Origin of the sequence: Streptomyces sp. NPDC053542 (genome assembly GCF_044544685.1) — a bacterium.
Taxonomy (GTDB): domain Bacteria; phylum Actinomycetota; class Actinomycetes; order Streptomycetales; family Streptomycetaceae; genus Streptomyces.
Map to the genome: position 1 here is coordinate 488,693 of NZ_JBITXL010000004.1, position 55,368 is coordinate 544,060.

At 71.2% G+C, this 55,368-nt stretch carries 42 protein-coding genes and 2 tRNA genes (1 of these 44 running past the window's edge); 14 read left to right on the forward strand and 30 right to left on the reverse strand.

Annotation, left to right across the window (positions count from 1 at the left end; genetic code table 11):
* Positions 1-375, forward strand: partial view of an ATP-binding protein gene (locus ACIGXO_RS13890; RefSeq protein WP_399785038.1) — the 3' portion only. It extends 63 nt beyond the left edge of the window; the window shows 375 of its 438 coding nt (coding positions 64-438); the start codon falls outside the window, past its left edge; the stop codon is at positions 373-375.
* Between the two features lie 25 nt (positions 376-400).
* On the opposite strand, the gene obgE is transcribed toward ACIGXO_RS13890, so the two are convergent.
* The 18 genes from obgE to ACIGXO_RS13980 form a co-directional block, all read right to left on the reverse strand.
* The gene (gene obgE / locus ACIGXO_RS13895) at positions 401-1,840 is read right to left on the reverse strand and encodes a GTPase ObgE (RefSeq protein ID WP_399785041.1); all 1,440 of its coding nucleotides are present in this window, start codon (positions 1,838-1,840) and stop codon (positions 401-403) included.
* Between the two features lie 168 nt (positions 1,841-2,008).
* Positions 2,009-2,263 (reverse strand): 50S ribosomal protein L27, encoded by a 255-nt coding sequence (gene rpmA, locus ACIGXO_RS13900; protein WP_030249625.1) that lies wholly within the window; start codon positions 2,261-2,263, stop codon positions 2,009-2,011.
* 14 nt (positions 2,264-2,277) lie between these two features.
* On the reverse strand, positions 2,278-2,598 hold the full coding sequence (gene rplU / locus ACIGXO_RS13905; RefSeq protein ID WP_031062249.1) for a 50S ribosomal protein L21: 321 nt from the start codon (positions 2,596-2,598) through the stop codon (positions 2,278-2,280).
* A 250-nt stretch (positions 2,599-2,848) separates the two neighbouring features.
* The gene (locus ACIGXO_RS13910) at positions 2,849-7,276 is read right to left on the reverse strand and encodes an Rne/Rng family ribonuclease (protein ID WP_399785046.1); all 4,428 of its coding nucleotides are present in this window, start codon (positions 7,274-7,276) and stop codon (positions 2,849-2,851) included.
* Positions 7,277-7,491: 215 nt separating this feature from the next.
* On the reverse strand, positions 7,492-8,295 hold the full coding sequence (locus ACIGXO_RS13915; protein ID WP_399785049.1) for a TIGR03936 family radical SAM-associated protein: 804 nt from the start codon (positions 8,293-8,295) through the stop codon (positions 7,492-7,494).
* A gap of 128 nt (positions 8,296-8,423) precedes the next feature.
* The gene (locus ACIGXO_RS13920) at positions 8,424-9,077 is read right to left on the reverse strand and encodes a hypothetical protein (protein WP_399785052.1); all 654 of its coding nucleotides are present in this window, start codon (positions 9,075-9,077) and stop codon (positions 8,424-8,426) included.
* 96 nt (positions 9,078-9,173) lie between these two features.
* A complete protein-coding gene (locus ACIGXO_RS13925) occupies positions 9,174-9,737 on the reverse strand; it encodes a GNAT family N-acetyltransferase (RefSeq protein WP_399785054.1) in 564 nt (187 codons plus the stop codon).
* Between the two features lie 82 nt (positions 9,738-9,819).
* Positions 9,820-11,745: a TIGR03960 family B12-binding radical SAM protein gene (locus ACIGXO_RS13930; protein WP_399785057.1), complete on the reverse strand. Its 1,926-nt coding sequence runs from the start codon at positions 11,743-11,745 to the stop codon at positions 9,820-9,822.
* 61 nt (positions 11,746-11,806) lie between these two features.
* A complete protein-coding gene (locus ACIGXO_RS13935; RefSeq protein ID WP_399785059.1) occupies positions 11,807-13,438 on the reverse strand; it encodes a CHAD domain-containing protein in 1,632 nt (543 codons plus the stop codon).
* A gap of 150 nt (positions 13,439-13,588) precedes the next feature.
* Positions 13,589-16,972 (reverse strand): pyruvate carboxylase, encoded by a 3,384-nt coding sequence (locus ACIGXO_RS13940; RefSeq protein ID WP_399785062.1) that lies wholly within the window; start codon positions 16,970-16,972, stop codon positions 13,589-13,591.
* A gap of 223 nt (positions 16,973-17,195) precedes the next feature.
* Positions 17,196-18,392, reverse strand: coding sequence for a rod shape-determining protein RodA (rodA, locus tag ACIGXO_RS13945; protein ID WP_399785065.1), 1,197 nt, complete (start codon positions 18,390-18,392; stop codon positions 17,196-17,198).
* Positions 18,389-20,527 carry a penicillin-binding protein 2 gene (mrdA, locus tag ACIGXO_RS13950; protein ID WP_399785069.1) on the reverse strand — a complete coding sequence of 713 codons (2,139 nt, stop codon included), beginning with the start codon at positions 20,525-20,527 and terminating at the stop codon, positions 18,389-18,391. Before mrdA ends, rodA begins: the two co-directional genes overlap by 4 nt.
* A 37-nt stretch (positions 20,528-20,564) precedes the next feature.
* On the reverse strand, positions 20,565-21,278 hold the full coding sequence (mreD, locus tag ACIGXO_RS13955) for a rod shape-determining protein MreD (protein ID WP_399785071.1): 714 nt from the start codon (positions 21,276-21,278) through the stop codon (positions 20,565-20,567).
* Between the two features lie 5 nt (positions 21,279-21,283).
* Entirely contained in the window at positions 21,284-22,219 is a 936-nt protein-coding gene (mreC, locus tag ACIGXO_RS13960; RefSeq protein ID WP_399785074.1) for a rod shape-determining protein MreC, read from the reverse strand.
* Between the two features lie 230 nt (positions 22,220-22,449).
* Complete coding sequence (locus tag ACIGXO_RS13965; RefSeq protein WP_030249658.1) at positions 22,450-23,469, reverse strand: rod shape-determining protein; 1,020 nt, start codon at positions 23,467-23,469, stop codon at positions 22,450-22,452.
* Positions 23,470-23,771: 302 nt separating this feature from the next.
* Positions 23,772-24,185: a nucleoside-diphosphate kinase gene (gene ndk, locus ACIGXO_RS13970; RefSeq protein WP_399785077.1), complete on the reverse strand. Its 414-nt coding sequence runs from the start codon at positions 24,183-24,185 to the stop codon at positions 23,772-23,774.
* Between the two features lie 180 nt (positions 24,186-24,365).
* A complete protein-coding gene (locus ACIGXO_RS13975; protein WP_399785080.1) occupies positions 24,366-24,731 on the reverse strand; it encodes a DUF4233 domain-containing protein in 366 nt (121 codons plus the stop codon).
* A gap of 1 nt (position 24,732) precedes the next feature.
* Entirely contained in the window at positions 24,733-26,274 is a 1,542-nt protein-coding gene (locus ACIGXO_RS13980) for a bifunctional folylpolyglutamate synthase/dihydrofolate synthase (protein WP_399785083.1), read from the reverse strand.
* A 223-nt stretch (positions 26,275-26,497) separates the two neighbouring features.
* Here ACIGXO_RS13980 and ACIGXO_RS13985 point away from each other — a divergent pair, with 223 nt between their 5' ends.
* The 4 genes from ACIGXO_RS13985 (at position 26,498) to ACIGXO_RS14000 (ending at position 31,048) form a co-directional block, all read left to right on the forward strand.
* Positions 26,498-27,490 (forward strand): Lrp/AsnC family transcriptional regulator, encoded by a 993-nt coding sequence (locus ACIGXO_RS13985; protein ID WP_399785086.1) that lies wholly within the window; start codon positions 26,498-26,500, stop codon positions 27,488-27,490.
* A 251-nt stretch (positions 27,491-27,741) separates the two neighbouring features.
* Entirely contained in the window at positions 27,742-29,163 is a 1,422-nt protein-coding gene (locus ACIGXO_RS13990; protein ID WP_399785089.1) for an amidase, read from the forward strand.
* 143 nt (positions 29,164-29,306) lie between these two features.
* Positions 29,307-29,531, forward strand: coding sequence for a hypothetical protein (locus ACIGXO_RS13995; RefSeq protein WP_399785091.1), 225 nt, complete (start codon positions 29,307-29,309; stop codon positions 29,529-29,531).
* Positions 29,528-31,048: a sodium:solute symporter family protein gene (locus ACIGXO_RS14000; RefSeq protein ID WP_399785094.1), complete on the forward strand. Its 1,521-nt coding sequence runs from the start codon at positions 29,528-29,530 to the stop codon at positions 31,046-31,048. Before ACIGXO_RS13995 ends, ACIGXO_RS14000 begins: the two co-directional genes overlap by 4 nt.
* Positions 31,049-31,051: 3 nt before the next feature.
* Here the strand turns inward: ACIGXO_RS14000 and ACIGXO_RS14005 are convergent, their stop codons facing one another.
* Together ACIGXO_RS14005 and ACIGXO_RS14010 are read right to left on the reverse strand one after the other, a co-directional pair.
* Positions 31,052-32,500 (reverse strand): peptidoglycan D,D-transpeptidase FtsI family protein, encoded by a 1,449-nt coding sequence (locus tag ACIGXO_RS14005; RefSeq protein ID WP_399785097.1) that lies wholly within the window; start codon positions 32,498-32,500, stop codon positions 31,052-31,054.
* 130 nt (positions 32,501-32,630) lie between these two features.
* Positions 32,631-35,267, reverse strand: coding sequence for a valine--tRNA ligase (locus ACIGXO_RS14010; RefSeq protein ID WP_399785101.1), 2,637 nt, complete (start codon positions 35,265-35,267; stop codon positions 32,631-32,633).
* Positions 35,268-35,407: 140 nt separating this feature from the next.
* Here ACIGXO_RS14010 and ACIGXO_RS14015 point away from each other — a divergent pair, with 140 nt between their 5' ends.
* Positions 35,408-36,394: a hypothetical protein gene (locus ACIGXO_RS14015; RefSeq protein ID WP_399785103.1), complete on the forward strand. Its 987-nt coding sequence runs from the start codon at positions 35,408-35,410 to the stop codon at positions 36,392-36,394.
* An 87-nt stretch (positions 36,395-36,481) separates the two neighbouring features.
* Here ACIGXO_RS14015 and clpX read toward each other — a convergent pair whose 3' ends face one another.
* The 5 genes from clpX to ACIGXO_RS14040 form a co-directional block, all read right to left on the reverse strand.
* Positions 36,482-37,771 carry an ATP-dependent Clp protease ATP-binding subunit ClpX gene (gene clpX / locus ACIGXO_RS14020; protein ID WP_030249684.1) on the reverse strand — a complete coding sequence of 430 codons (1,290 nt, stop codon included), beginning with the start codon at positions 37,769-37,771 and terminating at the stop codon, positions 36,482-36,484.
* 174 nt (positions 37,772-37,945) lie between these two features.
* A complete protein-coding gene (locus ACIGXO_RS14025; RefSeq protein ID WP_037800896.1) occupies positions 37,946-38,611 on the reverse strand; it encodes an ATP-dependent Clp protease proteolytic subunit in 666 nt (221 codons plus the stop codon).
* A 57-nt stretch (positions 38,612-38,668) separates the two neighbouring features.
* On the reverse strand, positions 38,669-39,271 hold the full coding sequence (locus ACIGXO_RS14030; protein ID WP_399785667.1) for an ATP-dependent Clp protease proteolytic subunit: 603 nt from the start codon (positions 39,269-39,271) through the stop codon (positions 38,669-38,671).
* 346 nt (positions 39,272-39,617) lie between these two features.
* Entirely contained in the window at positions 39,618-41,021 is a 1,404-nt protein-coding gene (gene tig, locus ACIGXO_RS14035; protein WP_399785108.1) for a trigger factor, read from the reverse strand.
* 248 nt (positions 41,022-41,269) lie between these two features.
* Positions 41,270-41,346, reverse strand: a tRNA-Pro gene (locus ACIGXO_RS14040).
* A gap of 139 nt (positions 41,347-41,485) precedes the next feature.
* Here ACIGXO_RS14040 and ACIGXO_RS14045 point away from each other — a divergent pair.
* Positions 41,486-41,559, forward strand: a tRNA-Gly gene (locus ACIGXO_RS14045).
* A gap of 120 nt (positions 41,560-41,679) precedes the next feature.
* On the forward strand, positions 41,680-42,048 hold the full coding sequence (locus ACIGXO_RS14050) for an arsenate reductase family protein (protein WP_399785111.1): 369 nt from the start codon (positions 41,680-41,682) through the stop codon (positions 42,046-42,048).
* Between the two features lie 83 nt (positions 42,049-42,131).
* Here ACIGXO_RS14050 and ACIGXO_RS14055 read toward each other — a convergent pair whose 3' ends face one another.
* Complete coding sequence (locus ACIGXO_RS14055) at positions 42,132-42,326, reverse strand: hypothetical protein (RefSeq protein ID WP_031062209.1); 195 nt, start codon at positions 42,324-42,326, stop codon at positions 42,132-42,134.
* A gap of 560 nt (positions 42,327-42,886) precedes the next feature.
* Here ACIGXO_RS14055 and ACIGXO_RS14060 point away from each other — a divergent pair.
* Positions 42,887-44,065 carry an acyltransferase family protein gene (locus ACIGXO_RS14060; protein ID WP_399785114.1) on the forward strand — a complete coding sequence of 393 codons (1,179 nt, stop codon included), beginning with the start codon at positions 42,887-42,889 and terminating at the stop codon, positions 44,063-44,065.
* Positions 44,066-44,273: 208 nt separating this feature from the next.
* Positions 44,274-45,476, forward strand: coding sequence for a cation:proton antiporter (locus ACIGXO_RS14065; RefSeq protein WP_399785117.1), 1,203 nt, complete (start codon positions 44,274-44,276; stop codon positions 45,474-45,476).
* A 9-nt stretch (positions 45,477-45,485) separates the two neighbouring features.
* Here the strand turns inward: ACIGXO_RS14065 and ACIGXO_RS14070 are convergent, their stop codons facing one another.
* Positions 45,486-46,628, reverse strand: coding sequence for a PP2C family protein-serine/threonine phosphatase (locus ACIGXO_RS14070; protein ID WP_399785120.1), 1,143 nt, complete (start codon positions 46,626-46,628; stop codon positions 45,486-45,488).
* 127 nt (positions 46,629-46,755) lie between these two features.
* On the opposite strand from ACIGXO_RS14070, the gene ACIGXO_RS14075 reads away from it, so the two are divergent.
* Positions 46,756-47,985, forward strand: coding sequence for a GNAT family N-acetyltransferase (locus tag ACIGXO_RS14075; protein WP_399785122.1), 1,230 nt, complete (start codon positions 46,756-46,758; stop codon positions 47,983-47,985).
* 142 nt (positions 47,986-48,127) lie between these two features.
* On the opposite strand, the gene ACIGXO_RS14080 is transcribed toward ACIGXO_RS14075, so the two are convergent.
* Both ACIGXO_RS14080 and ACIGXO_RS14085 read right to left on the reverse strand, forming a co-directional pair.
* Positions 48,128-48,937 (reverse strand): Fpg/Nei family DNA glycosylase, encoded by an 810-nt coding sequence (locus tag ACIGXO_RS14080; protein WP_399785125.1) that lies wholly within the window; start codon positions 48,935-48,937, stop codon positions 48,128-48,130.
* A gap of 25 nt (positions 48,938-48,962) precedes the next feature.
* Complete coding sequence (locus ACIGXO_RS14085) at positions 48,963-49,451, reverse strand: ribose-5-phosphate isomerase (RefSeq protein ID WP_399785128.1); 489 nt, start codon at positions 49,449-49,451, stop codon at positions 48,963-48,965.
* A gap of 215 nt (positions 49,452-49,666) precedes the next feature.
* Between ACIGXO_RS14085 and ACIGXO_RS14090 the strand changes: the two genes are divergently transcribed.
* Entirely contained in the window at positions 49,667-51,082 is a 1,416-nt protein-coding gene (locus tag ACIGXO_RS14090; RefSeq protein WP_399785131.1) for an amino acid permease, read from the forward strand.
* A 198-nt stretch (positions 51,083-51,280) separates the two neighbouring features.
* On the opposite strand, the gene ACIGXO_RS14095 is transcribed toward ACIGXO_RS14090, so the two are convergent.
* The gene (locus tag ACIGXO_RS14095) at positions 51,281-51,880 is read right to left on the reverse strand and encodes a biotin transporter BioY (RefSeq protein ID WP_399785133.1); all 600 of its coding nucleotides are present in this window, start codon (positions 51,878-51,880) and stop codon (positions 51,281-51,283) included.
* A gap of 317 nt (positions 51,881-52,197) precedes the next feature.
* Between ACIGXO_RS14095 and ACIGXO_RS14100 the strand changes: the two genes are divergently transcribed.
* Complete coding sequence (locus ACIGXO_RS14100; protein ID WP_399785136.1) at positions 52,198-53,610, forward strand: amino acid permease; 1,413 nt, start codon at positions 52,198-52,200, stop codon at positions 53,608-53,610.
* A gap of 195 nt (positions 53,611-53,805) precedes the next feature.
* A complete protein-coding gene (locus ACIGXO_RS14105) occupies positions 53,806-55,230 on the forward strand; it encodes an amino acid permease (protein WP_399785139.1) in 1,425 nt (474 codons plus the stop codon).
* The last annotated feature ends 138 nt before the right edge of the window (positions 55,231-55,368 follow it).

Sequence of the window (55,368 nt, forward strand, 5' to 3'; positions counted from 1 at the left end):
CGCGTCGGCACGCACAGTCCCCGGCACGTGCGGCGCGTCGTGCGGGCGCTCGTGCGGCTGTGGGGGCTGGCGCAGCTCGCCGACGGCGCCGAGCTGGTCGTGACGGAGCTGCTGGTCAACGTGTACCGGCATGTACCGGACCGGCGGTGCACCGTGGCGGTGCGGCGGCACGAGGACGGCGGGGACGGGGTGGTGGTCGCCGTCCATGACGACCATCCCGTACTGCCCGAGGCGCGGGACGCGGGCCCGTGGGAGGAGGGCGGGCGGGGGCTCGCGCTCGTCGCGGCGGTCACCGACAAGTGGGGCGTGGCCCCGGACGACGACGGCCCGCAGCGCACCCACGGCAAGACCGTGTGGGGTGAGCTGCGGGCCTGACGGAGCAGCAGGCGGCGAAGCCGCCTCAGCCCAGCGGGTCGAACCCGTCGTACGCCTCTTCCGCCTCATCCCGCTCCGCCTGGCGGTCGCGGCGGCGCTGGGCGGCCGGGCGGGGTGCCTCCATGCGGTGGTCCTCGCCGCGGCGGCCGAGCATCTCCGCGCCGGCCATCATCGTCGGCTCCCAGTCGAAGACGACCGCGTTGTCCTCGGGGCCGATGGCGACGCCGTCACCCGCGCGCGCACCGGCCTTGAGCAGTGCGTCCTCGACGCCGAGGCGGTTGAGGCGGTCGGCGAGGTAGCCGACGGCCTCGTCGTTGTTGAAGTCGGTCTGGCGGACCCAGCGCTCCGGCTTGTCGCCGCGGACGCGGAAGAGGTTCTCGCCCTCGGGGGTGACGGTGAAGCCGGTGTCGTTGACGGCCTGGGGGCGGATGACGACGCGGGTCGCCTCCTGGACCGGCTTGGCCGCGCGGGCCTGCGCGACGATCTCGGCGAGGGCGTAGGAGAGTTCCTTCAGGCCCATGTGGGCCACCGCGGAGACCTCGAAGACGCGGAAGCCGCGGGCCTCCAGGTCGGGGCGGATCATGTCCGCGAGGTCCTTGCCGTCCGGGATGTCGATCTTGTTGAGGACGACCACACGGGGCCGGTTCTCCAGGCCGCCGTACTGGGCCAGTTCCTCCTCGATGATGTCGAGGTCGGAGAGCGGGTCGCGGTCGGACTCCAGGGTGGCGGTGTCCAGGACGTGGACGAGGACCTCGCAGCGCTCGACGTGGCGCAGGAATTCGAGGCCGAGGCCCTTGCCCTGGCTGGCGCCGGGGATGAGGCCGGGGACGTCCGCGATCGTGTAGACCGTCGAACCGGCCGTCACCACACCGAGGTTGGGGACCAGGGTGGTGAAGGGGTAGTCGGCGATCTTCGGCTTGGCGGCGGAAAGGACCGAGATCAGGGAGGACTTGCCGGCGCTGGGGTAGCCGACGAGGGCCACGTCCGCGACGGTCTTGAGCTCCAGGACGATGTCCCGCTCCTCGCCCGGCTCGCCGAGCAGCGCGAAGCCGGGGGCCTTGCGGCGGGCCGAGGCCAGCGCCGCGTTGCCGAGGCCGCCGCGGCCGCCCTGGCCCGCGACGAAGGTGGTGCCCTGGCCGACCAGGTCCGCGAGGACGTTGCCCTTGCCGTCGAGGACCACCGTGCCGTCAGGGACCGGCAGGACGAGGTCCTGGCCGTTCTTGCCGGAGCGGTGGTCGCCCGCGCCGGGCGCGCCGTTGGTGGCCTTGCGGTGCGGGTGGTGGTGGTAGTCCAGGAGCGTGGTGACGTCCTGGTCGACGACCAGGATCACATCGCCGCCACGGCCGCCGTTGCCGCCGTCGGGGCCGCCGAGCGGCTTGAACTTCTCCCGGAAGACGGAGGCACAGCCGTGGCCTCCGTTACCCGCGGCGACGTGCAGCTCGACGCGGTCCACGAAGGTGGTCATGGGGGGTGCCTCCAGATAACGGCGGAAATACGGGGTGCCGTACAGGGTTACGTACGGAATTGTCTCTTCATCAACACGCGAAAGGCGGACCCGCTTCCCGTACGGGAAGGGGATCCGCCCTCGCGAAGAACCGTTGAACGGTTCCGCGGTGTCTTACGACCTGGTGGGTCAGACGCCCGGAACGATGTTCACGACCTTGCGGCCGCGGTGGGTACCGAACTCCACCGCACCGGCCTGCAGCGCGAACAGCGTGTCGTCGCCGCCCCGGCCGACGCCGGTGCCCGGGTGGAAGTGGGTGCCGCGCTGGCGGACGATGATCTCACCGGCGAGGACGGCCTGGCCGCCGAAGCGCTTGACGCCGAGCCGCTGAGCGTTGGAATCGCGACCGTTCCGAGTGGACGATGCGCCCTTCTTGTGTGCCATGTCTCCTCAGTCCCTTACTTCGCCGGAGCGTCGATGCCGGTGATCTTCAGCGCGGTGTGCAGCTGACGGTGGCCGATCCGCTTCTTGTAACCGGTCTTGTTCTTGTACTTCTGGATGCGGATCTTGTCGCCCTTGTGGTGGTCCACGACCTCGGCCTGGACCTTCACGCCGGCGAGCACCCACGGGTCGCTCGTGACGGACTCGCCGTCGACGACCAGCAGCGTGGAGAGCTCGACGGTCTCGCCGACCTTGCTGGTGGAAATGCGGTCAACCTCGATGACGTCGCCGACAGCAACCTTCTGCTGGCGGCCGCCGGTGCGCACGATCGCGTACACGCGGAACTCTCTCTCGCTAGAAACGGGGACCACTGATGCCAGCCGCCCCGGGGCCCTGCGGGCCCGGCTATCCGACGCGATCCGCATGATGCGGTCCGCACTGGACGAGCGGCCTCCCCCGGCGAACCGGGAGGTGTTTGCTCAGGTGGTTGGCGTACACAGACGCCGACGGTCAAGGTTACGGGGCCTTGACCAGGGGGTCAAACCGGGCCCCGGGCCGTGACGTACGGCCCGGGGCACCGGGTACTGCTCAGTCCTCCGCGGAGGCGGAGACCGACGAGGGAGCGGGCTGCTCGGCGGCCGCGGTCTTCTTGGCCGCCGCCTTCTTCGCAGTCGTCTTCTTCGCCGCGGTCTTCTTCGCGGTGGTCTTCTTGGCCGCCGCCTTCTTGGCGGTGGTCTTCTTGGCGGGCTTCTCGGCGGGGGCCTCGTCGGCGGGGGCCTGCTCGGTCTCCGCCTCCTCGGCCGTCGCCTTCTTCGCCGCCGTCTTCTTGGCCGTGGTCTTCTTGGCGGCGGCCTTCTTGGCCGTCGCCTTCTTGGCCGTGGCCTTCTTCGCGGCGGCCTTCTTGGCCGTCTTCTTGGCGGGCTCCCCGGCCTCGGGCTCCGTGGCCCCGGCCTCGGGGGCCTGCGGCTCCGTGGGGGCCTCGTGCGGGGCGCCGGTGGCCGCCTCGGGGGCGGCCTGGGCCGCCGCCTCGGCAGCGGCCTCGGGGGCCGCCTCGCCGCCGGCCTCGGTGGGCGCGGCGGGCTCGGCGCCGGCCGGGGCCGACACCGCGCGGGTCACCCGACGGCGGGCACGGGCCGGACGGGCCGCGGGCTGCGGCTCCGGCTCGGCTGCGGGCTGCTCGGTGGTGGGCTGCTCGGCCGTCACGGGCGCCTCGGCCTGCGCGGGCTCCTGAGCCGGTACCGGCTCCGCGGCCTGCGCCGGCTCCTGGTCCGCCGCGGCGGGCTCCGGGGCGGACTCGGCAGCGGTCACCACGATCGCGGCGCTGTCGTCGGCGGCCTTCGGGGAGCCCGCCGGCGCGGACACCTTCCGGCTCGCGCGGCGGCGGCCACGGCCGCGGCCGCGGTCGGCGGCCGCCTCGGCCTCGGCCGGGCTGGAGAACCACTCGTCGGCGTCGGCGACCGCGGGGGCCAGCTCCGCCTCGGTGACGGGCGCGGGCTCCAGCTCGGGCGCCGGGGCAGCCTGCTCCACGGCCTTCTCGGGCTGGTGGTCGTGCTTCTCGCCGTTGCCGCCCTTGCCCTTCTTCTTGCGCTTGCCGCCACCGCCGGTGCTCGTGGCCTGGTCCATGTGGACGATCACGCCACGGCCGTTGCAGTGCACGCACGGCTCGGAGAAGGACTCCAGGAGGCCCTGGCCGACCCGCTTGCGGGTCATCTGGACCAGGCCCAGCGAGGTCACCTCGGCGACCTGGTGCTTCGTACGGTCCCGGCCCAGGCACTCCAGCATCCGCCGCAGCACGAGGTCCCGGTTGGACTCCAGCACCATGTCGATGAAGTCGATGACGACGATGCCGCCGAGGTCCCGCAGGCGCAGCTGGCGGACGATCTCCTCGGCCGCCTCCAGGTTGTTTCTGGTGACGGTCTCTTCGAGGTTGCCGCCCTGGCCGGTGAACTTGCCGGTGTTGACATCGATCACGACCATGGCCTCGGTCTTGTCGATCACCAGCGAGCCGCCGGACGGCAGCCAGACCTTGCGGTCCAGCGCCTTCATCAGCTGTTCGTCGATCCGGTACGTCGCGAAGACGTCGACGTCCGAGGTCCACTTCTGGAGCCGGTCGCCGAGGTCCGGCGCGACGTGCGAGACGTAACCGGAGATGGTCTGCCAGGCGTCCTCGCCGCTGACGATGACCTTGGAGAAGTCCTCGTTGAAGATGTCGCGCACGACGCGGACGGTCATGTCCGGCTCGCCGTACAGCAGGGTCGGGGCGTTGCCGCTCTTCGCCTTCTTCTGGATCTCCTCCCACTGCCCCTGGAGGCGCTCCACGTCGCGGCGCAGCTCGTCCTCGCTCGCGCCCTCGGCGGCGGTGCGCACGATGACGCCCGCGTCCTCGGGGACGATCTTCTTGAGGATCTGCTTCAGGCGCGCCCGCTCGGTGTCGGGGAGCTTGCGGCTGATGCCGGTCATCGAGCCCTCGGGCACGTAGACCAGGTACCGGCCGGGCAGCGAGACCTGGCTGGTGAGGCGGGCGCCCTTGTGGCCGATCGGGTCCTTGGTGACCTGCACCAGGACCGACTGGCCGGACTTCAGGGCGGTCTCGATGCGGCGCGGGCCGTGGCCCATGCCGAGCGCCTCGAAGTTGACCTCACCGGCGTACAGGACGGCGTTGCGGCCCTTGCCGATGTCGACGAAGGCGGCCTCCATCGACGGCAGGACGTTCTGCACCTTGCCCAGGTAGACGTTGCCGACGTACGAGGTCGACTGCTCCTTGTTGACGTAGTGCTCGACGAGCACGTCGTCCTCGAGGACGCCGATCTGGGTGCGCTCGCCGCTCTGGCGGACGACCATCACGCGCTCGACGGCCTCGCGGCGCGCCAGGAACTCCGCCTCGGTGATGATCGGCACGCGGCGGCGGCCCTGCTCGCGGCCCTCGCGGCGGCGCTGCTTCTTGGCCTCCATACGGGTCGAGCCCTTGATGGACTGGACCTCGTCGAAGCCGGTACCGGGCTCGCGCTCTTCCTTCTTGCGCGGCTCGCGGACCTTGACGACCGTACGCTCCGGGTCGTCGCCGTTGGTGCCGGGCTCGGCGCCGTCACCGCTGCGACGGCGGCGACGGCGGCGGCGCCGGCTGCTGCTGGAGCCGCCGGAGGGCTGCTCGTCGGCGCCGTCCCCGGCGGCCTCCGGCTCCTCCGTCTCGGCGGGCTCCTCTGCGGGCTGCTCCTCGGCGGCCTCGGACGCGTCGGCGGACTCGCCGGACTCGTCCGTGCCGTCGGCCTCCGCGGCGTCGCCACGGCGACGGCGGCGGCCACCGCGACGGCGGCGGCGCGAGGGGCGGCCGTCCTGCTCCTCGTCGCCCTGCGCGGCCTCGGCCTCGGGCTCTTCCTCGGTCTCGGCGGCCTCCTCCTCGACGGGGGCGGCCTGCTGCGGCTCCGGCTCGGCGGCGGCGCCGCGACGGCGACGGCGGCGCGCCGGGCGCTCCTCGGCCTCCGCGGGCTCCTCCTCGGGGGCGGCGGCCGCAGCGGCGGCGGCAGCGGTCTCCGGGGTCTGGAACATCGGCTCGGTGAAGACCGGGGGCTGGAAGACGGCGCTCGGCGGCTGGGCGGAGCGGCGGCGGCCACGCGCCGGGGCCTCCTCGGCGGCGGGCTCCTCGGCGGCGGGCTGCTGGGTGACGGCCTGCTCCTGCTCGGGCTGGGCGAAGGCGGGCGCGGCGGGGCGCTCGGCGCGGCGGCGGGTGCGGCGGCGCGGGGCCTGCTCGGCGACCGGGGCCGGCGGGGCCTCCTCGGCGGCGACCGCGTGCGCGGCGGCGGCGACCGGCTGCTCGTCCTCGTCGGCGGCGACCGGGGCCTGGGTGGCGGCGGGCGTGCCCTCCGGGGCGGATGCCTTACGGGTGGCGCGGCGGCGGGTACGGGCGGGCCTGGCGGGCTGCGGCTCGGCCTCGGCGGAGACGGCGGCGGCCTCCTCGGCGCGTGCCTCCTCCGCGGCGGCTTCGGCTGCGGCCTCGAGCTGCTCCTCGTCCTCGTCCTCGGCGGCGACCGCCTCGACGGCGACGGCCGGCTCGGGGGTCACGGGCGCGGGGGCCTCGGCGGGCTGCGGCGAGCCGGCGGGCGCGGACGCCCGGCGGGTGGCCCGGCGACGCGTACGGGCGGGCCTGGCCTCTTCGGCGGCGGGCTGCTCGACGGCGGTCTCCTCTACGGGCTGCGGCTGCTCGGCGGCGGCCTGCTCTGCGGGCTGCGCGGCCTGCGGCTGCTCGGCGGCGGGCTGCTCCTCGGCCGGGGCCGGGGTGCCGGCCGGGGCGGTGACCTTGCGGGTCACCCGGCGGCGCGTACGGGCCGGGCGGGACTCGGCGGCGGCGGTGGCGGCCCTCGCGGGGGCCTCGGCGGCAGCGGCCTCGGCGGCAGCGGCCTCGGCGGCGGCCGTCTCGGCAGCGGCGGCGGACTCGGCCTGCGCCTCGTCGTCGGCGGCCACGGCGACCGGCTCCGCGACGACGGCCCGCTCGGCCACGGGGGCCGCGGCCTCGTCGGGCTGCGGCGTGCCGGCCGGGGCCGAGACGCGGCGGGTGGCGCGGCGGCGGGGGCGCGCGGGCGCGGCCTCGTCACCGGTCACGACGGCCGGCTGCTCGGCGGCGGGCTGCGGGGTGGTCTCGGCCGGCGCGGTGGTGTCCTCGGCGGCCGGTGCCTCGGTGGACTCGGCGGCGGCCGTCTCGGTGGCTGTGGTGCGCGGTGCGCCGGCCGGGGCCGACGTACGGCGGGTGGCGCGGCGGCGCGGGCGCGCCGGGGCGGCCTCCTCACCGGTCACGACGGTGGTGCCGGCGGCGGGCTCCTGGGGAGCGGCGGCGTCGCCGGGTGCGTCGGCCGGCTGGGCGGCCGTCACCTCGGGCGCCGTGGCGCCGCCCACCGGCGGCCCCGCGGGCCGGGACGCCGCACGGCGCCTGCGGCGCGGCGGCAGGGTGTCACTCGGTGTGCTGTTCTCGGAGCGGCTGTTCGCCGGCTCCGCGGATTCCGTGGGCTCAATGGGTTCGAGCATGCGGGCGGTTCTCCCGTCACGCTCCCGGGCGCCGCGTCCGGTTCCGGCCGCGGCCCGCGTAGAGAGCGGTGCCGCGGTCCGGGGCGCGGGCGCCACACGGGAGCTTTAGTCTCGCTCGCCGGGCCCTTGTGTCCGGGACCGGCGAAAGTCTCCTGGTCAGTTCGTTCGCCGGACCGGGGTGGCTCCCTGGCTGATCGGCGACGCGACGACGGCTCCTACGCTGCGCCGTCCGCCGCTCCACCGCCTGCGGGCGGTGCCTGCGTCGCGGCGGTCAGCCCGGCGGCCGTGGGTGGGGCGGCCGTGGCTGCTGCGTCGCGGTCGGGCGCGAGCGGGTCGGTCACCGCGCCGGTCTCCTCATCGAGCAGCCCCTGCGCCAGCCTGGTCACCGCTGCGGGGACCGGCGGCGCCAGGTCGGCCGTAGCTCGGAGGCCGGACAGGACGTCGTCGGGTCGTACGGCAGGTGTCAGATGCCGAACAACCAGCCGCAGTATCGCACAGGCATCAGCGCCGGGCCTATCGGCCTCGCACGCACCCGCCTGCAGATCCGCGACCGCGGCACGTGCGTCGAAGGTGCGGATGCCCTTCTTCGTCTGGCGCTCGACCGGTACTTCGTCGGCCGCGAGGAAGGCCGCGACGGCCCGCTCCGCGTCCGCGACGGCCACGCCGTCGAGCCGCAGCTCCCACACCGATGCCTGCAGCCGGTCGGCGAGCCCGGAGGTGTGCGCCTCCACGGCGTCGGTCACATCGAGACCGTCCGGCAGCGACTCGTCCAGCAGCGCGCGCAGCACCGCCGGGTCCCGTCGCTCGGTGAGGGCGATCTCCAGGTACTCGGCCTCGCTGCCGGTGCCCGTGGGCGCGGCATTGGCGTACGACACCTTGGGGTGCGGGGTGAATCCCGCGGAGTACGCCATGGGCACCTCGGCACGGCGCAGCGCCCGCTCGAAAGCGCGCTGGAAGTCACGGTGGCTGGTGAACCGGAGGCGGCCGCGCTTGGTGTAGCGCAGTCGGATGCGCTGCACCGCCGGTGCGGGCGGCGGGCCTTCGGGCTGTCGCTTGCCCAGTGTCGTCAGTCCTTCGTGAGTGCGGTCGTACTGCTACCTAGAGTACGTGCCTGCGGGGCCGCCGGTTCCCGCCGGGGTGCGGCCCGTCACCCGAAGAGCGCGAGGCGCACTTCCCGGGCGGCGGTGCGCGCGGCGGACAGCGCGGCCCGCACCGGCGGCCACAGGACCGCCCGGATCGCGTGCCCCACCGGGGTGAGGATCCACCGGTACACCCAGCGCAGCGGCGCGACGACCAGCCACCGCCACAGGGCGGCGATGCCCCGGCCGGCCGCCCGGGAAACGTACCCCGCGACCCGCCAGGCCCACGCGACGGCCGCGCCGGCCGCCCGCAGGACGGGCCGCAGCACGTACTCCCACACCGTCACGGCGGGCACCACGATCAGCCAGTGCGCGAGCCGGGCCAGCGCGTGCCCGATGGGGGTGAGGATCCACCGGTAGCACCACCGGACCGGGACCACCAGCAGGTAGTACGCCAGCCGGGCCAGCGCGTGTCCGATGGGCGTGAGGATCCAGCGGTAGATCCAGATCGCCGGGACGACGATCAGGTACCGGATCAGGAAGACCAGCGGCACGACGAGCAGGTAGTTGATCAGCCAGGCGATCGCCCGCCCGGCCGGGGCGAGGATCCACCGGTACACCCAGCGCCCGACGGGCGCCAGCACGTGCCGTCCGGTCCAGCACAGCGCGTCCCAGAGCAGCCGCAGCGGGACCACGACGATCAGCACCGGAATCTTGATCACCTGAGCGAGGCAGCATCCGCCGCCCGGCACCCGATCCCGCGTGTCCCCTGCCTTGTCCATGCCCCCGTGCGCCATGCGCCGCTTCCCCCGGTACCGCTATGTCCTGTCGTTCACGTGCTCCGCCCGCGTCGGCACCCAGTAGCGCAGCTTTCCGCCGCGCTCGTCCTCGAAGATCCCGCCGCAGGTCTCGATGACCCTACGTGACGCGGTGTTGGTGGTGTCACACGTGACCAGCGCGGACCTGATGCCGAGCGCGTGGGCCAGCGGCAGGGCCGCGCGCAGCATGGCGGTGGCGTGGCCGCGGCGGCGGGCGGTGGGCCGCACGTCGTAGCCGATGTGGCCGCCGAGCTCCAGCAGGAAGTCGTTCAGCTCGTGGCGCAGGCCGAGGCGGCCGAGGAAGGTGTCGCCGTCGACGTACCAGAGGTTGGTGCACGGCACGTAGCCCATCGGCCGCACGACCTCTTCGCGGGTCATCGAGCGCAGCCAGTCGGTGTACCGGGAGAAGACGACCGGGTCGTCCCACTCCGCGGCGAACTCGCGGATCTCCCGCCCGACGGCCGAGTCGTCGCCGGCCTCCCCCCGGCCCTCGGCCCGGAGCTCCTTCACCGCCTCCAGAAACGATGCCTGGACGCGCAGCGTGGGTGCGATCAGCTGTGGCATCGCAACAGTGTGCGGGGACACGCGACGGCCCGGCCACCGCTTTGCGGCGACCGGGCCGAACTGCCGTGCGTCTGCTGCGCGGCTACTTCACGACCGTGAGCGGGAGCAGCTTCTTGCCCGTCGGGCCGATCTGGATCTCGGTGTCCATCTGCGGGCACACGCCGCAGTCGAAGCACGGGGTCCAGCGGCAGTCCTCGACCTCGGTTTCGTCGAGGGCGTCCTGCCAGTCCTCCCAGAGCCAGTCCTTGTCCAGGCCGGAGTCCAGGTGGTCCCAGGGGAGGACCTCTTCGTAGGTGCGCTCGCGGGTGGTGTACCAGGCGACGTCGACGCCGTAGTCCGGGAGGGTCTTCTCCGCGGCCTGCATCCAGCGGTCGTAGGAGAAGTGCTCGCGCCAGCCGTCGAAGCGGCCGCCGTCCTCGTAGACCGCGCGGATGACCGCGCCGACGCGGCGGTCGCCGCGGGAGAGGAGGCCCTCGACGATGCCGGGCTTGCCGTCGTGGTAGCGGAAGCCGATGGAGCGGCCGTACTTCTTGTCGCCGCGGATCTTGTCGCGGAGCTTCTCCAGGCGGGCGTCGGTCTCCTCGGCGGAGAGCTGCGGGGCCCACTGGAAGGGGGTGTGCGGCTTGGGGACGAACCCGCCGATGGAGACCGTGCAGCGGATGTCGTTCTGGCCGGAGACCCGGCGGCCCTCGGCGATGACGTTGACCGCCATGTCACCGATCTGCAGCACGTCCTCGTCGGTCTCGGTCGGCAGGCCGCACATGAAGTACAGCTTCACCTGCCGCCAGCCGTTGCCGTAGGCCGTGGAGACCGTACGGATCAGGTCCTCCTCCGAGACCATCTTGTTGATGACCTTGCGGATGCGTTCCGAGCCGCCCTCGGGCGCGAACGTCAGGCCCGAGCGGCGGCCGTTGCGGGTCAGCTCGTTGGCCAGGTCGATGTTGAACGCGTCGACGCGGGTGGAGGGGAGGGAGAGGCCGATCTTGTCCTCTTCGTACCGGTCGGCGAGGCCCTTGGCGATGTCGCCGATCTCGGTGTGGTCCGCGGAGGACAGCGACAGCAGGCCGACCTCCTCGAATCCCGTGGCCTTGAGGCCCTTGTCCACCATGTCGCCGATGCCGGTGATGCTTCGCTCCCGTACGGGACGCGTGATCATGCCGGCCTGGCAGAAACGGCAGCCGCGGGTGCAGCCACGGAAGATCTCGACCGACATCCGTTCGTGGACGGTCTCGGCCAGGGGGACGAGCGGCTGCTTCGGGTAGGGCCACTCGTCGAGGTCCATGACGGTGTGCTTGGACACGCGCCACGGGACGCCGGAGCGGTTCGGCACGACGCGGCTGATGCGGCCGTCGGCGAGGTACTCCACGTCGTAGAACTTGGGGACGTAGACGCTGCCGGTCTTCGCGAGGCGGAAGAGCAGCTCGTCGCGGCCGCCGGGGCGGCCCTCGTTCTTCCACGCCCGGATGATCTCGGTGATCTCCAGGACGGCCTGCTCGCCGTCGCCGACCACCGCGCAGTCCAGGAAGTCCGCGATCGGCTCGGGATTGAAGGCGGCGTGGCCGCCCGCGAGGACCAGCGGGTGGTCCTCCGTGCGGTCCTTGGCGTACATGGGGATGTTCGCCAGGTCCAGCGCGGTGAGCAGATTCGTGTAGCCCAGCTCGGTGGAGAAGGAGACGCCGAGGACGTCGAAGGCGTCGACGGGGCGGTGCGCGTCGACCGTGAACTGCGGCACACCGTGCTCGCGCATCAGCGCTTCGAGGTCGGGCCAGACGCTGTAGGTGCGCTCGGCAAGCACGCCCTCGCGCTCGTTCAGGACCTCGTACAGGATCTGGACGCCCTGGTTGGGCAGCCCGACCTCGTACGCGTCGGGGTACATGAGCGCCCAGCGCACATCGCACGCGTCCCAGTCTTTGACGGTGGAGTTGAGCTCTCCACCGACGTACTGGATGGGCTTCTGGACGTGCGGGAGAAGCGCTTCCAGGCGCGGGAAGACCGTCTCGACAGGCATCGCGGCGTTCTCTCTTAGATCGGCACAGCACAGCATGAGCTGGGAAGGGTGACCCTCAAGCCTAACGCGCTCCCCCGGCGGTCCCCGAATCCGCGCCGACGTCGCTGGTCAGCGCCGCCCGCAGGTCCGGCGGGGCGATGCTGGCCCACAGGGTGGGCAGCTCGTGTTCGCGGGTGGTGGCGCGGGCCTCCTCGCGGGCGTACAGGACGCCGTAGGCGAAGGTGTTCTCGCCCGCCGCGTGGGCCTGGGCGGCGAGGTCGCGCAGCGCTTCGCGGGCGACCACGCCGTCCTGGTGGTCGCCGAGGAGTTCCTGGAGCTCCGTCATGCGGGCGGCGAGCTCCTTCGCGGGGCGGCCCAGCTCGGGGCGGGCCGCCTCCGCCGCGTAGCGGGTGCGTTTGGCGGCCTTGCGGGCCTCGTGGAGGGCCAGGTCCCGGTCGTGGCCGGGCGGCGCGGCCAGCGCGGCCGCGACGTGTCCGGCCAGCAGCCGGAAGTCCCGCTCGACCGCCTTGGGCAGTACCTGAGCGGCGGGGCGGGTGGCGGCGCGGGCCCGGGGCGGGTCGGTGAGCAGCGCGTCCAGGGAGTTCAGGAGGGTGAGGTAGCGCGCGCCGTCGAGGACGGCGACGAGGTGTTTGCGGGAGCCCTTGCGGTGGGCCTGGGACCAGGTGCGCAGCCGGGTGCGTACGGGGCCGGGGCGCAGCTCCTTGGGGAGCGCGGCCAGGGCTTCCTGGAGGCGGGCGGTGAGCACTTCGGCGTCGCGGTCGACGCCCAGCTCGGCCGCGAGCCATTTCAGCTCGGCGCCGAGGGGGTCGGTGGCGGCCCGGTCCAGGACGGTGGCGTACGAGCGCAGGGCGCTGCGCAGGCGGCGGGTGGCGACGCGCATCTGGTGGACGGCGTCGGGGAGGTCGCGGCGGACGGCGGGGTCCAGTTCGGTGAGCGCGCGGACCTGGCGGGTGAGGTAGCGGAGGACGATCTCTTCGGCGGTGGGCGAGTCGCTGCTCTTGTGCGTTTCGGTGGGCGGCTCACCGCCTCGGTCCGCTGCGGTGGTCCTGGCGGGTTTGGCGGCCGCCTTCCGCTCGGCCTTGGGGGCCGTGTCGCGGAGTGCGCGGGCCGCCTTGGAGGCCGCGCCGGCGGGGCGCAGCCCGGCGCGCAGCAGCCGGTCCTCGACCGCGTCCAGGAGTGCCATGTCGCCGTCCGCCGTCAGCTCGACCTCGATCTCGGCCCATTCGGCGGTGCGTCCCGGGCCGGCCGGGCGGGTGGCGCGTACCCGGTCGGCGGCGAGCTCCGCGAGGACCGTGCCGTCGGCGGCGAGCAGCTGCCGGGTCTCGCGGGCGGTCTCGATCCGTACGAGGGGCACCAGCTCGGCGTCGCGGACGCGGGAGCGGAGCAGGCCGCGCAGGGCGCGGGGGACGGTGCCGGAGAGCGGGGCGCGGATCTCGTCGCGTACGTGGGCGGCGACGGGCAGTTTCAGGTGCCAGCCGGCGTCGTCGCCGCCGGTACGGCGGCGCAGGGTGATGCCGTCGCGGGCGAGCCGCCGGTCGGCGGTGTCGTAGTAGGTGGCGTCCAGGGTGGCCGTGCCGCGGTCCGCGACGGACGCGACCCGGTCGACGCCGGTGAGGTCGGGGAGGCCGTCGGGCGGCAGGCCCGCGCCGTCGGCCTCGTACTTCCGCTCGATCTCGCGCACGGTGTCCGCCATGGGGCGAACGTACTGTCCTGTCCGGCTTCTGGGGAGCCCCGGCGCGGCCTCCGCGACAAGTCGCCCGGTGCGCGGCGGGCCGGGAAGGCCGCCGCGCACCGGGCGCCGTGCTCACTGCGCCAGTAGGCGCTGCGCCCGGAGGCGCTCCGCTCACTCCACGACGATGAGCAGGTCACCGCCCTCGACCTGGGCGACCGGGGAGATGGCGATACGGGAGACCGTGCCGCCGGTGGGTGCGGTGATCGCCGCCTCCATCTTCATGGCCTCGATGGTGCCGATGGTGGCGCCCGCCTCGACCTGCTGGCCCTCCTGGACGGCGAGGGTGACCACGCCGGCGAACGGCGCGGGCAGGTGGCCGGGGTTGTTCTTGTCGGCCTTCTCCGCGGCCGGCACCTCGGTGGCCACCGACCGGTCGCGGACCTGGATGGGCCGCAGCTGGCCGTTGAGGATACACATCACGGTGCGCATGCCGCGCTCGTCGGCCTCGGAGATCGCCTCCAGGCCGATGAGGAGCTGGACGCCGGGAGCGAGCCGGACGACGTGTTCCTCGCCGTGGTGCAGCCCGTAGAAGAACAGGTCGCTGGAGAGCGGGGAGGTGTCGCCGTAGCGCTCGCGGTGGGTCGTGAAGTCCTTGGCCGGGCCGGGGAAGAGCAGTTCGTTCAGTACGGCCTGGCGCTCGGCGGAGGAGGCCGAGAGGCGCTTGGACTCGTCGGCGGTCAGTTCGGTGATGCCGGGGGCCTCGGCGCGGCCTTCGAGGGCGCGGCTGCGCAGCGGCTCGGGCCAGCCGCCGGCCGGTTCGCCCAGCTCGCCGCGGAGGAAGCCGATGACGGAGCCGGGGATGTCGAAGCGGGCCGGGTCGGCGGCGAACTCCTCGGTGGAGACCCCGGCGCCGACCAGGGAGAGCGCGAGGTCGCCGACGACCTTGGAGCTGGGGGTGACCTTGACGAGGCGGCCGAGGAGGCGGTCGGCGCCCTCGTACGCCTTCTCGATCTCCTCGAAGCGGTCGCCGAGGCCGAGCGCGATGGCCTGCTGACGGAGGTTGGAGAGCTGGCCGCCGGGGATCTCGTGCGCGTAGACGCGTCCGGTGGGCGCCGGGAGGCCCGCCTCGAAGGGCGCGTAGACCTTGCGTACGGCCTCCCAGTACGGCTCCAGGGCGCAGACCGCGTCGAGGTCGATGCCGGTGTCCCGGTCGGTGTGGGCCGCGGCGGCGACGATCGCGGAGAGGGCGGGCTGGCTGGTGGTGCCGGCCAGCGCCGCGGAGGCGCCGTCGACGGCGTCCGCGCCGGCCTCCCAGCCGGCGAGGTAGGTGGCGAGCTGGCCGCCGGGGGTGTCGTGGGTGTGGATGTGGACGGGCAGGTCGAAGTTCTGGCGCAGGGCCGTGACCAGCTTCTTCGCGGCGGGCGCGCGGAGCAGGCCCGCCATGTCCTTGATCGCGAGGACATGGGCGCCGGCGTCGACCATCTGCTCGGCGAGGCGGAGGTAGTAGTCGAGGGTGTAGAGCTTCTCGCCGGGGTTGGCGAGGTCGCCGGTGTAGCTCATGGCGACCTCGGCGATGGCGGTGCCGGTCTCGCGCACGGCGTCGATCGCGGGGCGCATCTGGTCGACGTTGTTGAGCGCGTCGAAGATGCGGAAGATGTCGATGCCGGTGTCGGCGGCCTCCTGCACGAAGGAGCGGGTGACCTGCTCCGGGTAGGGGGTGTAGCCGACGGTGTTGCGGCCGCGCAGCAGCATCTGCAGACAGATGTTGGGGACGGCTTCGCGGAGCGCCGCCAGCCGCTCCCACGGGTCCTCGTACAGGAAGCGCAGCGCCACGTCGTACGTCGCGCCGCCCCACGCCTCGAGGGAGAGCAGCTCGGGGGTGGTGCGGGCGACGTGCCCGGCGACCTCCAGCAGGTCCTTCGTACGGACGCGGGTGGCCAGCAGGGACTGGTGGGCGTCGCGGAAGGTGGTGTCGGTGACGCCGAGCGCGGGCCGGGCGCGCAGGTCGGCGGCGAAGCCCTCGGGGCCGAGCTGCCGCAGCCGCTGCCGGGAGCCGTCGGGGACCGGCGCGGAGGTGTCGATCGCGGGCAGCTTCTCGTGCGGCGTGACGGTGGCGGGGCGGTCCCCGTGCGGCTTGTTGACCGTGACGTCGGCGAGGTATTCGAGGATGCGGGTGCCGCGGTCGGCGGAGCCGCGCTGGGTGAGCAGTTCGGGGTGCTGCTCGATGAAGGAGGTGGTGACCCTCCCCTCGCGGAAGTCCGGGGTGTCCAGTACCGCCTGCAGGAACGGGATGTTGGTGGCCACGCCGCGGATGCGGAACTCGGTGACGGCGCGCCGGGCGCGCCCGACGGCGGTCGCGAAGTCCCGGCCCCGGCAGGTGAGCTTGACCAGCATGGAGTCGAAGTGCGCGCCGACCTCGGCGCCGAGGTTGGTGCCGCCGTCCAGGCGGACGCCCGCGCCGCCCGGGGAGCGGTAGGCGGTGATCCGGCCGGTGTCGGGGCGGAAGCCGTTGGCGGGGTCCTCGGTGGTGATGCGGCACTGCAGCGCCGAGCCGCGCAGCACGATCTTCTCCTGGCTGAGCCCGAGGTCGGCCAGCGATTCACCGGCCGCGATGCGCAGCTGGGACTGTACGAGGTCGACGTCCGTGACCTCTTCGGTGACGGTGTGCTCGACCTGGATGCGCGGGTTCATCTCGATGAAGACGTGGTTGCCGCGCGCGTCGACGAGGAATTCGACGGTACCGGCGCAGGTGTAGCCGATCTGCTTCGCGAAGGCGACGGCGTCGGCGCAGATCTTCTCGCGCAGCTCGGGGGCGAGGTTCGGGGCCGGGGCGAGCTCGATGACCTTCTGGTGGCGGCGCTGGACGCTGCAGTCCCGCTCGTAGAGGTGGATCACGTTGCCGTGGGTGTCGGCGAGGATCTGCACCTCGATGTGGCGCGGGTCGACGACGGCCTGCTCAAGGAAGACGGTCGGGTCGCCGAAGGCCGACTCGGCCTCGCGGGCCGCCGCCTCGACGGCCTCGCGCAGCTGGGAGCGCTCGGCGACCCGGCGCATGCCGCGCCCGCCGCCGCCGGCCACGGCCTTCACGAAGACCGGGAACTCCATGTCCTCGGCCGCCGCCAGCAGCTCCTCGACGTCGGAGGAGGGCTCGGAGGAGGCGAGGACGGGCAGCCCGGCGGCCTTGGCGGCGGCGATGGCGCGCGCCTTGTTGCCGGTGAGCTCCAGTACTTCGGTGGAGGGGCCGACGAAGGTGATGCCGTGCTCGGCGCAGGCAGCGGCCAGGTCGGGGTTCTCGGAGAGAAAGCCGTAGCCGGGGTAGACGGCGTCGGCGCCGGCCTGCCGTGCGGCGCGGACGACCTCGTCGACCGAGAGGTAGGCGCGCACGGGGTGGCCGGGCTCGCCGATCTGGTAAGCCTCGTCCGCCTTGAGGCGGTGGCCGGAGTTGCGATCCTCGTGGGGGAACACCGCTACGGTCTGCGCGCCCAGCTCATAGGCGGCGCGGAAGGCGCGGATGGCGATTTCGCCACGGTTGGCGACCAGGACCTTCGAGAACATGGGAGCTGACTTCTCCTGACGGGGCGGCTTGGGGGCGCCTGCGTACGGATACGGGGAACTCGCTGGCTCACTGCTGTTTCCGCGACAGCATGCCGCCCGTACGGCGTTACCGCCACGTAAGACCTGTCACAGTCCGTGTCCGTGTGAAGTGGGTACGTGTACCGGAACGGCTGTGGCCCGGCCCCCTTCGCGGGGAGCCGGGCCACGGCACGGTGGTGGGAGGTCAGGCGGAGACGGGCCGCTGTACGCGGATCGACTGGAGCAGTCCGATGGCGATCCACACGGCGAACATCGAGGTGCCGCCGTAGGAGACGAAGGGCAGCGGCAGGCCGGTGACCGGCATGATCCCCAGCGTCATCCCGATGTTCTCGAACGCCTGGAACGCGAACCAGGCGATGATGCCGGAGGCGACGATCGTGCTGTACAGCTCGGAGGACTCGCGGGCGATGCGGCAGGCGCGCCAGAGCACCACGCCCAGCAGGAAGATGATCAGGCCCGCGCCGAGGAAGCCCAGCTCCTCACCGGCGACCGTGAAGATGAAGTCGGTCTGCTGCTCGGGCACGAACTGGCCGGTGGTCTGGCTGCCCTGGAACAGCCCGGCGCCGAAGAGGCCGCCGGAGCCGATCGCGATGCGCGCCTGGTTGGTGTTGTAGCCGACGCCCGCCGGGTCCAGGCTCGGGTTGGCGAAGGCCGCGAACCGGGCGATCTGGTAGTCGTCGAGCAGATGCAGCTGCCAGACGCTCAGACAGCCCACCACGCCCAGCGTGACCAGGCCGATGACCCAGCGGTTGGACGCGCCGGAGGCGAGCAGCACGGCGAGGACGATCGTGCCGAGCACCATGACCGAGCCGAGGTCCGGCATCAGCATGATGACCGCTATCGGGACCAGGGCGATGCCGAGCGCCTGGAGGACGGAGCGGTGGCCGGGGTGTTCCCGGTCGCCCGCGTCGACCCGTGCGGCGAGGACCATCGCCATGCCCAGCGTGATGGTGATCTTCGCGAACTCGGCGGGCTGCAGGGAGAGTCCGCCGGGGATGGCGAGCCAGGACCGGGAGCCGTTGATGGTGGCGCCGAGCGGGGTGAGCACCAGCGCCGAGAGCAGCAGCGAGAGCCCGTACAGGATGGGGACGGCGCCGCGCAGCGTGCGGTGGCCCAGCCACACCGTGCCGCCCGCGAGCGCGAGGCCGATGCCGGTGTTCAGCAGGTGCTTGAGGACGTAGGAGTACTGGTCGCCGTGGTTCAGCTCGATGCGGTTGCGGGTGGCCGAGAAGACCAGGACCGCACCGATCAGCGAGAGGGCCAGGCAGGAGAAGAGCAGTATCCAGTCCAGCCGCCGGACGACGGAGTCCCGCGCGGTGAGCTTGGACCAGACGCCGCGGTCGGGGGCGTAGCGCCGGATGGCGTAGCTGCTGCTGGTCACTGGACCGCCCCTTCCGGCTTCTTCTCGTCGTTGATGATCGGCTTGGTCAGCTTGCCGGCCGTGATGTTGCCGTCCCGGTCGATCCTCGGCAGGCTCGCCTGCGGCTTCGGCAGCAGCGCCCGGTCCTTGTGGATCTTGCCCTTGGCGTCCACGCCGTACAGCGCGTCGTAGATCTTGCGGACGGCCGGACCCGAGGCGCCGGAGCCCGTACCACCCTGGGAGATCGTCATGACGATCGTGTATTCCTTGGTGTACGTGGCGAACCACGACGTCGTCTGCTTGCCGTAGACCTCGGCGGTACCGGTCTTGGCGTGCATCGGGATCTGCTTCTGCGGCCAGTTCTGGAACCGCCAGGCGGCGGTACCGCGCGTGGCCACACCGGCCAGCGCCTTGTCGATCTGCTTCAGCGTCCTGGGCGTGTCGGGCAGCTTGCCGTGGGCCTTGGGCTCGATGTCCCGGACCTTCTTGCCGGCGGCGTTGATGATCGCCTTGCCGATGGTCGGGTCGTACATCGTCCCGCCGTTGGCGATGGCCCCGTAGATCACCGCCATCTGGATCGGCGTCACGAGGGTGTCGCCCTGGCCGATGGAGTAGTTCACCGAGTCACCGGCGCGCATCTTCATGCCTTCGAGACAGCTCTCGTAGGCGAGGCGCTGGACGTAATTACCGCCCTTCTTGCCGGTCTTGCACCAGGAGTCCTTGTTGGCCTTCCAGAAGTCCTTCTTCCACTGGCGGTCCGGCACCCGGCCCTTGACCTCGTTGGGCAGGTCGATGCCGGTCTCCTTGCCCAGGCCGAACTGGTGCGCGGTCTTGTAGAACCAGTCCTTGGGGTCCTTGGGCTTGTTGCCGCCGTCCTTGAGCCACTGCTTGTAGGCCAGGTCGTAGAAGACGGTGTCGCAGGAGACCTCCAGCGCCCGGCCCAGGGTGATCGCGCCGTGGCTCTCGGACTCGAAGTTCTTGAAGACCTGCCCGCCGACGTTGTACGAACTGGAGCAGTTGTACCGGCCGTTGAAGTCGTACCCGGCGTTGACCGCGGCCGAGGACGAGATGACCTTGAAGATCGAGCCGGGGGCCGCCTGGCCCTGGATCGCGCGGTTCAGCAGCGGGTAGTTGGACTTCTTGCCGGTGAGCTTCTCGTAGTCCTTCGCCGAGATCCCGCCGACCCAGGCGTTCGGGTCGTAGTCCGGCTGGGAGGCCATCGCGACCACCCGGCCGGTCTTGGCCTCCATGACGACGACGGCGCCCGCGTCGGCCTTGTAGTTCGTACCGGTGTTGCGGTCGTGCTGCTTGCGGGCCTCCACCATCGCCTGGTGCAGCTGCTGCTCCGCGACGCCCTGCACGCGGGCGTCTATCGACGTCACGACGTTGTCGCCGGGCCGCGCCGGGTCGCTCTTGGCCTTGCCCATGACCCGGCCGAGGTTGTCGACCTGGTAGCGGGTGACGCCGGCCTTGCCGCGCAGCGCGCTGTCGTACGTCCGCTCGAGGCCCGAGCGGCCGACCATGTCCGAGCGCAGGAACGGCGAGTTCGTGTGCTCCGCCTTCTTGATCTCCTCGTCGGTGACCGGCGAGAGGTAGCCGAGCACCTGGGAGGTCGCGGCCTTGGCGGGCGCCGGGTAGCGGCGTACCGCGGTGGGTTCGGCGGAGATGCCGGGGAAGTCCTCGGAGCTCTCCCGGATCTTCAGGGCCTGCTGGGTGGTGGCCTCGTCCGTGATCGGGATGGGCTGGAAGGGCGAGCCGTTCCAGCAGGGCTGCGGGGTCTTGGCGTCGCAGAGCCGGACCTTGTTCTTCACGTCCGTGTAGGACATGCCGAGGACGTGCGCGAGGCGGGTCAGTACGGCCTTGCCCTCGTCGTCCATCTTCATCAGCGCGGTGCGGCTGGCGGAGACGACGAGGCGGGTCTCGTTGTCGGCGAGCGGCACGCCGCGCGCGTCGAGGATCGAACCGCGCACGGCCGGGTCGACGACCTGCTGGACGTGGTTGCCGCTGGCCTCGGCGGCGTACTCGTCGCCGTTGCGGATCTGGAGATACCAGAGCCGGCCGCCGAGGGTGAGCAGCAGCGAGAAGACCAGTATCTGGATGGCGACGAGGCGGACGGTGACGCGTGTCGTCCGGCCCGTCTCCGGGATGTTGCTCATCGGCGCCCCCTCGTCGCGGCCCGGAACGGTGTACTGCTCACAGGCGCTTGACCCCCTTGATGGTCTTCGTGCGGTTCGCCTTGCCGCCGAGCAGGCCGCCGCGCTGGCTGCCGATCCGCGGCGTCCGGCCGCCCCGCCCGGGACGGCTCATGCGCAGCCCGCTGCCGGTGGAGAGCCAGCCGTACGCGGCCTCCCCCGCCAGCGCACCGGACTGCGTGCCGCCGCCGGAACTCTCCCCGGCCAGCGGACCGCTCTCCGAGCGGCGGGCCAGGGCCATCACGAGCGGGACGCTGAAGGGCGCGAGCACGAGGTCGTAGACGGTCGCGGTGAACAGCAACAGGGGGATGCCGACGGTGTTGCCCGCGTTGTCACCGGCCAGCGAGCCGACGCCGGCGTAGAGCAGCGTCGAGCCGATGGCGGCGCAGACCACGACCATCAGCGGCAGCGTGGCGGAACGGTGCCGGCTCTTGTCGGGCCGGGTGAGCCCGGCGGCATAGCCGATGACGCAGAGCACGAGGGCGTAGCGGCCGATCGCGTGGTCGGAGGGGGGCGCCAGGTCGGCGAGGAGCCCGGCGCCGAAGCCGATGAAGGCCCCGGCGACATGGCCGTACACCATCGCCAGTCCGAGGACGACGAGGAGGACCAGGTCCGGTACGGCTCCGGGGAGGTGCAGTCTGGCGAGCACACCCACCTGGACGACGAGGGCCACGGCCACGAGGGCGGTGGAGAGGAGGATCCGGTTGATGCGCATCGGGCTCAGCTCCTGGCGCCGCTCGGAGAAGGCTTGGGCTTGGCGGTCACGGTGACCGTCGGGGTGGGCTTGGGCTTGGCGGGCTTGGGCGGCAGGACCGTGTCCCGGGGGTTCTCGCGCGGCGGCTGGACGACGACGCCGACGACGTCCAGGCGGGAGAAGCCCGCGAAGGGCTTGACCTGGACCGTGCGGGTGAGGTCGCCGTTGGCGGCGCCGACGTGGGTGATGGTGCCGACCGGCACGCCGGGCACGAACGGCTTGCCCTCGCTGGATCCAAAGGTGACCATCCGGTCGCCCTTCTTCACGTTCGCCTTGCCGTTGAGGAGCTGGACGCGCAGCGGCCCGCCGCCCTGCCCGTTGGCGAAGCCGATCTCGTTGGTCTTCTCCATGCGGGTGCCGACGGTGAAGTCGGGGTCGATGGCGAGCAGGACGGTGGCGGTGTCCTCGCCGACGGTGGTGACCCGGCCGACCAGCCCGTCGCCGTTCAGTACGGTCATGTCGCGGGCGATGCCGTCCTTGGAGCCGGCGTCGATGGTGACGGTCCAGGAGAAGCCCTGGGCGGCTCCTATGGCGATGACCTGGGCGCCCTTGATGCCGTACTGGCCGGCGCCCGCGGTCTTGAGCATCTTGTCCAGCTCTCCGGCGCGCACATGGTCGCGGTCGGAGGAGCCGAGCTTGGCCTTCAGGGCGGCGTTCTCGCGTTCCAGCTGGGCGATGCGGCTGTGCCGGCCGTCGGAGTCACGGACGGCGTCGACGGCGTTGCCGACGGGGTCCACGACCGAGGCGACACCGGTCTCGACCGGCCCGAAGGCGGCGGCCGCGGCCTGCCGGGCACCCTGCAGCGGGGACTGCTCGCCGCCGCGGATGTCCACCGTGATCAGTGCGAACGCGATCGCGACCAGCAGCACCAGCAAGAGCCGGCTCTCTCGTGTGTCCCTCACGTGCGGCGGCCGTGTCCTTCCTCGTAGGACCGGCCGGCTGCGGGCCCGCGCCGGTCTCGCTGGGGAATCTGGGGGGTGTCCGTACCGGAGTGGTGGGGGTGGTACGGGCGGGAAGCCTGCGTACAGGTGTGCGGAAAAACGGTGTTGTGCAGTTATGCGTCGAGGGTCTGTATATCAGCGATCTGCCGTACGGGCTGGCAGGCGGCCGTACGGCAGATCACCGAAGACGTTCATCTGCGCGGCTGCGAGTCGAGGACCTGCTGAAGAGCCTCGAACTCCTCCACGCACTTGCCGGAACCGAGCGCGACGGAGTCGAGCGGGTCCTCGGCGATGTGGATCGGCATGCCGGTCTCGCGGCGGAGCCGCTCGTCCAGGCCGCGGAGCAGGGCGCCGCCGCCGGTGAGGACGATGCCGCGGTCCATCACATCACCGGAGAGCTCCGGCGGGCACTTGTCGAGCGTCGTCTTCACGGCGTCGACGATGGAGTTGACCGGCTCCTCGATGGCCTTGCGGACCTCGGCCGCGGAGATGACCACGGTCTTGGGCAGGCCCGAGACCAGGTCCCGGCCGCGGATCTCGGTGTGCTCGTCCTGGTCGAGGTCGTACGCCGAACCGATCGTGATCTTGATGGACTCGGCCGTCCGCTCACCGAGGAGGAGGCTGTACTCCTTCTTGATGTGCTGGATGATCGCGTTGTCCAGCTCGTCGCCGGCCACCCGGATCGACTGCGCCGTGACGATGCCGCCGAGCGAGATGACCGCGACCTCGGTCGTGCCGCCGCCGATGTCCACCACCATGTTGCCGGTGGCCTCGTGGACCGGCAGCCCGGAACCGATGGCCGCGGCCATGGGCTCCTCGATGATGTGCACCTGACGGGCGCCGGCCTGCGTCGACGCCTCGATGACCGCGCGGCGCTCGACGCCGGTGATGCCGGAGGGCACACAGACGACGACGCGCGGCCGGGCGAGGTACCGGCGCTTGTGGATCTTCAGGATGAAGTAGCGGAGCATCCGCTCGGTGATCTCGAAGTCGGCGATCACGCCGTCCTTCAGCGGGCGGACGGCCACGATGTTGCCAGGGGTCCGGCCGATCATCTTCTTGGCCTCGGCGCCCACGGCGAGGATGCCGCCGGTGTTGGTATTGATGGCCACGACCGACGGTTCGTTCAGAACGATCCCTCGACCCCTGACGTACACCAGCGTGTTGGCGGTGCCGAGGTCGACAGCCATGTCACGGCCGATGAACGACATGTTGTTCCCCATGAGGATACGTCTGGCCTTCCCAACTGGAGCGAATGCTTACTGGAGGTCGGCAGGAGGAAGTGGTGCGCTGATTGCGATGCGCGGAGAGCCTTCATGGTAGTCCGGGAAGGGCCGCCGCTCGAACGCGGTGCGGGGTTCCTCCGCCATTGTCAGCGGAACACGTATCCGCCCCCCTTAATGGTGACGTCGTGTCGGGGTGATGCGTTCCCCAGTTGGCTGTACGTATGCCGAAGGGCGACCGAATTTCTTCGGTCGCCCCAGGTGGCGCGCGGTTTGTACCTGATGCCCCGTCAGGACAGGCCAGGGAAGAAAATCTTGATCTCGCGCTCCGCGGACTCCTCGGAGTCGGACGCGTGAATGAGGTTTTCCCGGGTGATTGTGCCGAAGTCCCCCCGAATGGACCCGCTCGGGGCCTTGATCGGGTCGGTAGGACCAGCCAACTGGCGTACGCCCTCGATCACCCGCTCGCCCTCGACGACGAGCGAGACGACCGGGCCGGAGGACATGAACGTCATCAGCGGCTCGTAGAAGTCCCGGCCGACATGCTCGGCGTAGTGCTGCTCCAGGACCGCGCGGTCCAGGGTGCGCAGCTCCAGCGCGCTGATCGTCCAGCCGGCCTTGCGCTCGATACGGCCGATGATCTCGCCGACCAGGCCGCGCTGCACGGCGTCGGGCTTGAGAAGGACGAGGGTGCGCTGGCTCATCGGTGGGGCTCCTTGCAATACAGACAGTTACGGGTGTGCCGAGGCTACATGGGGTGTCCGGCGCACCGGGGGCCCGGGCCTGCGGCGGCTGGGCCCCGGGGCTGTGCGGCCGGGACAGTGATCGGGCCGCGTGGCCGGACGGTGCCCGGCCGACGCGATCTCCGTGCGGGCCGGACCTGGTCAGGCCGGGTCGGGGCCCGCGGTGTTGGTCTCGGCGGCCTGGGCCGCCCAGCGGGCCTTCGCCTCGTCGATCTTGCGGCCGAAGTGGACCGAGGCCCACCACAGACCCGCGAAGACCGCGCCGAGGAAGTACATCGTCGGCACGATCACCCCGCTCGCGATCAGCGCGATCTGCAGCACCCAGCCGAGCGCCACCCCGCCCGGCCGCGACAGCATCCCGCACAGCAGGAGCGAGAGCACCATCGCGATGCCGCTGACCGTCCAGACCGTGGCCGTGGAGTGGCCCGAGGTCTGCATCGCGACCAGCCCGGCGAAGCCGATCACGAAGAACTCGCCGATCAGCGTGCTCGCACACAGGGTGCGCATGTCAGTTCCTTCCCAGGAGCAGCCGGGCCTCGCCCACCGTGATCACGGAACCGGTGACCAGCACACCCGCACCGCTGTACTCGCCCTCTTCCTCGGCCAGCGTGATCGCCGCCTCCAGGGCGTCGTCCAGCCGCGGCTCAACCTGCACCCGCTCGGCACCGAACACCTCGACGGCCAGCGCCGCCAGCTCGTCCGGATCCATCGAACGGGGCGTGGAGTTCCGCGTCACCACGACCTCGGCGAAGATCGGCTCGAACGCCTCCAGCAGCCCGCGCACGTCCTTGTCGCCACTCGCGCCGACCACGCCCACAAGTCGGCTGAAACCGAACGCCTCGGTGACCGCTTCGGCGGTCGCACGGGCACCCGCGGGATTGTGCGCCGCGTCCAGTACGACCGTGGGGCTCCGGCGCACGACCTCCATCCGGCCCGGCGAGGACACCGAGGCGAACGCGGTGCGGATGGTGTCGATGTCCAGCGTGCGGGCGTGCTCCGTACCGACGCCGAAGAACGCCTCGACGGCGGCGAGCGCGACGGCCGCGTTGTGCGCCTGGTGCGCGCCGTACAGCGGGAGGAAGACGTCGGTGTACTCGCCGCCCAGGCCGCGCAGCGTCAGCAGCTGCCCGCCGACCGCCTGCTCGCGCGCGAGCACCCCGAACTCCATGCCCTCGCGGGCGACCGTGGCGTCCACGTCGACGGCGCGCTTGAGCATCACCGAAGCGGCCTCCACCGGCTGCTGCGCGAGCACGACCGTGGCGTCCTTCTTGATGATCCCGGACTTCTCCCCCGCGATCGCCTCCGGCGTGTCCCCGAGCCGGTCGGTGTGATCGAGCGAAATGGGCGTCACCACGGCGACATCACCGTCGATGACATTCGTCGCGTCCCACTTGCCGCCCATCCCCACCTCGACGACCGCGATGTCGACGGGCGCGTCCGCGAAGGCGGCGTACGCCATCCCGGTCATCACCTCGAAGAAGGACAGCCGGTACTCCTCCCGCTCGTCCACCATCTCGACGTACGGCTTGATGTCCTCGTACGTCTCGATGAACTTCTCGGCGGAGATCGGCGCGCCGTCCAGGCTGATCCGCTCGGTGATCGACTGGACGTGGGGGCTGGTGTAGCGGCCGGTGCGCAGGTCGAAGGCGGCCAGCAGCGCCTCGATCATGCGGGCCGTGCTGGTCTTGCCGTTCGTGCCGGTGATGTGGATCGAACGGTACGAGCGCTGCGGCTGCCCGAGGATGTCCATCAGCGCGGCGATGCGCTGCACCGACGGGTCGAGCTTGGTCTCGCCCCAGCGGCTCGCCAGCTCGGCCTCCACGGCGCGCAGCGCGCGGTCCACCTCGGGGTCCTCGGGGCGCGCCGGCACGTCGCTCGTCGGCGGTCCGGCCTGGGCCCGCAGCGTGCGGCTGCCGGCCTCGATCACCGCGAGGTCGGGGTCTCGGTCGGTCTCGGCCTCGATCATCTCGTCGAAGGCGTCGACCTCCGGGCCGGGGATCAGGTCCGGGTCGATCGGGTCGGGCTCGTCGTTCTCGGGGCGCTCGCTCACAGCACCAGTCTAGGAGAACGACCGCATATCCCTCACAGGGCGTACAATGACAATATGTAATTGACCAGGGGCACTTTCTCACCCTCGGTAATCGTTGCCGGGAAAGAAGAGAAGGAGGCACCGCGCGGCCCCCACGGCCCCGCTACCGCCCCCGCCCCTCGCTACGGCCCATGCCTCGCTGCCGCCCCGCCCTACTGTCCTGCGGTGTCGTTACTGTGATCCCGTGACCGCTGCCGAGACGGGCCAAGGGCCCGACGCCCTGGACCGCCGGATCATCGCTGCGCTGCAGATCGACGGCCGGGCGTCCTGGCGCCGCATCGCCGCCGCGCTCGGCGAGCCGGAGCGCACCGTCGCGCGCCGCGGCCTGCACCTGCTGGGCAGCGGCCAGGTAACGGTCACCGGGCTGGTCGCCCGCGGCGAGACGGCGATCGTGCGGCTGGGCTGCCCGCCCGGTACGGCGCGGGACGCGGCGCTGGCGATGGCGGACCGCGCCGGCACGGTCTTCAGTTACGTGCTGTCCGGGCCGCCGGACTGCGTGGCGGAGGTGCAGTGCCCGCCGGGCCGGCTGGCCGCGCTGATGCTCGACGAGGCGCCGGCCGTGCCGGGCCTGACCGCCCAGCACGTCTCGCCCGTCCTGCGGTACTTCCGTACGGTCCACGACTGGCACCCCGGCATCCTGGACGAGGCCGAGGTGGCCGCGCTGTCCCGCTTCCCGGCCCGCCCCGAGCAGGCGAGCGCGCCGGCCGAGGAGCTGGGGCCGGAGGAGCGGCGCATCGTGGAGGCGCTGGCCGAGGACGGGCGGCGCACGCACGAGGAACTGGCCGCGCTGGCCGGGGTGTCCGAGGCGACGGCGCGGCGCCGGGTGGAGGCGCTGACCCGGTCGGGCGCGGTGTCGATACGGGCCGCGGTGGAGCCCGCGCTGCTGGGGCTGCCGGTCGAGGCGCTGCTGTGGATCCGGACCCGGCCGGACGCGGTGGAGGCCGTCGGGCGGCTGCTGACGGAGTCGCCGCTGGTGCGGTACGCGGCGGTGGTGATGGGCGAGCACCAGCTGCTGGTGGACGTCACCCAGCCGTCGATGACGGCGCTGCACGCCTTCCTCACCGAGGGGCCGTGGGTACGGCACGTGGAGGCGGTCAGTTCGCACCTGGTGGTGGCGGCCCTGAAGCGCAGCGCCACACCTACGCCGCTGATGCGGTCGCTCAGGGCGGCGGGCTGAGACCGGGCTGAGACGAGGGCGAGGGCCGGGGCCCACAGGGGGCTGCGCCTGCCGAGCTTCCCCTTCCTCGGGCCATCGGGCCATCACCCCGGACCGCCGGCACGGCCCCGTATCGCCGGTGCGGCGCGGCCGTAAGCGTCAACTGTTGATTGCTTGCGGCTAGAAGATTCATTCGTGCAGGGCTATTGACCACTTCCGGCAGAGGGTCGCAGGATGAGCCGTCATCCAGCCCAGTCCAGGACGGATGGTCAATGACTGACGAGATCACGTACGCCCCCGCCACCGAGCTCGCCGCCAGGATCCGGAAGCGGGAGTTGTCGGCCCGGGAGGTCGTACAGGCCCACCTCGACCGGATCGATGACGTCAATCCGCAGGTCAACGCGGTGGTTACGGTCGATCCCGAGGGGGCGCTGGCCGCCGCCCGCGACGCCGACGACCGTCTCGCGCGCGGCCACGAACCGGGCCCGCTGCACGGCCTGCCGATCGCCTTCAAGGACACCCACCTCACCCGCGGGATGCGCACCACCCACGGTTCGCCGCTCTTCGCCGACCATGTGCCGGACGAGGACGAGCTGCTGGTGGAGCGGGTCCAGGCGGCGGGGGCCATCCGGATCGGGAAGACCAACGTGCCGGAGTTCGCGGCCGGTTCGCACACGTTCAACCCGGTCTTCGGGGCCACCCGCAATCCGTACGACCCGACGCGCTCGGCCGGCGGCAGCAGCGGCGGCGCGGCCGCAGCGCTCGCCGCCGGGCTGCACCCGCTCGCCGACGGGAGCGACATGGGCGGGTCGCTGCGGAATCCCGCCTCGTTCTGCAATGTGGTCGGGCTGCGGCCCACGCCGGGCCGGGTGCCGAGCCATCCCGCGAGCGACCCGTGGGACACCCTGGCCGTCGCCGGGCCGATGGGCCGTACCGTCGCCGACGCCGCGCTGCTGCTGTCGGTCATGGCCGGGCCCGACCCGCGCTGCCCGCTCTCCCTGGACACCCCGGGCGCGGTCTTCCGCGCGCCGCTGGAAGCGGATTTGCGCGGGCTGCGGGTCGCGTGGACGCCGGACCTGGGCGGGCGGGTGCCGGTCGACCCGGAGGTCACGGCCGTCCTGGAGCCGCAGCTGCGGGTCTTCGAGGAGCTGGGCTGCCACCTGACGGAAGACTGCCCGGACCTGGACGGTGCCGAGGACGTTTTCCGGACGCGGCGGGCGCAGCTGTTCGCCCAGGGGCTCGGGGAGCTGCTCGACGCGCACCCCGGCGCCCTCAAGCCGAGCCTGGTGTGGAACATCGAGGAGGGCCGGAAGCTGACCGGCGCCGACCTCGCCCGCGCCACCGCCGCGCACGCCCGTGTCCATCTGGCGGGGACGGACTTCTTCTCCCGTTACGACGTGCTGCTGGCGCCGGTCAGCCAGGTGGTGCCGTTCGACGTGGAGGTGGAGTACCCGACGGTGGTCGCGGGCCAGGAGCAGCAGACGTATCTGGACTGGATGCGTTCGGCGTACTTCGTGACCGTGCTGGGGTCGCCCGCGCTCTCCGTGCCGGCCGGGTTCACGCCCGGCGGGCTGCCGGTCGGGCTGCAGGTGGTCGCCGCGCCCCGCGCCGAGCTGACCGCCCTGCGTGCCGCGCACGCCTATGAGGCCGCCGCGGGCCACGGCCTGCGCCGCCCCGCCCTCCCCCACTGCTGACCGGCACCCGCCCGGAGCCGTTCCCCGGAGCCGTTCCCCGGAGCTGACTCCGGCTCCCCCGGCTGCCCCCGACCGACGTCGGCTGCCCCAGCCGCTCCCGCACCGCTGTTCTGTTCCCCTCCCCTCCTCCCCCGGGATCCGACATGAGCCAGCGTCATCTGGCGTACCTCGCCGTGCCCACGGCCGGGTTCTTCGCCACTCCGTATCTGCCCTTCGTCAACACGACCACCTTGTGGCTGGGTCTGCCGGCCGTCCTGGTGTGGAGCGTGCTGTGGACGGTGGGCACCACCGTCGCGCTCGCCCTGTACGAGGCGCGCGCCCCGCACCCCGAGGACGCCGAAGAGGCGGAAGAGGGGGCCGCGGTATGAGCACCACCATGGCGGTCACCCTGGCCGGCATTCTCGCGATCGCCGCCGTGGGCCTGTCCGGTCGCCGCAATACCGGGCACGACCTGGGCGAATGGGCGGTCGGCGGGCGTCGCTTCGGGGCCGTGACGATGTGGTTCCTGCAGGCCGGCGAGTCGTTCACGACGTTCAGTTCCCTGGGGTTGGCCGGGCTGGCCTTCAGTGACGGGGTCGCGGCCACGTATGCGCTGGGGTATCTCTCGCTCTGTCTGATCGGGCAGTACCTGACCGGTCCGCGGCTGTGGCGGCTCGGCAAGGAGAAGGGCTACCTCACGCAGGCGGACTTCTTCGCCGACCGGTTCCGCAGTCCGCTGCTCGGCAAGGTCGTGGCGGTGGTGGGGGCCGTCTTCCTGCTGCCGTATCTGCAGTTGCAGATCACCGGGCTCGGGCTGATCGTGCAGCTGGCCACCGGCAGCGAGTCGGGCGCGACGGGTTCGATGATCCTGGCGACCGTGCTGACTGTGGGGTTCGTCCTGTGGTCGGGGCTCCGGGGTATCGCCCGCGCCGCGTACTTCAAGGACGTGCTGATGGTGCTGGCGCTGCTGATCCTGCTGGTCGCGGTGCCGATCGGGCTCGACGGCGGCCTCGGGGGCCTGTTCACCGCGGTACGGGAGAGCCGTCCGGACCTGCTGACCCTGCACGGCGGCAGCACCGACGCGACGTGGTTCACCACCGCGATGCTCATCTCCGCGATCGGCGCGGGGCTGAACACGATGCCGCACCTGTGGTCGGCGATCCTGTCCGCGAGCAGTTCGCGGGCGCTGCGCCGCAATTACATCTGGCTGCCGCTGTACCAGGTGGCCATCGCGGTGCCGGTGGTGGTCGGGTTCGCCGGGGCGCTGACGCTGAAGCCGGGTACGGACAGCAAGGCCGCGCTGCTCACGGTGGCCGGGGGTGCGCTGCCGGGGTGGCTGGTGGGGGTGGTCGCGGTGGCCGCGGCGGCGACGGCGATGGTGCCGTCGGCTGCGCTGCTGCTCGGGATCTCCACGTTGGTGTCGCGGAATTTGCTGCCTGCGCGGAGTGAGCGGGGGACGATGCGGGTCAATCATGTGTGCGTGGTGCTGGCGTCCGGGCTGGCGCTGGTGTTGGGGCTTGCGCGGCCTGCGCTGTTGGCCAATCTGTTGTTGCTTACGTATGGGGGGCTCGCGCAGCTCGCGCCGGCGACGGTGGCCGCGTTGGCTCGGCGGAACCGGCTGGGGGCCGGGCCCGCGTTGCTCGGCATCGTTACCGGCGTGGGGACGCTGGCCTGGCTGACGTTCAGTGGGATGGACATCGGCACCGTGGATGCCGGGTTGCTCTCGCTCGTACCGAACCTTGTGGTCACCGTGGGGGCGCAGGTGCTGTGGCGTGGGGGTGCGGGTGGCGCGGAGCGGCTCCCCGCCGATGGGGTGCCGCTGCGCCCGCCCTCCCCCAAGCTCTCGGCTCCGCTCGAGCAGGGAGGGACCCCCATCGCCCCTGGCGGCACGACTGCCCGCAGCTGAGGGTCAGGACAGCGCCGCCTTCATCATTGCCTTTGCTACCGGGCCCGCCAGGCCGCCGCCCGAGATGTCGTCGCGGGATGCGTCGCTGTCCTCGACGACCGTGGCGACGGCGACCTGGTGGCCCTGGGCGTTCTCGGCGTAGGAGACGAACCAGGCGTAGGGCATGCCGCTGTTGTCGACGCCGTGCTGGGCGGTGCCGGTCTTGCCGCCGACCGTGAGGCCGTCGATCTTCGCGCCGGAGCCGGTGCCCTTCTCGACGACGGTCTGCATGGCGGACTGGAGCTGCTCGGCGTTCTGCTTCGACATCGCCGTCTTGTACGTCTTCGGTGAGTACTGCTGGACGGTGTTGCCGTCGCCGTCGGTGATCTTGTCGACCTCGTACGGGGTCTTCAGCTCGCCGCCATGGGCGATCGCCGAGACGACCATGGCCATCTGCAGCGGGGTGGCCTGGTCGTCGAACTGGCCGATGCCGGAGAGGGCGGTCTGGGCCGCGTCCATGCCGGAGGGGTAGACGCTCTTGGAGGCGCGGACCGGGATGTCGATCTTCGCGTCGTTGAAGCCGAACTTCTCCGCCTGTTCCTTGACCTTCTTCTCGCCCAGGTCGGCGGCCAGCTTGCCGAAGACGTTGTTGCAGGAGTACTGGAGGGCGGTGCGGAGGGTGGCGTTCTCGCAGGGCGCGGCGGCGTTCTCGTTGGTCAGGTCGGTGCGGGTGTTCGGCAGCCGGTAGGGGTTGGGGCTGTCGGTGCGCTCGTCGACGGAGGAGTACAGGCCGTTCTCCAGCGCGGCGGCGGCGACCACCAGCTTGAAGGTGGAGCCGGGCGGATAGGTCTGGCGCAGGGCGCGGTTGAGGTGCGGCTGGGACTTGTCGCCGGTCATCGCGGCCCATGCCTTCTGGTCGGCCGTGGACTGGCCGGCGAATTTCCCCGGGTCGTAGGACGGGGTGGAGATCATGCCGAGGATGCGGCCGGTGGCGGGGTCGAGGGCGACGGCGGCGCCGGTCTTGTTGCCGAGCGCTTCGTAGCCGGCCTTCTGGACCTTGGCGTCGAGGGTGGTGGCTACGTCGCCGCCCTTGGCCCGTTCGCGGGAGACCAGGTTCAGCGGGGACTGCAGGCGGCTGTCGGTGCCGTCCAGTACGTCGCCGTAGAGGCTCTCCAGCTGGGTGGAGCCGTAGATCTGGGAGGAGTAGCCGGTGAGCGGGGCGTACAGCGGGCCGTCGGTGTAGGTCCGCTTGTAGGCGAGGGTGCCGTCGGTGGGCGCGGAGCCGGTGACCGGGTGGCCGTCAACGAGGATGTTGCCGAGCGGGCGGGAGTACTTCTCGATGCCGACCCGCGGATTGTGCTCGTCGTCCGCGAAGGTGTCCGCCTTCGCGCCCTGGATCCAGGTGGCCCAGCCCATCAGGGCGAGGACCAGGGCGATGCAGAACACGGAGACGCGTCGCAGGGGTTTGTTCATGTTTCCCACGGTCGCTCGGTTCCATGAGAGAGCGATGAGAAAGGTGTACGCGTCCGTCAACAGCGTCCATAGCGCCGCGAAGGCCCCTTCCCGGGCGGGAAGGGGCCTTCGTCGGTCGGCGGTCGGGGCGTCAGCCCTTCGGCAGGCGCTCGAGCTGGGCGGTGATGCGGACGATGTCCGCCTCGGCGGTCTCGAGCCGGGTGCGGATCTTGTCGACGACCTTCTCGGGGGCCTTGGCGAGGAACGCTTCGTTGCCGAGCTTGCCGGTAGCCTGTGCCTTCTCCTTCTCGGCGGCGGCGAGGTCCTTGGCCAGGCGCTTGCGCTCGGCCTCGATGTCGATCGCGCCGGAGAGGTCCAGGGAGACGGTCGCCCCGGCGACGGGCAGCGAGGCCGTGGCGGCGAAGTCCTCGCCGGCGGGCTGGAGGCGGAGCAGCGAGCGCATCGCGGCTTCGTGCGCCGCGAGGGCGGTGCCGGTCAGGTCGAGCTGGGCCGGGACCCGCTGGCCGGGCTGGAGGCCCTGGTCGGAGCGGAAGCGGCGGACCTCGGTGACGACCTGCTGGACCGTCTCGATCTCCTTCTCGGCGCCCTGGTCGCGGAAGCCGCTGTCCTTGGGCCAGTCGGCGACGACGACGGACTCCTTGCCGGTGAGCGTGGTCCACAGCGCTTCGGTGACGAAGGGGACGACCGGGTGGAGGAGGCGCAGGGTCGTGTCCAGGACCTCGCCGAGGACACGGGCCGAGACCTCGGCGGCGCGGCCGCCGCCCATGAACGTGGTCTTGGACAGCTCGACGTACCAGTCGAAGACCTCGTCCCACGCGAAGTGGTAGAGCGCGTCGGAGAGCTTCGCGAACTGGTAGTCGTCGTAGTACGCGTCGACTTCGGCGACGGTGGCGTTCAGCCGGGAGAGGATCCAGCGGTCCGTCGCCGACATCTCGGCGGGGTCGGGGAGCGGGCCCTCGACGGTCGCGCCGTTCATCAGCGCGAAGCGGGTGGCGTTCCAGATCTTGTTGGCGAAGTTCCGGGACGCCTGTACCCAGTCCTCGCCGATCGGCACGTCCGTGCCGGGGTTGGCGCCGCGGGCGAGGGTGAAGCGGACGGCGTCGGAGCCGTACTCGTTCATCCAGTCCAGCGGGTCGACGACGTTGCCGAAGGACTTCGACATCTTCTTGCCGCGCTCGTCGCGGACCAGGCCGGTCAGTGCGATGGTCTTGAACGGCACCTCGCCGTCCATCGCGTACAGGCCGAACATCATCATCCGGGCGACCCAGAAGAAGATGATGTCGTGGCCGGTGACCAGGACGTCGGTGGAGTAGAACTTCTCCAGGTCCGGGGTCTTCTCGGGCCAGCCCAGGGTGGAGAAGGGCCAGAGGCCGGAGGAGAACCAGGTGTCCAGGACGTCGGTGTCCTGGGTCCAGCCCTCGCCGCTGGGCGGCTCCTCGTCGGGGCCGACGCAGACGACTTCGCCTTCGGGGCCGTACCAGACGGGGATGCGGTGGCCCCACCACAGCTGGCGCGAGATGCACCAGTCGTGCATGTTGTCGACCCAGTCGAAGTAGCGCTTCGACATGTCCTCGGGGTGGATCTTCACGCGGCCGTCGCGGACGGCGTCGCCGGCGGCCTGCGCGAGCGGGCCGACCTTGACCCACCACTGCATCGACAGTCGCGGCTCGATGGTGGTGCGGCAGCGGGAGCAGTGGCCCACGGAGTGGGTGTACGGGCGCTTCTCGGCGACGATGCGGCCCTGCTCGCGCAGTGCGGAGACGATCGTGGAGCGCGCCTCGAAGCGGTCCAGGCCCTCGAAGGGGCCGTGCACGGTGATGACGCCGCGCTCGTCCATGACGGTCAGCGACTCCAGGCCGTGGCGCTGGCCGATGGCGAAGTCGTTGGGGTCGTGGGCGGGGGTCACCTTGACGGCGCCGGTGCCGAACTCCGGGTCGACGTGGGTGTCCGCGACGACGGGGATGGTGCGGTCGGTCAGCGGCAGCTTGATGCGCTTGCCGACGAGGTGGGCGTACCGCTCGTCCTCGGGGTGGACGGCGACGGCGGTGTCACCGAGCATCGTCTCGGCGCGGGTGGTGGCGACGACGAGGGTCTCGTCGCCCTCGCCGTACTGGATGGAGACGAGCTCGCCGTCGTCCTCCTGGTACTCCACCTCGATGTCGGAGATGGCGGTCAGGCAGCGCGGGCACCAGTTGATGATGCGCTCGGCGCGGTAGATCAGCTCGTCCTCGTAGAGCCGCTTGAAGATGGTCTGCACGGCCTTGGAGAGGCCCTCGTCCATCGTGAAGCGCTCGCGGGACCAGTCGACGCCGTCGCCGAGGCGGCGCATCTGGCCGAGGATCTTGCCGCCGTACTCTTCCTTCCACTGCCAGACGCGGTCGACGAACGCCTCGCGGCCGAGGTCGTGGCGGGACTTGCCCTCCTCGGCGAGCTGCTGCTCGACCTTGTTCTGGGTGGCGATGCCGGCGTGGTCCATGCCGGGCAGCCACAGCGCTTCGAAGCCCTGCATGCGCTTGCGGCGGGTGAGGGCGTCCATCAGCGTGTGCTGGAAGGCGTGGCCGAGGTGGAGTGAACCCGTGACGTTCGGCGGCGGGATCACGATCGTGTGAGCCGGCTTGTCGCTCTCGGCGTGGGCCTCGAAGTAGCCGCGCTCTACCCAGCGCTCGTACAGCGGCCCCTCTACGTCGGCCGGCGCGTACTGGGTCGGCAGTTCTGCGGGGGTGCTGTTCGGCCCGGAAGCAGGGCTCTTCTGAGGTGTCTCGGTCACGCCGCTCAGTGTACGGGCGCGCATGTAGCAGTCTCGAATCGGTTTGGCCCCCGGGGCACGAGTGGTGCCTGGTGTCGTACAGGATGTGAGCAACGCATAAAGCTGTCCGTTGTTCTGTTGTCACGAGGGGAAACCGCTCCATGAGCTACAACCAGCCGCCACCCGGCCCTTACGGGCAGCCTCAGCAGCCGGGACCGTACGGTCAGCCGCAGCCGCCGCAGGGCCCGCAGCCGGGCTACGGCTACCCGCAGCAGGGCGGCACGGTGCCCCCGGTGCCTCCGCAGCCGGTGCCCGGCGCCCCGGTGCCCCCGCAGCAGGGTTACGGCGGTCAGCCCCAGGCCCCGTACGGCCAGCCGCAGGCGCCGTACGGTCAGCCGCAGGCCCCTTACGGCCAGCAGCAGGCTCCGTACGGTCAGCAGCAGCCCGGCCAGTTCCCGCAGCAGGCCCCCTACGGGCAGCAGCCGCAGTACGGCCAGGTCCCGCCGCCCGAGGACGGCAGCGGCAAGGGCAACGGCAAGAAGATCGCCCTGATCGCCGGCGCGGTCGTGGTCGTGGCCGCGATCGCGGGCGGCGCGATCGCCGTCTTCGGCGGGGGCGGCGGCCTGGAGAACGACGGCCCGCACAAGCTCACGACGCCGGGCACGGCCGCCGGGTACAAGCTGGTGCCGGGCTCGGGGCGGACCTCCGCCGGCGCGGACGGCATGTCCAAGAACCTGCCGATGACGGACCCGACCTCGGTGCAGGGCGTGTACGCGCCCGGTCTGGAGCCCAAGAACGGCCTGGTGCTGCAGGGCTCCTACGGCACGATGAAGGACCCGGGCACGGCCCTGGACGCCTTCTTCCTGTACATGCAGAAGCAGGCCACCAAGGACGGCAGCGACGCGGAGCTGGTCGGCACGCCGGAGGAGTTCACGCCCGAGGGCGGCGAGGGCGCGCTGGTGAAGTGCCAGACGGCCAAGGCCAAGGAGCCGAAGCCGGGTGAGGTGTCGGAGGTGCCGATCTGCGCCTGGGCCGACTACAGCACCTTCGGCGTCGTCATGCCGGGCGAGAAGAACTCGGCGCGCGACCTGGAGTCCGCCGCCGGTCTGCTCGGCAAGGTACGCCAGGACGTCCGCGTCAAGAAGTGACCCCGCGGACCGCGTGACACGGAGCGGTGACACGAGAGGGGGCTCCCGGCCGGTGCCGGGAGCCCCCTCTCGTCCGCCTGGTGCGGGCTACGCGCTCTTCTCGTGGTGCTCGCCCGACTCGCCGCCGCGGTTGCGCGGGACCAGCGTCGGGTTCACGTTCGAGTGAACGGCCTCCTCGGTGATGACGACGCGGGCCACGTCCTTGCGGGACGGCACCTCGTACATCACCGACTGGAGCACCTCCTCCATGATCGCGCGCAGACCACGGGCGCCCGTGCCGCGCAGGATCGCCTGGTCGGCGATGGCCTCCAGCGCCGGGCGGTCGAAGTCGAGCTCGACCCCGTCCAGTTCGAAGAGCCGCTGGTACTGCTTGACCAGCGCGTTCTTCGGCTCCATCAGGATCTGCAGGAGCGCCTCGCGGTCGAGGTTGTGCACCGAGGTGATCACGGGGAGCCGGCCGATGAACTCGGGGATCATCCCGAACTTCACCAGGTCCTCCGGCATGACCTCCTGGAACTGGTCCTTGGACTCGATCTCGCGCTTGGAGCGGATCGTCGCGCCGAAGCCGATGCCCTTGGCGCCGGCCCGGGACTCGATGATCTTCTCCAGGCCCGCGAACGCGCCGCCCACGATGAACAGCACGTTCGTCGTGTCGATCTGGATGAATTCCTGGTGCGGGTGCTTCCGGCCGCCCTGCGGCGGGACCGAGGCGGTGGTGCCCTCCAGGATCTTCAGCAGCGCCTGCTGGACGCCCTCGCCGGAGACATCGCGCGTGATCGAGGGGTTCTCGCTCTTGCGGGCGACCTTGTCGATCTCGTCGATGTAGATGATGCCCGTCTCGGCCTTCTTGACGTCGTAGTCGGCGGCCTGGATGAGCTTGAGGAGGATGTTCTCCACGTCCTCGCCGACGTACCCCGCCTCCGTCAGCGCCGTCGCGTCGGCGATGGCGAACGGGACGTTCAGCATCCGGGCGAGCGTCTGCGCGAGCAGCGTCTTGCCGGAGCCGGTCGGGCCGAGCAGCAGGATGTTGGACTTGGACAGTTCGATGCCCTCGTCATTGCCGCGCGCTCCGCCGTTCTCGCCCGCCTGCACCCGCTTGTAGTGGTTGTAGACGGCGACCGAGAGCGCCTTCTTGGCGGCCTCCTGGCCTACGACGTAGCCCTCCAGGAACTCGTAGATCTCCCGGGGCTTGGGCAGTTCCTCCCAACGCACCTCGGAGGTCTCGGCGAGCTCCTCCTCGATGATTTCGTTGCAGAGGTCGATGCACTCGTCGCAGATGTACACACCAGGACCCGCGATGAGCTTCTTCACCTGCTTCTGGCTCTTCCCGCAGAACGAGCACTTGAGCAGGTCGCCGCCGTCACCGATGCGTGCCACGAGGTGCTTCCCCTTCGCCTGGGATCCGCATTGCTCCTACGGACCCGGGTGCTTGCCTATCGACGGTACCTTGCCGGGCCCCCGCTGCGGGCCCCCCTTGAACCGACTCGGCCGACTCGGTACAAGGGGGAGCCACTCCGGCTCAAGTCGCGACCAGCGCGATCAATCGAACGGTCAAACCGAAACGGAACTCTTCCGGGTCGACACGATCTGGTCCACAAGACCGTACGCGAGGGACTCCTCGGCCGTAAGAATCTTGTCGCGCTCAATGTCGTCGCGGATCTTCTCGATCGGCGTGGTGGAGTGCTTGGCCAGCATCTCCTCCAGCTGGGTCCGCATGCGCAGGATCTCGTTGGCGGCGATCTCCAGGTCGGAGACCTGACCGCGGCCCGTCTCGCTGTACGGCTGGTGGATCAGGATGCGGGCGTTGGGCAGCGCCATCCGCTTGCCGGGGGTGCCGGCCGCGAGCAGCACGGCGGCGGCGGAGGCCGCCTGGCCCATGCACACGGTCTGGATGTCCGGCTTCACGAACTGCATCGTGTCGTAGATCGCGGTGAGCGCCGTGAAGGAGCCGCCGGGCGAGTTGATGTAGATGGAGATGTCGCGGTCGGGGTCCATCGACTCCAGGCACAGCAGCTGCGCCATGACGTCGTTGGCGGACGCGTCGTCGATCTGCACGCCGAGGAAGATCACGCGCTCCTCGAAGAGCTTCGCGTACGGGTCGTACTCCCGGACGCCCTGCGAGGTGCGCTCCACGAAGCGCGGAACGATGTAGCGCGACTCGGCCTGAGGGCCCTCGTACAGGCCGCTGCCGGAGAAGTTGTTCATCTGGGTGTTCACCGTCCTGGTGGCGATCAAGTGGGCTGGGGTCGGCTGCGGGGTGAGTGGACCGGGCCGTCAGGCGCCGGTGCCGCCCCCGCCCGGGACGCCGGCGGCGGAGCCCATGACGTCGTCGATGAGGCCGTACTCCTTGGCCTCGTCGGCCGAGAACCAGCGGTCGCGGTCGGAGTCGCGGGTGATCTGCTCGACGGTCTGGCCGGTGTGGAAGGCGGTCAGCTCCGCCATCCGCTTCTTGGTGTGCAGCAGCCGCTCGGCGTGGATCTTGATGTCCGACGCGGAGCCCGCCAGGCCCGCGGAGGGCTGGTGGATGAGGATCTCGGCGTTCGGCAGCGCGAAGCGCTTGCCCGGGGTGCCGGCGCTCAGCAGGAACTGGCCCATCGAGGCGGCGAGGCCCATGGCGATCGTGACCACGTCGTTCTTGATGTACTGCATGGTGTCGTAGATCGCCATGCCGGCCGAGATCGAGCCGCCCGGGGAGTTGATGTAGAGGTAGATGTCCTTCTCCGGCTCGGCGGCCAGGAGGAGCAGCTGCGCGGTGATCTTGTTGGCGATGTCGTCGTCGACCGGCTGGCCGAGGAAGATGATCCGCTCGCCGAGCAGCCGGTTGTAGACCTGGTCGCCGAGGCCACCGAAGGTCGGCTCAGCGGCGGCGGAAGGCATCGGGATCGTCACGTGTCCACCTGCTCGTTGTCGGACGGCTTTTCAGGACCGTCTCAGCGTCGTCGTCTGGGGCGCGGGACCCGGCGCCGTGTTGGTGCCCCGGCGCGGTGTCGGAAAGTCCCCTGCCCACGTATCTACGGACCCTAACGCGCTGGTCGGCGGGCGCCATCCCGCATCGAGAACTGTTCGCTCTGAGCGCAGGTGCGCGGGGGCTCCCGGGGCCCGGGGGACACGCCGGTACACGACGGGCCCGGACCACGCGCGTGTGCGTGGTCCGGGCCCGTACGCCGACGTGCTGCGGCGGCCGCGGGAGCCGCCTTCGGCCGGCCGGAGCCGGCCGCGGGACTTACTTGGCCTCGTCCTCGGCCTGCTCGTCCTTGGCCTCGGCGGCCTCGGCGGTGGCGTTCTCGACGGCCTCGACGGTCTCGGCGGTCTCGTCCTCGTCGTCCAGGTCGACGACCTCACCGTTGGTGTCCTTGACCGTGGCGGCCTCGACGACGACCGCGAGGGCCTTGCCGCGGGCGACCTCGCCGACGAGCATCGGCACCTGGCCGCCCTCGACGACGGCCTGCGCGAACTGGTCGGGGGACATGCCGGAGGACTGCGCGCGGCGCATGAGGTGCTCGGTGAGCTCCTCCTGGCTGACGTTCAGCTTCTCCTTGTTGACCAGCTCGTCGAGGACGAACTGGGTCTTGATGCCCTTCTCGGCCTGCTCCTTGGTCTCGGCGTCGAACTCTTCCTCGGTCTTGCCCTGGATCTCCAGGTACTTCGCGAGGTCGAGGCCCATCTGGCCGAGCTGGTGGTTCACGAGGTTGTGCTTGCGGGTCTCGATCTCGTCCGCGAGCAGCTTCTCGGGGATCGGGACCTCGACGAGCTTGAGCAGCTCCTCCAGGACCTTCTCCTGGGCCTGGGTGGCCTGGTCGTACTTCTTCATCTGCGCGAGGCGCTTGCGGCTGTCGTCCTTGAGCTCGTCAAGGGTGTCGAACTCGCTGGCCAGCTGCGCGAAGTCGTCGTCCAGGGCGGGCAGTTCCTTGGCCTTGACCTCGGTCACCTTGACCGTGACCTCGGACTCCTTGCCCGCGGCGGAGCCGCCCTTGAGCTCGGAGGTGAAGGTGGCCTCGCCGCCGGCCTCCAGGCCCGTGACGGCCTCGTCGATGCCGTCCAGCAGCTCGCCGGAGCCGATGGTGTAGCTGACGCCCTCGGCGACGCCGTCCTCGAGGACCTCGCCGTCGACCTTGGCCTGCAGGTCGATCGTCACGACGTCGCCCTCGGCGGCGGCGCGCTCGACGACGGAGGTGGAGGCGAAGCGCTCACGGAGCTGCTCGACCGACTTCTCGACGTCCTCGTCCGACACCTCGATGGCGTCGACCTCGACCTCGATGCCGGAGTAGTCCGGGATCTCCAGCGCCGGGCGGATGTCCACCTCGGCGGTGAAGGCCAGCAGCTCGCCGTCCTTCAGCTCGGTGATGTCGACCTCGGGCTGGCCGAGGACGTTGAGCTCACCCTCGTTGACCGCCTCGGTGTAGAACTTCGGGAGCGCGTCGTTGACGGCCTCCTCCAGCACCGCACCGCGGCCGAACCGCTGGTCGATCACGCGGGCCGGGACCTTGCCCTGGCGGAAGCCCTTCACCGTGACCTGCTGGTTGATCTTCTTGTACGCCGCGTCGAGGCTGGGCTTGAGCTCCTCGAAGGGCACCTCGACAGTGAGCCGAACCCGGGTCGGGTTCAGGGTCTCCACGGCGCTCTTCACGGTTCGGTCTCCTTGGGGCTGACTTCTGGGGTTCTGCTGGAAGATCCCCCGGCCTTCGAGACGCGCGTGGCGTATCGGGCCCGGCGGATCGCGCCCGGTAGACCTGAAAAAGAGGGCACACGGACGCGCAGCTTGCATAGTAACCGCAAGCACGACGCGCCCCACAATGCGATCTTGGGGACGCCCGTCCGGGCAGGCCGAGCAGGGACTGCTGATGTGATCATGAGGATGGCTGGAAAGCCGCATGATGGTCGGGGTGGCCGGATTCGAACCGACGACCTTCCGCTCCCAAAGCGGACGCGCTACCAAGCTGCGCCACACCCCGTCGGTGCGACACGTAGGGTACATGCCCGCAGGCCATGCGGCCCCCAGTTATCCGAGGGACGAGTGGGGTGTGCGGCGGACCGCCCCGACCCGCTACGATGCTCACCGTGCCGGAGGCCGCTCGACGGTCCACGGCGCATGCGGGCGTAGCTCAATGGTAGAGCCCTAGTCTTCCAAACTAGCTACGCGGGTTCGATTCCCGTCGCCCGCTCCAGGACCGAAGGCCCGGCCGCGCGCAGGACAGCGCGGCCGGGCCTTCGGCGTATCCGGGGTCATGCGGCGCCTGGCCGTTCAGGGGGCGTGCGCGGGCCGGCGCGCTGGCTAGGCTGCGCGCATGGAGATCTGGGTCAACCCTGCGTGTTCGAAGTGCCGGTCCGCCGTGGAGCTGCTGGACGAGGAGGGCGCGCAGTACACCGTGCGCCGCTACCTGGAGGATCCGCCGAGCGCGACGGAGCTGCGGGCCGTGCTGGAGCGGCTCGGGCTGGAGCCGTGGGACATCACGCGTACGCAGGAGGCCGTGGCCAAGGAGCTGGGCCTGAAGGACTGGGAGCGGACGGCGGACGCCCGGGAGCGCTGGATCGAGGCGCTGGCCGCGCACCCGAAGCTGATCCAGCGGCCGATCATCACCGCGGACGACGGCAGTGCCGTGGTGGGTCGCAGCGAGGAGTCCGTACGGGACGCGCTGGGCCGCGGCGGGCGCTGAGCGGCGCGCGTACGGAGCGGGCGGCGCCGGGCCGCGGGGAGCCGGTCCGGTGCCCGTTCGTGCTGGTCAGAAATGCGTGCCGGTCAGAAGGATATGTTGTTGATCGTGTCCGCCACGGAGACGAAGAACCGGTTCACGGACGGGGCGATACCGGTGGACGCGAGGAAGAAGCCGAAGAGGATCGCGACGATCGCCGGCCCCCACTTCAGCGTCTTGTTGCGCAGCAGCACGATGAGGATGATCGCCAGCAGCACCACTACAGACAGCGAAAGTTCCACAACTGATCAACCCCTTGGTCGGAATGCCACACCGGCCCTGGAAGCATGCAGCCGTGCACACCCCCGCCGGCACCCATCGTGCCACCAACTGTCTTCCCGGTGGAGACGAGTGACGAATCATCGGCCAAGGCTTTACGCACTTCCCGTGCCCCTATGCCTTCAGGTCAGCTCTCCGGCACCGGCCCGCGCAGGGCATTGAAGGAGTCCCGCGATGATCTCCGATTCGGCCTGATCATTTCCGTGGGGCGGGATTCCGCTGTCGCGCGCATACCCCTCTCACGTCTGCGAATTCGAATTCCGGGAACATGATTTCGTGAGGCGCACCACTCGAACGGACCACCACAGAGTAGGACATTCCGTCCGGGACGTTCGCGGCGCCTATGCCCCGATTAGTCGGGATGATTCCGTACAGAACGGGCACCCAGCAGCCTGTGAGCGGCCGGCGCGAGAACGGCCGGATCTTCTCGCCTTCCCCACATCTCCGCGGGTAGCTGCAGAAATAGCGGAGAAATAAGAAGACGGTTTTACGCAATCTCCGGTTCACCACTAAGGTGCCTCAGATGTTCCACGGCGATCAGCGAAGCCCGCTCCCCCCGGCCAAGGAATCGACCGCCACGGCCGCCCCGCCGGCCGAGAAGACGGCCACTCCCGGCGCACCGGCCGGGAAGCCGGCCGGTGCTGGCACGGCGCGGAAGAAGGTCCGTGATCCCTTCTTCGACAACGCCAAGTACCTGGCGATCGTGCTGGTCGCAATGGGTCACGCCTGGGAGCCGCTGACCGACGGCAGCCGTGCCGCCGAGGCGCTCTACATGGTCGTCTACACGTTTCACATGCCGGCGTTCATCATCATCTCCGGCTACTTCTCGCGCAGTTTCGACATGCGCAAGGACCGGCTGCAGCGGCTGATCACCGGCGTCGCCGTGCCGTACGTGCTCTTCGAGGTCGCGTACAGCTTCTTCAAGCGCTGGGCCGACGACGACCCCGGCCACCCGATCAGCCTGCTCGACCCGTGGTTCCTGACCTGGTTCCTGGTCGCGCTGTTCATCTGGCGGCTCACCACGCCGCTGTGGAAGATCGTGCGCTGGCCCGTCCCGCTGGCCCTGGTCATCGCGATGCTGGCGTCGGTCTCGCCGGACATCGGCGACGACCTGGACCTCCAGCGCGTCCTGCAGTTCCTGCCGTTCTTCGTCATCGGGCTCTTCATGAAGCCCGAGCACTTCCAGTGGGCGCAGCGCCGCGCGGTGAAGTGGGCCTCGCTGCCGATCTTCGCGTCGGCGCTGGTGATGGCGTACTGGGCCGGACCCCGGATGACCTCGGCGTGGTTCTACCACCGCGACAGCGCGCAGGAGCTGGGCGCGCCGTGGTGGTCGGGCCTGGTGATGACGCTGGCCCTGTTCGGCTGCTCGGCGGTGCTGGTGACCTGCTTCTTCGCGTGGGTGCCGAAGCGGCAGACGTGGTTCACGGTGCTGGGCGCCGGCACGCTGTACGGCTATCTGCTGCACGGCTTCCTGGCGAAGGGGTCGCGCTTCTGGGGCTGGTTCGACGACTACCAGTGGCTGCACACGCCGCTGGGTGAGATCGCGGTGACGGTCATCGCGGGGGCCGTGGTCACCGCGCTGTGCACGCCGCCGGTGCAGCGGGCGTTCCGCTGGGCGATGGAGCCGAGGATGGCCTGGGCGTTCAAGAAGGACCCGGCCGAGACGGCGCGGGCGCGCGGGACCGCCGACACGGCGGCGTAACCGGCGCCCTGTACGGGCTCTCGAGGTGCGGGAGCGGCAGTGATGCCGCTCCCGCACCTTTTGCGTTCCGGCGGCTCCCGAACGGTCCGGAGCCCCCTCCAGAAGTCGTTTGGTAAACTAACTACATACGCTCTCTTGACCTTATCTTGACCATTGCCCTCGCCCGAGCCCTGGAGGAGCCATCGGACACACGGAGACCCTCATCGCCATGGGCGGCGCCTTTCTGGCCGCCGCCGTCCTCGCCCGCGTCGGCAACCGCATCGGCCTGCCGACCATCCCCCTGTTCATCCTGGCCGGCATCCTCCTCGGCCCGCACACCCCCGGCATCGTCCTGGTCGCCGACCCGCACGACCTGGAGATGCTCTCCCTCCTCGGCCTGGTGCTGCTGCTCTTCTACCTGGGCCTCGAGTTCCACATGGACGACCTGAAGACGGGCGGCCGCAAGATGGCCCTGGCGGGCGGCGCGTACCTCGCGCTGAACGTCGGCGCGGGCCTCGGCTTCGGCTTCGCGCTCGGCTGGGGCACGGCGGAGGCGCTGGTACTGGCCGGAGTCCTCGGCATCTCGTCCTCCGCGATCGTCACGAAGGTGCTGGTCGACCTGGGCCGGCTCGGCAACCCCGAGACCCGCCCGATCCTCGGCATCATCGTGGTCGAGGACATCTTCCTCGCGCTGTACCTCGCGGCCCTGCAGCCGGTGATCTCCGGCGCCGACTCGATGGCCGCCGCCGTCGGGGACGCCGGCAAGGCGTTCGGCTTCCTGCTGCTGCTCGCGGCGGCGGCCCGCTGGGGCACGAAGCTGATCGGCCGCCTCATCGCCACTCGCGACAACGAACTCCTGGTCATCTCCTTCCTCGGCGCCGCCGTCCTGGTGGCCGGGGTCTCGGAGTGGTTCGGCGTGGCCGACGCGATCGGCGCGTTCATGGTCGGCCTGATGCTGGGCAGCACGAGCTCCGGGGCGCGCATACGGGAGCTGGTGCATCCGCTGCGGGACGCGTTCGGCGCGATCTTCTTCTTCGCCTTCGGGCTGTCCATCGCCCCGGGCGACCTGCCGACGGTGCTGTGGCCCGTGCTGGCGGCGGTCGCGGTGACGCTGCTGATGAACGTCCTCGCGGGGATCGTCGTCGCGCGGCTGTACCGGTTCGGGCCGCGGCCCGCCGCGAACATCGCCACCTCGCTGCTGGCCCGCGGCGAGTTCGCGCTGATCCTCGCGACGATGGCCGCGACGGCGGGGCTGGACGAGCGGCTGTCGCCGTTCATCGCGGGGTACGTGCTGATCCTGGCGGTACTGGGACCGCTGGCGGCGGGGCGTGCCAACTGGCTGGCGCGCGTCCTGCCGGGGCGTGCGGCGCGGAAGGACGCGGCGGCACCGGCACCGGCCGAGCCGGTGGCGGCGGGCCCGGGCGGCGCGTAACGCCGGCGCTCAGTCCCGGCAGATCAGCAGCAGCGCGCGGTCGTCGTGCACGTCCTTGGCGACCGCCTCGATCAGATGCCAGGCGGCACCGGCGAAGCCGGCGGTCACATAGCGGTCGGCCTCGCCGGTGAGCCGGTCGATGCCCTCGGCGATGTCCCGGTCGGCCGCCTCGACCAGCCCGTCGGTGAAGAGCATCAGCACGTCACCCGGGCGCAGCGTGCCCTTGATCGGGTCGAAGTGGGCGCCGTCCATGATGCCGAGCAGCGGGCCCTCGGCCGCCTTCTCCTCCCAGCGGCCGCTGCCCGCGCTCAGCTGGAGGGCCGGCGGATGCCCGGCGGAGAACAGCTCGTAGTCCCCGGACTCCAGGTCCAGTACCAGGTGGATGGCGGTCGCGAAGCCCTCGCTCCAGTCCTGGCGGAGCAGATAGCCGTTGGCCGCGGGGAGGAAGCCGTGCGGCGGCAGCGAGCCGAGCAGGCCGCCGAACGCGCCCGAGAGGAGCAGCGCGCGGGACGCGGCGTCCATGCCCTTGCCGGAGACGTCCGTGAGGACGACCTCCAGGATGTGGCCGCCGTGGGTGCGCGAGGCGACGACGAAGTCGCCGGAGAAGGACTGGCCGCCGGCGGGGCGCAGCGACATCTCGCGGTGCCAGCCGGGCGGCAGCTGCGGCAGCGCGCTCTGTACGCGGATGCGTTCGCGCAGGTCGAAGAGCATCGTGCCGCCGCGCCGCCACGGCACGCCCACGCGGCTGCGGAACTGTGCGATCAGCAGCCCGAAGAGGCCCACGGCGGCGACGACCAGGACCGTGCCGGGCGTGATCCGGTTCGGGCCCTGCTCGTACGGGCCGAGGACCGCGGCCTCCACGATCAGGGCCACCGCCGCCGTGCCGTACAGGGCCAGCAGGCTGGAGGGGCGCAGCAGCAGGCCGCCCGCGACGATGGGCAGGACGAGGGCCGCGGGGGCGATCCAGTCGGGGTGCCAGACGGTGCCGCCGGTGATGGCCGGTACGGAGATCAGCAGGGCGGCCAGCGCGACCCAGTCGGAGCCGTCGCCGCGGAAGTAGTCGACCATGGCCTTGCGCACGCCGATGCGAGCCCGGTGCATCGCCTTGCGCATCCGGGCCGTCAGGGTCTCCGCTGCCGCGCCGCTCGCCATTGCCCCGAGACCATATCCACCCCTTTGGCGGCGCGTCGATTCGCGGCACACCGCCGAGGGCAATTGCCAGGAAAATGTGTTCGAAATCCAGTCGCGTCCGCGAGTCGCCGCCTGCTACGCATGGCGTATGACGACACAGCTACGGACGCTGCGCGCGGCCGAATGGGACGGCTGGTACGGCAAGTTGGAGCGCGCCTTCGGGGGCCCGCCGGAGGCTCCCGAAGAGCGTGCGCTGTACCGGGACCTCACCGAGGTGGACCGGTCGATCGGGGTGTGGGACGGGTCCGAGGTGGTGGGCACGGCGGGCGCGTTCTCCTTCCGGATGAACGTGCCGGGCGGGACGCTGCTGCCCGCGGCCGGCGTCACGATGGTCAGCGTGCAGCCGACGCACCGGCGGCTGGGGCTGCTGACGGAGATGATGCGGCAGCAGCTCGACGACGTACGCCGCCGGGAGGAGCCGCTCGCCGTACTGACCGCGTCCGAACCGGTGATCTACGGCCGGTTCGGATACGGCATGGCCACCCGGCAGGCCGCGCTGCGGGTGGAGACGAAACGGGTCGCGCTGACGCTCCCCGACGGCACGGACGGCGTACGGCTGCGGCTCGTACCGCCCGCCGAGGCGGTGGCCGACTGCGAGCGGGTGTACGCGGCGGTGGCCGCGCGGCGCCCCGGGATGCTCGCCCGACAGCCCGGCTGGGAGCGGCTGCCGCTGCTGGACGTGGCCGCCGACCGGGAGGGCGCGGGGGAACTGCTGTGCGTGCTGGCGGAGGTGGCCGGCGAGGTGCGCGGGTACGCGCGGTACGCGGTCAAGGCGGAGTGGAGCCCGCGCGGCCCGGACGGCACGGTCAAGCTGCGCGACATCGAGGCGCTGGACCCGGTGGTGCGCGCCGCGCTGTGGCGCTATCTGCTCGACATCGACCTGACGTCCGTCCTGGTCAGCCACAACCGTCCGGTCGACGAGCCGCTGCTGCACATGGTCTCCGACCTGCGGCGGTGCGAGGTGCGGGTGCGGGACGGGCTGTTCCTGCGCCCGGTGGAGGTGGGCGCCGCGCTCTCGGGGCGCACGTACGCGGCGCCGGTGGACGTCGTCCTGGAAATCGAGGACACGTTCTGCCCGTGGAACGAGGGCCGGTGGCGGCTGTCGGGCGACGCGAAGGGGGCCTCCTGCGAGCGGACGACGGACGCGGCGGATCTGGCGCTGTCGGTACGGGAGTTGGGGGCGGCGTACCTGGGCGACACGTCGCTGAGCACGCTGGCGGCGGCCGGACGGGTCCGCGAGCTGCGGCCGGGGGCGCTGGCCGAAGCGTCTGGAGCCTTCGGCTCCGACGTGGCACCTTGGCTGCCGCACGGGTTCTGAGGGCGCGTCCTCAAACACCGGACGGGCTGGGTGGGGGCTTGCGCCCGCAGGGCGCAGCTCAGGGGCGCGGGGAACTGCGCGAGCGGCCACGACGGCGCGGCAGTCGGGTGGCGGCCCGGTGGGGCAGGACGTGGCCGCCCGGTCAGGCCACCTGGCAGCTCGGGCACCAGAACAGGTTCCGCCCCGCCAGCTCCGCCATGCGGACACCCGTGCCGCAGAGATGACACGGCTGCTGCGCCCGGCGGTACACGTACACCTCGCCGCCGTGGTCGTCGACGCGCGGCGGCCGGCCCATGGCCTCCGGCTCGTGTTCCGGCCGCACCGTGTCGATGCGGTTGTTGCGGACGCCCTCACGCATGAGGACGACCAAGTCCGACCAGATCGCGTCCCATTCGGAGCGCGTCAGATCGCGGCCGAGGCGGTACGGGTCGATTCCGTGCCGGAAGAGGACCTCGGCGCGGTAGACGTTGCCGACGCCGGCGATGACCTTCTGGTCCATCAGCAGCGCGGCCACCGACGTACGGCTGCGGGAGATCCGCCGCCAGGCCCGCTCCCCGTCGTCGTCGGCGCGCAGCGGGTCGGGCCCGAGCCGGTCGTGTATCGCCTGCTTGTCGGCGTCTGTGACCAGCGCGCAGGCCGTGGGCCCGCGCAGATCCGCGTAGTACCGCTCGTTCAGCAGCCGCAGCCGCACCGTGTCGGTGGGCGGCGGCGCCGGCGTCGTGCCGAAGCCGAGCTTGCCGAAGAGCCCGAGGTGGATATGGACCCAGCCGGTCGCGGCGAAGCCGAGGAAGAGGTGCTTGCCGTGCGCCTCGGCGGCCTCCAGGACCTGCCCGTCGACCAGCGCGGCGCCGTCGGCGAACTTGCCCTGCGGGCTGGCCGCGCGCACGGCCCGGCCGCCGAACCTCTCGAAGTGGTCGGCGGCCAGCCGGTGGATCGTGTGCCCCTCGGGCATCGTGCGATCAGTCCTGTCCTGCGGCTCAGCCCTGCTGCGGGTGGTGCGCCGGGATCGCGGGCAGCTCGCCGGTGGTCTCGTACGCGGAGAGCATCTCGATGCGGCGGGTGTGCCGCTCCTCGTTGCTGTACGGCGTGGCGAGGAACGCCTCGATGAACTTGGTGGCCTCGTCCTGGGTGTGCATCCGCCCGCCGACGGAGATCACGTTGGCGTTGTTGTGCTCACGCCCGAGCTTGGCGGTCTCCTCGCTCCAGGCCAGCACGGCCCGTACGCCCTTGACCTTGTTGGCGGCGATCTGCTCGCCGTTGCCCGAGCCGCCGATCACGACGCCGAGGCTGTCCGGGTCGGCGGCGGTCTTCTCCGCGGCCCGGAGGCAGAACGGCGGGTAGTCGTCCTGGGCGTCGTAGATGTGCGGGCCACAGTCGACGGGCTCATGGCCATTGGCCTTCAGCCACTCGACGAGGTGGTTCTTCAGTTCGAAACCGGCATGATCGGAGCCGAGGTACACGCGCATGCGACGAGTGTGACACGGCCGGGTCCGGGTAAGCGCCGTTGGGTCTCCCTATGAGTCTGCGGGACGAAACTCCGACGTTACGTCTCGTACATAAGTTCGCCGTACAAACGCACGAAGACGTTAACGATCCGGATTCAGCTCTTCCCCTCGGCGGTCTTCCGAAGATCTCATCCAGGGGCTCGACACATCCGTGAACCATTACAAGGACGGTGCACATGGGCGCGCACCCGCCGACCACGACCGCCAAGCCGGCCACCGGCGACCCCGCTGACGGCCGGTCGCCGGAGGGCCTGCAGGCAGGGCTCAAGAACCGCCATCTGTCGATGATCGCCATCGGCGGAGTGATCGGCGCCGGCCTCTTCGTGGGCTCCGGCGCCGGCATCGCGGCCGCCGGCCCCGGCATCCTCCTCTCGTACGCGCTGACCGGCTTGCTGGTCGTCCTCGTGATGCGGATGCTCGGCGAGATGGCCGCGGCCTCCCCCACCTCCGGCTCCTTCTCCGCCTACGCCGACCAGGCGCTGGGCCGTTGGGCGGGCTTCACCATCGGCTGGCTGTACTGGTTCTTCTGGTCGGTCGTGCTGGCCGTCGAGGCGACCGCCGCGGCCGCGATCCTCACGAGCTGGGTCCCGGCCGTCCCGCAGTGGGCCTGGGCGCTGCTGGTGATGATCGTGCTGACCGGTACGAACCTGATATCCGTCGGCTCCTTCGGCGAGTTCGAGTTCTGGTTCGCCGGCATCAAGGTCGCCGCGATCGTGATCTTCATCGTGGCGGGCGCACTGGCCGTCTTCGGGCTGCCGCCGGGCGACGAGGCCGTGGGCATGGCCAACCTCACCGGTCACGGCGGCTTCCTGCCGCACGGCCCCGGCGCGATCCTCTCCGGGATGCTGCTGGTCGTCTTCTCCTTCATGGGCAGCGAGATCGTCACCCTCGCGGCCAGCGAGTCCCCCAACCCGGTGCAGGCCGTCCGCAAGGCCACCAACAGCGTCATCTGGCGAATCGCGATCTTCTACCTCGGTTCGATCGCGGTGATCGTCACGCTGCTGCCGTGGAACGACAAGGCCGTCGAGAAGAGCCCGTACGTCGCCGTCCTGCAGTCGCTGGACATCCCGTACGCGGGCACGGTCATGGACGTGGTCGTACTGACCGCCGTCCTCTCCTGCCTCAACTCCGGCCTCTACACGGCCTCCCGGATGGCCTTCTCGCTCGGCGAGCGGGGTGACGCGCCGAAGTCCTTCACCCGCGTCAACAAGGGCGGCGTCCCGTCGGTCGCCATCTGGGCGTCGGTCGCCTTCGGCTTCGTCGCGACGATCTTCAACTACGTCGCGCAGGACACCGTCTTCCAGTTCCTGCTGAACTCCTCCGGCGCGGTCGCGCTCTTCGTGTGGCTGGTCATCTGCTTCTCGCAGCTGCGGATGCGACGTCGGATCGAGCGGGACATGCCGGAGCGGCTGACCGTACGGATGTGGGCGTACCCGTACCTGACGTACGCGACGATCGCCCTGATCGTCTTCGTCGTCGGCTACATGTTCTACAACCCCGAAGGCCGCCAACAGATGATCATGTCCGTACTCGTCGGACTGCTCGTACTGGTCGTCGGCCTCATCCGCGACCGCCGCCGCGCACGCGCCTGACAACACTCCGGGCAGCTCCCCCCCACCCTCCCCCCCCCGCTGTGGGCAATCGTTCCGCTGGGCTGGGGGTCCCCCCTGCTCCGCAGGAGCTTGGGGGAGGGTGGGCACAGCGGAACCGGCCACCGGGCCGCACCCGGAAACGCACCGGGCCCCGCACCCCCACAAGGGGTACGGGGCCCGTCGCGTACAACCAGAAGCTCAGCCCCGGCGCCCGACCAGCTTCCAAGCCGTCGGCAGCGCGCCCATGGCGAGAACGGCCTTCACCGCATCCCCGATCAGAAACGGCACCAGCCCGGCCGCGACGGCCTGACCCATCGACATGCCCGTGGCCATCGCCAGATACGGCACGCCGACCGCGTAGATCAGCGCCTCACCGACCAGCATCGTGCCCGCCGTGCGCAGCACCCCGCGGTCCCCGCCGCGCCGGGCCAGCGCGCCCACCACGGTCGCGGCCAGCAGCATGCCGAGGACGTACCCGAAGGAGGCACCGCCCGCACCGGCCTGGCCGCCGGCGAACCACGGCACGCCCGCCATGCCGACCAGCGCGTACAGCGCGAGCGAGAGGAAACCGCGGCCGGCGCCGAGCGAGGCGCCGACGAGCAGCGCGGCGAAGGTCTGGCCGGTCACCGGCACCGGCGAGCCCGGCACCGGCACGGCGATCTGGGCGGCGACGCCGGTGAGCGCGGCACCGCCGAGCACCAGCGCGGCGTCGCGGACGCGGGCGCGCGGGGCGGTGGCGGCGGGCAGCAGGTCGGCGAGGACCGCGCCCGGGCGGCTGGAGGCGGCGGCAAGGCTCATCGGGACTCCCCGGGGTGAAAGACAACAGGACCAGCGCGAAGCACGCTGCGCTCAGCATGTGCTTCGAACAGCGCTTTGAATCTAGACCAGCCACGGTCCACTGATCATCGTGCGACGGCGACAAACGCGTCACACCGCACTTGGCGGCTTCCGCACTTCTCCCACCTGGGGCCGGTGACCGGCCGATTGGCCGTTTCTCCAGGTCACGTGATGCTCGTCACGACTGACGGGCCGACCGTACGGGCATTTTGTGCTAGTGCGGCCCGGCCGGGGACACTGTGGAGTCCCCCCAACGTCCCCTGTGAGAGTACGAGCGCATGCACGACGCACCGACCACCTCCGGCACCGGCCCGACCGGTGGCACGGACAGCGGCGAACCCCTGTCCGGCGGACTGAAGCAGCGTCATCTGACGATGCTGGGCCTGGGCGGCGTGATCGGCGCGGGCCTGTTCGTGGGCTCCGGCGCCGGCATCAAGGTCGCGGGCCCGGGCATCGCGCTGTCGTATCTGATCGCGGGCGCGCTGGCGATGCTGATCATGCGGATGCTGGGCGAGATGTCCTCGGCGATGCCCGCCTCGGGCGCGTTCTCGGTGCACGCGGAGCGCGCGCTGGGCCGCTGGGCGGGGTTCAGCGTGGGCTGGCTGTACTGGTTCATGCTCGTGGTCGTGCTGGCCGTCGAGGCGACCGGCGCGGCACAGATCGCCAACGGCTGGGTGCCGGCGGTCCCGCAGTGGGGCTGGGTGCTGATCTTCATGCTCTTCTTCACGGGCGCCAACCTCGCCGCGGTCCGCAACTTCGGCGAGTTCGAGTTCTGGTTCGCCACGCTCAAGGTCGGCGCCATCGTCCTCTTCCTCGTACTGGGGCTGCTGGCGATCTTCGGGGTGCTGCCCCACACGGATTCCGTGGGCCTGACGAACCTCACGGGCCAGGGCGGCTTCCTGCCCAACGGCTGGTCCGGGGTGGTCTCCGGGGTGCTGGCCGTGGTGTTCGCGTTCGGCGGCCTGGAGGTCGTGACGATCGCGGCGGCCGAGTCCGACGATCCGGCGCGCGCGGTGGGCCGCGCGGTGCGCAGCGCGGTCTGGCGGATCCTGTTCTTCTACGTCGGCTCGATGCTGGTGATCGTGGCTCTTCTGCCGTGGTCCTCGATCGAGCCGGGCAAGAGCCCGTACGTGGCGGTGCTGGACCGGCTGGGGGTGCCGGGCGCGGGCCAGATCATGAACGTGGTCGTCTTCGTGGCGCTGCTGTCGGCCCTGAACGCCAACCTCTACGGCTCCTCGCGGATGGTGTTCTCGCTGGCCGAGCGGGGTGAGGCGCCGCGCGGGCTGCTGAAGGTGTCGGGCGGCGGAGTGCCGCGCCGGGCCGTACTGGCCTCGGTCGCCTTCGGCTTCATCTCGGTCCTGCTCAATCTGAAGTGGCCGGATTCGGTCTTCCTGTACTTGCTCAACGCGGTCGGTGCGGTACTGCTCTTCGTCTGGGGTCTGATCGCCGTCTCGCAGCTGCGGCTGCGCCGCCGGATCGAACGCGAGGCGCCGGAGAAGCTCACCCTCCGTATGTGGGGCTTCCCGTGGCTGACCTGGGTGGCGCTGGCCGGTATGGCGGCCGTGATCGTGCTGATGCTGGCCGACGCGACGGCCCGCCCCCAGCTGCTGTGGTCGGCCGGCGCGACCGCGCTGGTCCTGCTGATCGCGGGCGCGCGCGAGGTGCGGGACCGGCGCCGGTCAGCGGCCTGACCGACGCCCGCGGGTGAGACGCCGGTCACCCTCCGTCGCTGTCGATCACGCGTCGAGCGCGGTCGGTCACGATTCAGTCTGAATATCGAACAAGAAGTGCACGGCTGTTGTCCTGAGCGGACGCCCCACCCAAACTGAGCGGGCTCAAATGGATTTGCCTCAGCTCCGCTCTCACATACTGGGACAGGTACGACCATGAATCGGACACCTTCGTCCACTGCGCCCGAGCGCGGGCCGGCCGACCAGGCCGCAGGCGCCGGACCGGACGGCGGCACCCCGCTGTCCAACGGGCTCAAGCAGCGTCACCTCTCGATGATCGCGCTGGGCGGCGTGATCGGCGCGGGGCTCTTCGTCGGCTCCGGCGCCGGCATCGCGGCCGCCGGCCCCTCCATCGTCATCGCGTACGCCATATCCGGCTGCCTGGTCATGCTGATCATGCGCATGCTGGGCGAGATGTCCGCGGCCAACCCCGCCTCCGGCTCCTTCTCCGTGCACGCCGAGCGGTCGATCGGCTCCTGGGCCGGCTTCACCGCGGGCTGGATGTTCACCGCCCTGCTGTGCGTGGCCGTCGCCGCCGAGGCGCTGGGCGCCGCCGGCATCATGGTGGGCTGGTTCCCCGGCACCGAGCCGTGGATGTGGGTCCTCCTCTTCATGGTGATCTTCTGCGGCACCAACCTGGCCGCGGTCGCCAACTTCGGCGAGTTCGAGTTCTGGTTCGCCGCCCTCAAGGTCGCCGCGATCGGCATCTTCCTGATCCTCGGCCTGCTCGCCATCCTCGGCCTGCTGCCCGGCACGGACGCGCCCGGCGCCTCGCACCTCACCGGCGACGGCGGCTTCCTGCCCAAGGGCACGGACGGACTGATGGTCGGCCTGCTCGCGTCGGTGTTCGCGTACGGCGGCCTGGAGACGGTGACCATCGCGGCCGCCGAGTCCAAGGACCCGGTGCGCGGCGTGGCCCGCGCGGTGCGCACCGCGATGTGGCGCATCGCCCTCTTCTACGTCGGCTCGATGGCGATCATCGTGACCGTCATCCCGTGGAGCGCGCCGGAGATCGCGAAGACCGGCCCGTACGTCGCGGTCCTGGACTACCTGAAGATCCCCGCGGCCGGCCAGATCATGAACGTGGTCATCCTGGTCGCGCTGCTCTCCGCGATGAACGCCAACATCTACGGCGCGTCCCGGATGGCGTACTCGCTCACCTCCCGCGGCCAGGGCCCGAAGTTCCTGAGCAAGGTCAGCGGCGGCGTGCCGCGCCTCGCCGTGCTGCTCTGCTCGGCCTTCGGCTTCCTCACCGTGGTGTTCAGCATCCTGTGGCCGGACACCGTCTTCCAGTGGCTGCTGAACATGGTCGGCGCGGCGATCCTCGTGGTCTGGGGCTTCATCGCGGTCGCCCAGCTGAGGATGCGCCGCACGCTGGAGCGCGAGGCGCCGGAGCGGCTGGTCGTCCGGATGTGGGCGTTCCCGTTCCTCACCTGGGTGGCGCTGGCCGGCATCGCGGCCGTGCTGCTGCTGATGCTGCGGGACGAGGCGCAGCGCGTCCAGCTGTACTTCACCGGCGGCTTCGGGCTGGCGCTGGCCGCGATCGGCCTCGTACGGCAGAAGACGCGCGCCCGCGACTGACGCGCGCCACGTCCCCTTGAGGCGGGGGGGGGGGGCCCCCCGGGCCCCCCCCCCCCCCCCGCGGTTGTTACCGGGCCCCCCCCCCGTGCCGGCACCCCCCCCAGGGGGGGTTTTGAGGGGAGTTGCAACAAAATTGGA

Bases quoted from the DNA above. Each gene is read 5' to 3' on its own strand.
- obgE (WP_399785041.1), bottom strand. From the start codon at position 1,840: ATGACCACCTTCGTGGACCGCGTCGAGCTGCACGTCGCCGCGGGTAAC.
- rpmA (WP_030249625.1), bottom strand. From the start codon at position 2,263: ATGGCACACAAGAAGGGCGCATCGTCCACTCGGAACGGTCGCGATTCC.
- ACIGXO_RS13910 (WP_399785046.1), bottom strand. From the start codon at position 7,276: ATGCTCGAACCCATTGAGCCCACGGAATCCGCGGAGCCGGCGAACAGC.
- ACIGXO_RS13925 (WP_399785054.1), bottom strand. From the start codon at position 9,737: ATGCCACAGCTGATCGCACCCACGCTGCGCGTCCAGGCATCGTTTCTG.
- ACIGXO_RS13930 (WP_399785057.1), bottom strand. From the start codon at position 11,745: ATGCCTGTCGAGACGGTCTTCCCGCGCCTGGAAGCGCTTCTCCCGCAC.
- ACIGXO_RS13935 (WP_399785059.1), bottom strand. From the start codon at position 13,438: ATGGCGGACACCGTGCGCGAGATCGAGCGGAAGTACGAGGCCGACGGC.
- ACIGXO_RS13940 (WP_399785062.1), bottom strand. From the start codon at position 16,972: ATGTTCTCGAAGGTCCTGGTCGCCAACCGTGGCGAAATCGCCATCCGC.
- mrdA (WP_399785069.1), bottom strand. From the start codon at position 20,527: ATGAGCAACATCCCGGAGACGGGCCGGACGACACGCGTCACCGTCCGC.
- mreD (WP_399785071.1), bottom strand. From the start codon at position 21,278: ATGCGCATCAACCGGATCCTCCTCTCCACCGCCCTCGTGGCCGTGGCC.
- ACIGXO_RS13965 (WP_030249658.1), bottom strand. From the start codon at position 23,469: ATGTCGTTCATCGGCCGTGACATGGCTGTCGACCTCGGCACCGCCAAC.
- ndk (WP_399785077.1), bottom strand. From the start codon at position 24,185: ATGAGCCAGCGCACCCTCGTCCTTCTCAAGCCCGACGCCGTGCAGCGC.
- ACIGXO_RS13975 (WP_399785080.1), bottom strand. From the start codon at position 24,731: ATGCGCACCCTGTGTGCGAGCACGCTGATCGGCGAGTTCTTCGTGATC.
- ACIGXO_RS13990 (WP_399785089.1), top strand. From the start codon at position 27,742: ATGACTGACGAGATCACGTACGCCCCCGCCACCGAGCTCGCCGCCAGG.
- ACIGXO_RS13995 (WP_399785091.1), top strand. From the start codon at position 29,307: ATGAGCCAGCGTCATCTGGCGTACCTCGCCGTGCCCACGGCCGGGTTC.
- ACIGXO_RS14000 (WP_399785094.1), top strand. From the start codon at position 29,528: ATGAGCACCACCATGGCGGTCACCCTGGCCGGCATTCTCGCGATCGCC.
- ACIGXO_RS14005 (WP_399785097.1), bottom strand. From the start codon at position 32,500: ATGAACAAACCCCTGCGACGCGTCTCCGTGTTCTGCATCGCCCTGGTC.
- ACIGXO_RS14015 (WP_399785103.1), top strand. From the start codon at position 35,408: ATGAGCTACAACCAGCCGCCACCCGGCCCTTACGGGCAGCCTCAGCAG.
- ACIGXO_RS14030 (WP_399785667.1), bottom strand. From the start codon at position 39,271: ATGCCTTCCGCCGCCGCTGAGCCGACCTTCGGTGGCCTCGGCGACCAG.
- ACIGXO_RS14050 (WP_399785111.1), top strand. From the start codon at position 41,680: ATGGAGATCTGGGTCAACCCTGCGTGTTCGAAGTGCCGGTCCGCCGTG.
- ACIGXO_RS14060 (WP_399785114.1), top strand. From the start codon at position 42,887: ATGTTCCACGGCGATCAGCGAAGCCCGCTCCCCCCGGCCAAGGAATCG.
- ACIGXO_RS14065 (WP_399785117.1), top strand. From the start codon at position 44,274: ATGGGCGGCGCCTTTCTGGCCGCCGCCGTCCTCGCCCGCGTCGGCAAC.
- ACIGXO_RS14070 (WP_399785120.1), bottom strand. From the start codon at position 46,628: ATGGCGAGCGGCGCGGCAGCGGAGACCCTGACGGCCCGGATGCGCAAG.
- ACIGXO_RS14075 (WP_399785122.1), top strand. From the start codon at position 46,756: ATGACGACACAGCTACGGACGCTGCGCGCGGCCGAATGGGACGGCTGG.
- ACIGXO_RS14080 (WP_399785125.1), bottom strand. From the start codon at position 48,937: ATGCCCGAGGGGCACACGATCCACCGGCTGGCCGCCGACCACTTCGAG.
- ACIGXO_RS14085 (WP_399785128.1), bottom strand. From the start codon at position 49,451: ATGCGCGTGTACCTCGGCTCCGATCATGCCGGTTTCGAACTGAAGAAC.
- ACIGXO_RS14090 (WP_399785131.1), top strand. From the start codon at position 49,667: ATGGGCGCGCACCCGCCGACCACGACCGCCAAGCCGGCCACCGGCGAC.
- ACIGXO_RS14095 (WP_399785133.1), bottom strand. From the start codon at position 51,880: ATGAGCCTTGCCGCCGCCTCCAGCCGCCCGGGCGCGGTCCTCGCCGAC.
- ACIGXO_RS14100 (WP_399785136.1), top strand. From the start codon at position 52,198: ATGCACGACGCACCGACCACCTCCGGCACCGGCCCGACCGGTGGCACG.
- ACIGXO_RS14105 (WP_399785139.1), top strand. From the start codon at position 53,806: ATGAATCGGACACCTTCGTCCACTGCGCCCGAGCGCGGGCCGGCCGAC.